The organism is Proteus sp. G2626, assembly GCF_009915985.1.
Taxonomy (GTDB): domain Bacteria; phylum Pseudomonadota; class Gammaproteobacteria; order Enterobacterales; family Enterobacteriaceae; genus Proteus; species Proteus vulgaris.
Genome location: NZ_JAABNH010000026.1, coordinates 57672 through 115342, shown reverse-complemented (window position 1 = coordinate 115342; position 57671 = coordinate 57672). Strand labels below are relative to the sequence as shown.

Below are 57671 nucleotides of genomic sequence, written 5' to 3'. Positions count from 1 at the left end.
CGTTCTATTACATGTAGAATACGTTCAACAGCGGGGTAATGTCCTTTTGTCTTAGCTAATGCGCGCTTTTTAGCTTGCCCAAACAGTATATTTCTTCCTAATGTCGTATTTGCCCAGAAACGATCCATTATTGAATGTTTTTTCTGTTCTTTTTTACCCGACAAAATCCATTTAGCAGCAACATCTAATAAAATATCTTGTGAAACAACATCATTAACCAGACCTAATTTCAACGCACGTTTAGCATTGATTTGCCTTCCTGTTAATATTAAATCTAACGCCGATGTTACCCCAATAAGGCGAGGTAAACGCTGAGTACCACCAGAACCGGGCAATAATCCAAGTTGTACTTCAGGAAGCCCTAAACGTGTTTTGTTATTATCAGAACAAATTCGTCCATGGCAGGCCAATGCTAATTCAAGTCCCCCACCAAGACAGGCGCCATTGATAGCAGCAACAACAGGTAACGGATAATTTTCGAGTTGGGTAAAAAGATCTTGCCCTGCTTTTGCGAGTGCACTTGCTTCTTCTTTCGTTTTGCAATCCGCAATCATCGAGATATCAGCACCCGCAATAAAACTATCTGCTTTACCTGATGTGATAATTAACCCTTTTACACCCGAATGTTGTTGCGCTTGTTTCAAAACATCTTGGAATTGCTGCACAAATTCAGCTTTTAAGGTATTTACTTTTTCACCGATAACATCAATGGTTATCACGCCGACTTTATCGTTACGAACTGAAAATTGGAAAACGGAAGTGTTTTCTAGTGTTGTTTGTTGTTCCATTATTCCACCTCCAAAATCATTGCCACACCTAATCCACCCGCTGCACACGCAGTCGTTAACCCAAACCCACCACCTCGGCGTTTAAGCTCATGTAACGTCTGTGTCACCATTCTTGCACCTGTCGCGGCAAATGGATGTCCATAAGCAATAGAGCCACCTAGCACATTAAATTTATCCATATCCACTTCTCCAATTGCTTTGGATAATCCTAATTGCTCTTTAGCAAACTGCTCGCTAGCAAACAGTGTCAAATTACTTAATGTTTGTGCGGCGAAAGCTTCATGCATATCAATTAACGTAAGATCACTCAAAGAAAGTCCTGCGCGAGAAAGCGCAAGTGGCGTGGCATATGAAGGTCCTAATAACATATCTTTCCAAACATCTGTTGCTGTAAACGCATAACTACGTAGATAACCAAGAGGCTGATAACCTAAGCTTTTTGCAATGGACTCTTTCATCATTAATACTGCAGCTGCACCATCTGTTAATGGTGTACTGTTTGCGGCAGTAACGCTACCATGGCGACGATCAAAAGCAGGTTTTAACTTAGCGTAAGAATCAAGAACTGAATTTTTACGAATATTGTTATCTTGATGGAAACCTTCTTTGTAAGGTGGGAAAAAAGCGGTCATCACTTCATCATCTAATTTTCCCATTTCCCATGCTTTAGTTGCTAATTGATGAGAACGATGTGCTAACTCATCTTGAGCGACTCTGGAAATATGATAAGTTTTTGCCATTTGCTCAGCGGTATCTCCCATACGTAAGCCTGTTGAATATTCAGCAACGGCAGGGGCGACAGGGAGAAGATCTCGAAACCGCAATTGGCTTAAATAACTTAAGCGCTGACCCAATGATTTTGCTTTATTAAGACTTAACAATACATCCGCTAATTTTTTACTAACACCAATAGGCAAAACAGATGATGAATCTGCGCCACCCGCAATACCGACAGAGACATGCCCTGCCATCATGCTCTCAGCGACATTGGCAATCGCTTGAAAGCTCGTTGCGCACGCTCTTGTAACACTGTAAGCATCTGTTTTTACACTTAAGCCAGCACCAAGTACAATTTCTCTAGCTATATTCGGTGCTTCTGGCATTTGTACCACTTGCCCAAAAACAAGTTGATCAATAATTTCAGGAGGAATTTCATTGCGAGTCACTAATTCTTGAACCACTGAACGCCCTAATTCAACCGCAGGTATTCCTCGATACGCAGTCGCTTGTTTAGCAAAAGGTAAACGTAGCCCGCTGACAATGGCGATGCGATCTTTCATAGCACTGTTCGTTGATGACTTCATAACGGCTCCTGACAAAATGAGTTCCTAACACCAAAGAGGTCTGACCTGACAATAGTGTTAACAAAAATTTCACCTATCAGAAACATCATTTTATGAGAAGTGGGAGTTAGCGCGCATTATTTCGATAGAATGTCTGAACCCAACAATAAAGATAGAAAGGATAAAAAATACAATGGCGAGTCATAAAAAAGGCTGTTGACATTCAACAGCCTTAAATCTATTTGTTTTCAGCAGATTAACGTAATCCTAACTGGAAGATCAGATTTTCTGCTTCACACGAAAATGTAAAATCAACGGTAAGTTGAACACCACCATCAACATCAGCAAATTGTTGATTGATTTTACAAGGCTCTGAAGCGATAGATTGTGCTTTTGCACTGAGTTGATCCAACATTGCTTGCGCTTGTACTTTATCAGCGAAGACATGCTGATATGACGCAGTGCAATTTTTATTGTCAATAATAGTACCCACATCTACACAACAGCAAGCAGCGGTTTCTTCTGCACTACAGCGATTAATTGCGTCTGCCATTTTAGTCTCCCAACGAAAGAAATGTTAATTATCTATCATAATCGCAAAAAAATAAAATAAACTGCTTTAGCTCAAATTATCCTACAAATTTACAAAAATAATTGATTATTCTGTTTATTTAACAATCAAAATTATCTTTATTGGGATATTTTGTAAAAATAATGTTAACTAAATCCCATTTATTAAATCAATTTGGCAATATTTGCAAAACACACTTGCAACATTTGGGGTAATCAACTTTATACTTAGACAACTGGTCTGATTTGTCATAACGACAACCGCACCTAAAATCCAGCGCTTCTAATCAGAAGTTACTAACTTAAAAAAATTATGAGGGTTTAGGTCATGAACCGTAAAAACCTGTTTACTCGCACAGCACTAGCTGCCTTGGTAGGTGTTATCTCCTCTCAAGCAGGCGCTGCCGGTTTTCAGTTAAATGAATATTCTACTTCAGCACTAGGGCGTGCATTTTCAGGGGAAGGCGTTATCGCCGATGACGCAAGCGTAGGTAGCCGTAACCCAGCTGCACTCACGATGTTTGATCGCCCTGAATTCTCTGTTGGTGCTATCCATATTAACCCGAGCGTCGATATTAAAGGTAGATCACCTCTTACTGGTACTGACACTACTGCAAAAGATATCGCCCCAAGTGCATTAGTACCCAATATCCACTTTGTTGCTCCAATTAATGATAAGTGGGCCATTGGCGCATCAGGAACAACAAACTTCGGTTTAGCAACAGATTTTCCGAATGATTATCCTGCTGGTCTTATCGGTGGCAAAACCGATCTGAAAACCATGAACTTAAATCTAAGTGCAGGTTACCGTGTTAATAATCAATTCAGTGTTGGTTTAGGCTTAAATGCCCTTTATGCTGATGCAGAAATTACACGCCATGTTGGTGAAGCGGGTAAAGTTTTAGGAAATAAATTACCACCTCCATTAGGTGGTTATATATCAAGCTTATCGCCAAGTGATCGCTTTGCTCAATTGAAAGGTGATGCATGGGGCTTTGGCTGGAACGCGGGTTTATTATATGAATTTGACGAAGGTAATCGCGTAAGCTTTACTTACCGTTCAAAAGTTAAAGTTAAATTTAAAGACGGTGAATACCAAAGTGACTTACGTTCAATTCCACAACTCGAAGGAATGGGAATTGTAGGTACTAACGGCGAAACCATTAAAGGTAAACTTGACCTTAACTTACCTGAAATTTGGGAATTTGCCGCTTATCACCGCGTTGCACCAAAATGGGCGGTTCACTATAACTTCGCTTATACAAGCTGGAGCGCATTTGAAGAGTTAAGAGCCACACGTAAGAGTGATGGTCAGCAACTATTCAAGAAAGAAGAAGGCTTCCGTGACGCATGGCGTGTTGCGTTAGGTACAACCTATTATCACGATGATAACTGGACATTCCGTACAGGTATTGCCTTTGATGATAGCCCAGTTCCTGCTGATAAACGTTCTATCTCCATTCCTGACCAAGACCGTTTCTGGTTAAGTGCAGGTGCAACCTACGCATTTAACAAAGATATGTCTGTGGATGTTGGCTTAGCGTATATGCATGGTAAAAAAGTCACAATCAAAGAGAAATTATCTGAAGATTTACCATTACCGGCTTATGAATTCGAGTCATCTGGTAAAGCATGGTTATACGGTATGAACTTTAACTACCGTTTCTAACTCTTGCTCTATATTGCTTTTTATACAAAAAATGGTCTTTTTCAAGACCATTTTTTTATTAATACCTAAAACTAACCACAAAGATTAGTCAATGGAATCTAAATCATCTTCAATCGCTTTCGCGTTAGGATTCTCTTTTACCGTACCCGCTTTGAAGTCATTACTTTGGAAATAAGCTTCACGCATCATTAAATAAGGATCAGAGGAGTTTTGCAAAATAGCATCGGAATCGAGCAACTGTGCACGTGTTTCAATGCCTTCTAATGCCCATTTACCCGCTGACATCCAAAACGTTAAATAACTCAACATGGGATATGTTAAGTCAGCCCAGTCACCACCCTCTTCACGGACAGTAAAGCTACCATAGCCAGGGACAACCACATAAGGACCATAACCCACACCATAATGCCCTAACGTACTACCAAATCGCATTGGCACTTCTTTTTCCATTGTTTCTTTGGACATACCAGCGACATCAATTAAGCCACCCATACCAAAGACTGTATTGATCCAAAAACGACCAAAATGTTTTGCTCCCTTTTCAAAATCACCACGCAATACACTATTTAGCATACTTGCAGGCTCTTCTAGATTACCAAGAAAATTAGATAAGCCATTTCTTGCTGGAGGGGGCACATAATCACGCCAAACAACCGCAACTGGACGTAAGATATATGGGTCTAAAACATAGTAGTTAAAATCAAACATCTGGCGGTTAAACCCTTCCAATGGGTCAGAGCGCGCCTCCCCATTATTAGGGGTACTTGCACATCCTGAAAGTAAGGCGACTGAAAGAGCAACACCGCACAGGCGATACTTCATAATGTTCTCCGCTAATTATCTTATGATGAGCAGCATCATAGTTCGCATATTCATAAACTCTACACATAATACTGTCAATACGTCACAAGTGGTACTTTTATTAGGCGTTGATCTTATAAGATAATTCAGTTTTTAGGATTATCCCATTGAGCTAATTTACAATATTAGCCCAATATTATAGGGCTAGTATTGAAATGCTTGATACTCGTTTACTGATATTCTTTTATCACTAATTGCTCTTAGCATTAGAGTACGAAAAAATTGTTATTAAACGAAGAAGCGAAACTATGGCGATAATAGAGTGAATACAAAACGGCTACTCTAGGAATATATTCGACATCTAAGGCTAAACAATAGATGGCGTTCCCTACAGGGATCGAACCTGTAACTAGCCCTTAGGAGGGGCTTGTTATATCCATTTAACTAAGGGAACATACGTAATGAAGTGATGTATGACTTATGGATGAACCTTATTTTACCTCCCTCACTCTCTATTAATCAAGTTTTAACGCACTGATATTGGAAGGAATTTTTTTGTTTCTTTTTTGAACAGTGAAATTTCCCTTAAAAAGGGAATAATAAATACCATCATCAATGATTGTGTTTATTCTTATATATAACTGTTTTACTAAAATGCTTTCAATTGCTTTAAAAATAATTTCGGTGAGTATCCCATCTCTTTATTAAACATTGCACTAAAGGCACTCGGATTCTCATACCCTAATTCTAAAGCAATTTCGGTGACTGAATGACCTTTCTTTAATGCTGTTAGTGCATACATTAAACACGCTTTTTGACGCCACTCGCGAAAAGAGAGACCCGTTTCTTTATGAAAGAGTCGCGTAAAAGTACGCAAGCTCTTATTTAATTTCTCAGCCCACATCTCTGGTGTGGTACGAATATTGGGCTGTGACATAAATTCAGTACATAGTAAATCCAATAAAGCATGTTGAGGTAAAGGTGTAAAATAAGGTAATGATTTGGCCTGAGTTAATTCATGACAAAGTAACGTTAATAAAGCGCTATCTCTCCCACCTAAATCATAAAGCAAAGGAAGTTGATTTGCTGAAAGTAATAGCTGATGAAACAAAGGAGAAACGTGTAAAACCTCACAATATTCCGAATAACGAGGTACTTTATTCGGCTCAATATAGAGACTATAAGTACTGCTACCCAACATTAGCACTTGATGTACTTTTTTAGCAGGGATCCACACACCGCTGTAAGGTAATACAATCCATTGGCCATCTTCAGTTTTAACTTTCATAACACCATTTGGGGCATATAAAAATTGGGCTCGTCGATGATGATGTGCTTCGAGTAATGTGTCATAAGGATAATCAGATCCTAATGCCAAAATATCACGGGGAAGATGATCCACATTGTTAATATCGATATTACGCATAATATTAAAATTGTCCTAAATTCATATAAACTTGTCATTATCTCGTGGGCAAGCCATTATTTTATTCTATATTGTTGATCTCCTGACTCAACAGGAGATTTGAAATGACATTCTGGCTGATTTCGTTTGGTTTAATTTCAGGCATTACAACATGGTTATTTGGCTTTGGCGGTGGCTTTGTCACGGTTCCTTTACTCTACACGCTTATTCTAACACTCTGGGGAATAGACAGCTTACCTGCTGAGCATGCAATGAAAATAGCTGTTGCCACCTCGACATTAATTATGTTGTTTTCTGCAACAATAACAACCATTAAACACCATAAGGCAAGAAGGCTTAATTGGCATAGCATGTTCATCCTTTTTATTGGGATTGCTTGTGGGGGGATCTTAGGTGCCCTTCTCGCATTAACGATTGAAGGCTCTTGGATCAAATGGATCTTTATTGGCTATCTCTTTGTCACTATTTTAGATTGCTATTTTCGTCCTGGTTTTATGGCTCCAACTCACCACACAAAAAAGGTGACTAAAGCAAGAGAAACGATTAATGGTGTTGTCATTGGTATTATTGCCGCTTTTTTAGGCGTTGGCGGAAGTGTAATGACTGTTCCTCTGTTACGTCGTAGAGGGACACCAATGGCACAATCTGCAGCCATGGCAAATACATTAACCTTACCTTTAGCACTCACTGCAACCTTCACTTATGTCGCACTTTCCTTTACTTCCCCTTTAAATAGTGAATCTGGTTTTATTGGTTATATTTGGCTAAAAGCAGTCTTTATTCTGATTTGTAGTACATGGATAGGCTTGAAGATCTCTGAGCGCTTTTTATCTCATTTTCCCGATAAATGGCATGCGAGAGTTTATCCCCTGTTACTGAGTCTTGTCTTAATCATTATGTTGCTTTAAATCCTTTCTTTTATATAAGAAAGATAGAAAAATATTTTGACAACATGCAAACACAATGACTCTCAGTATTCAATAAGCCATTTTGTTTTTAACATTCCTTTTAAACTTTTTCCTACGCACATTTACTTGGCATTAATATTATTGAGATGTATAAAACAAAAAATAGCTCCTTTTGACAATCCACACACAACCCCATAACTATTAGCTTTATTAATTAATATTTAAACATAATGAATAATAATTTATAGATTGTCTCATTTTTCGTATCAGTTTGATTACGTTTCAATGATGATGTTTCGTATAAAACATCATCTGTTTATTTTTCTCTTTTACTCGTATTTATCATCAAAATAATAAGTTAGCTATTTTTTACAAATTATATTTTAAGAAAAAACTGGATTTAAATATCGCTAAAAAATATTATTTAATTTTATTTTTAAATAACAAATTAATTACAATAACACCCACCATCGATATATAGATAATTATATATCGATGGTTTTTTTTGTCAATTATTTGTTGTCATAAATCATATATTTTAAATACACTTTAACAAAACAGATTAATGACGTAAGTGAGTGAATTTAAAAGAAGTAAATATAACTATGGCATTCATTAAAATCTGCTCTTTAACCTCATAACCTTTATAACATAAGTTAATAGAAGAAAATAATTATCATTTAATTTTGTCTATTTTAGTTAATTTATTTTGTGACATTTATTAACGTCTTATTCTCTATTATTTATTATTTACAACTAACTTATCACTTATGAATTAATAAACTGGAGGCACCTTCAAATATTTATTTAATCGTCCATATATAATATTTAGCTATAAGAAGAAACTGGAGGTTATATGAGTATTAGTCGTCGTTCTTTCATTAAGGGGATGGGGGTAGGATGTGTAGGTTGTACCGTCAGTAGTTTACCACCTGGTGCACTTGCATTTAATCCTGTAGATTCTCTTAAGGGTCAGTCAACATTAACACCGAGTCTATGTGAGATGTGTTCCTATCGTTGCCCGATAGAGGCTCAAGTTGTTAACAATAAAACTGTATTTATCCAAGGAAACCGAAACGCAGAACATCAAAGTAGCCGAGTTTGCGCCAGAGGTGGAAGTGGCGTTAGCCTTGTTAATGATCCAAACCGTATTGTCAAGCCCATGAAACATAAAGGCCCAAGAGGTGCAGGTGAATGGGAGGTCATAAGCTGGGAACAAGCTTATAAAGAAATAGCAGAAAAAATGAATGCCATAAAACAAAACTATGGCGCAGAGAGCATCTCCTTTTCATCTAAATCAGGTTCACTCTCCTCTCACCTATTCCATTTAGCGGCTGCATTTGGTTCACCAAACACCTTTACACATGCCTCTACTTGCCCTGCCGGTAAAGCGATTGCTGCATCTGTTATGATGGGTGGCGATCTTAAGATGGATCTCGCAAATTCAAAATATATTCTCTCTTTCGGTCACAACCTTTATGAAGGCATCGAAGTTGCTGAAACACATGAACTCATGACAGCACAAGAGCGTGGTGCAAAATTAGTCAGTTTTGATCCGCGCTTATCGGTTGTTTCAAGTAAAGCGGATGAGTGGTTTGCTATTCGTCCAGGAGGAGATTTGCCTGTTCTTATGGCCATGTGCCATATCCTCATCAAAGAAGATCTCTACGATAAAGAGTTTGTTGAGAAATTTACGGTAGGTTTCCCACAATTAAAAGACGTTCTACAAGAAACAACGCCGGAATGGGCTCAAGCACACTCTGATGTTCCAGCTAAAGATATTGTTCGTATTGCTCGTGAGATTGCAGCAAAAGCACCTCACGCACTGATTATGCCTGGTCACCGCGCTACCTTTAATAAAGAAGAAATTAATATGCGCAGGATGATCTTCACCTTCAATGCGTTACTCGGCAACATTGAACGTGAAGGGGGGCTGTATCAGAAAAAAGCAGCGACAAAATACAATAAATTAGCAGGCATTGCGGTTGCTCCTGAATTAGCAAAACCAAGTGTTAAAGGTATGCCTGAAATTACCGCAAAACGCATTGATGCAACAGCACCTCAATTTAAATACATCAATAAAGGTGGCGGTATTGTTCAATCGATTATCGACTCAACATTAGAAGGCGTGCCGTATCAGACAAAAGCATGGATTATGTCTCGTCATAATCCATTCCAAACAGTCAGTTGCCGTCCTGATCTAGAAAAAGCAGCACAAAAGTTAGACTTAATTGTCAGTTGTGATGTGTATTTAAGCGAAAGTGCCGCTTATGCCGATTATTTATTACCTGAGTGTACCTATTTAGAACGTGATGAAGAAGTTGCTGATGTTTCAGGTTTAAATCCCGCTTATGCATTGCGCCAGCAAGTTGTCGAACCTATTGGTGATACTAAACCGAGTTGGTTAATTTGGATGGAATTAGGTAAAGCATTAGGATTAGAAGCCTGTTTCCCTTGGGAAAACATGGGTGTAAGACAGCTTTATCAAGTTAATGGTAGCGAAGAACTTTATAAAGAGATGCATAAAAAAGGCTATATCTCTTATGGCGTTCCACTATTATTACGCGAACCGTCTTATGTAAAAGCCTTTGTTGATCAATATCCTGATGCCATCAAACAGGTTGATAGCAACAATACCATGGAAAAAGCCCTCTCATTTAAATCACCAAGCGGCTTAATTGAAATCTACTCTGAAGAATTAGAAAGCCGTTTAGAAAACTACGGTATCCCACGCTTCCACAACTTCCCATTAAAAGAAAAAGATGAACTTTATTTTATCCAAGGTAAAGTCGCCGTCCACACTAATGGTGCAACACAATATGTGCCGTTATTAGCTGAATTAATGTGGGAAAACCCTGTTTGGCTTCATCCTGAAACAGCAAAAAATCACGGTATTAAACATGGCGATGAAATCATTCTAGAAAACAGTGTAGGTAAAGAAAAAGCACGCGCTTTAATCACTGAAGGTATTCGCCCAGACACTGTATTTGTCTATATGGGGTCGGGTGCAAAAGCAGGCGCAAAAACAGCAGCGACTACAACAGGTGTTCACTGTGGCAACTTATTACCTCATGAAATTAGTCCTGTATCGGGTACTGATGTACATACATCAGGTGTCAGAATTAGTCGGGCTTAAGGAAAAAAATAACGATGAACAATAATAAACAATTTGTCATGCTACACGATGAAAAACGTTGCATTGGGTGTCAAGCCTGTACTGTTGCATGTAAAGTCATCAATGATATTCCTGAAGGATTCAGCCGACTTCAAGTTCAAATTCAAGGCCCACATAATGATGAGGCGGGAAATCCACATTATCAATTTTTCCGTGTTTCATGTCAGCACTGTGAAGATGCACCTTGTGTTTCTGTTTGTCCTACTGGCGCCTCTTTTATCGATGAGAATGGCATCGTACAGGTGAAAAAAGAGCTGTGTATTGGCTGTGATTACTGTGTAGGTGCTTGTCCTTATCATGTCCGTTATATCAACCCAATGACGCATATCGCCGATAAATGTAACTTCTGCTCTGATACCCGATTAACTGAGGGCGAATTACCTGCGTGTGTATCAGTCTGCCCAACGGATGCGCTTGCTTTTGGTCGCATTGACTCACCTGAAATTCAGGCATGGATCAAACAAAAATCCGTTTATCAATACCAATTAGATAATGTCGGAAAACCAAGTTTATTCCGTCGTAAAGAAATCCATCAGGGAGATAAAGCATGACTAGTATCTGGGGAGCAGAACTCCATTATACGCCAGATTATTGGCCTGTATGGTTAATGGCCGCCGGGTTATTAATCGTTGCCATGATAGCCGTTTTGGTTATTCATGGCTTGTTGCGCTATGCCCTTGCACCAAAACACACTGGCCATTATGAAGAAGAGCGGGTTTATTTATATTCTAAAGCAATCCGTTTTTGGCACTGGGGTAATGCCTTGCTGTTTATCTTATTACTACTAAGTGGTTTTTTAGGGCATTTCTCTATTGGAAATGTCACTTCAATGGTGCTATTACATAAAATTTGTGGCTTTGTACTTATTGCATTCTGGATTGGTTTTATTCTTATCAATTTAACAACCAGTAACGGTGTACATTACAAAGTAAGGTTTAGTGGATTAATTGGTCGTTGTATTAAACAAGCTCGCTTTTACCTCTATGGCATAATGAAAGGCGAACCCCATCCTTTTGCAGCAACAGAAACTGATAAATTTAATCCACTTCAGCAACTTGCTTATTTAGGCGTAATGTTTGGGCTAGTACCACTGTTATTAGTAACAGGATTACTCTGTTTATATCCAGAAGTGCTTGGTTATGGCTACTGGATGTTAAAAGCACACTTAGTATTAGGTATTGTGGCATTAATGTTTATTTGTGCACACTTCTATTTATGTACATTGGGTGACACCTTTACACAAACATTCCGTAGTATGGTTGATGGTCATCATCGTCACCAAAAACATGATAATCATCGTTCAGCAAACGAAAAAGTAGAACATTAAATTTTCTTAGCACTCAATACAGAATGTATCTCTATCTAAAATGCCCGCCCAAACGGGCATTTTTTAATGTTAGTATAGAAATATTTTTATAATCTAATTATTAGCAAACAAATATATCATTTTATTTGTATGTTATTCGGTGTATAGTCAGCTCTATATCGTTATGTGAATTTTTCATACCGATGGATTTAAATAATTAAAAAATACATTTTTGGAGTCTATCGTGAAGATAGTTATTATTTCGACAATAGCTCGTATCATGGCACAAATATTAGCAATATCTACAAGCAGAGCCACTGTCAAAACGCTAAAAAAATTGCCGTGACCGTAGAATGCTAGGTAATGTTGTTAACTCTCACTTGGATGGCATGAATACTGTTTCTATCACCGCTTTTCTTATCAAAATATATGAGCGTATCGTTATTATAAATATTTAATAGATTCGCTTTATAGGCCAGCAAGTCTTAGTAGGTAGCTTCGTTTCACACAACAACGCCCAACTTTAAAAACTTAACCTCACTGAATACAACTTATGTTAATGATAACCAATTTAAAGGACATCTTGGTTTAGGTAGTGTTATTGGTGATAACAACACGTTCGGCTATCGCATTAATCTAATGCATAATTAAGGCTAAGGTTATGTGGTAGATAGCACCCCCGTCAGCGCATGAGCACTGCTTTTAATTGGAATATCTCTTCTGATACCGTGCTAGGTGTGAGTTTTACCAACTATTCTTCAATATCCCTCAGACAGATCAACAACTCGAATATAATTTGATACACCACCGTTTTTTCATCATGAAGGTGAAGAGGTAGTGAATTCCTTCATCATGAATAGTGTTTGTGACTATCCCTACATTGCCACTTTATGCTCAATACTTATAATTTGATCTAGCTCTTATTTTTGACTAAATTCTCTTTTTCAATTTTTATCGTTTTAAAATTTATTCTTTTTAATCTCATTGATATAAAATACATAATTTACAACCCTAATTGCTTCATAAATGTTATTAAAAAGTAAAATTATAGCAAGTAATATAAGAACTGATTTCTGAGAGATTTATTTTAATAAGTATCTATCGCCTGTTGTTTTACACATCACAATAGATATGAAAATATATTTCTCTTTTTATATAAACCTTAGTTATTTTTCAAAATGATTTTTCTTTTTCTTTCGCCAATTAAAATTTTCATTCTTCAAAAATGAAAAATGCCCTAATAAGGGCATTAGTTTAATTATAGTGGTTCCATCTTAATTATTAAGAAAATTCTTATTATTCGCTAATCAAAAAGATACATTTATATAAGAATTATCCTACTCTATTTAATTATTCTAAAATGGACGATCTTTTAATTTAAAGATATTTTTAGAAAATAGAGAGAGCCTTACTATCGAAATGAGATGGAATATGTTGTTCATTACGTTCAATTTCTTGAGCCATTCCACCGGTTACTTCTTCAAAGAAACTACCAATATTAACACCTAGTACTTCAAGCACTCTAACTAAGCAATCAATATCAATACGGTTTACACCACGCTCATAACGAAATAATTGTTGTTCACTAATATCAATCTCTTTTGCTAACTGAAATACAGTGTAACCTTGAGATTTTCTTAATGACTTAATTTTTTGTCCAACAGCATAAGCGACTGGATACTTGCTACTCATAATATGTTCTCGCTTTTCACTTTGATTGATATCTAATTTTATAATGGTGTATTATCTCGTTATAATATATAAAACCATATATTATTGAGAACACCTTTTTGTTTTAATAAAATATTATTTTAGTAGATAAGAAATATCACAATTCATAATATGACTTATCATATGTAAATAATATACTACGCATTTAAACACTTTCAACTAGTCGAAAAACGACAATACAAACTCAGCATTTTACTCATGCTAGTTAATAATACCTAGGATACTGAGATATACTCTTTATTTTCATATAGTTAAAATATTTTATTTATAAAATGGCACTTTTTTTTTCTTAAACTTTACTCACTAATTAGAATAAACATCTACATTATCTTTGATTTAAAGTACTATAATCTATTTTGTGTAAAAATAAATCAAGTTATGTCAGTCTAATTTATTTAAATTAATAAATTAACCTTATAAAGAAGATGACTTTCATATTATTATGAAATAGCTTAAGCAATATCAATGAAATCTGATGAATTTATAAATGCATAAAAATTATAATTTAAAATCAATAAATTACAAAATTTACAATAAAATATAGATAAAGATCACCTTTTAAACATTTGTTAATTAGTTTATATAAGCATAAACCCTTAGATCTTCGACTAAATATATTTAAAACATAATAATTACGTATTATTTTGGAATAAACAGGTAATATATTTAATTATCCATTTTCTTTGAATTTTTATTAATGAATAACTCATTTTTATTTTCATTTAAACTAAAAAAACCATTCATGCAATAAAAAAAATGGATAACTGTAAAAAATTTTTTATTTATCAAAAAGTTATAATTATATTGTATTTATTATAATAAATTAGGGTTACTTTATCGCCATATCGTATTATTCTTTCTTTTTCACTCAAATACATTCATTTTTTTAGCACCTAATCGAAATTATTATTGCAACTTAAACTAAATTTAAAAAGGAATGGTCTGTTAAATATCAATTTTAGTATGATCTAATTTTGTTAAAAAATACAAAAAATTCTTTTTTCACATCCTAAGTAGTTATACTTATCTAGTATAAGAGTTATTCTTAGGGCTAAATAAACATTAATATTTTTATATGATTTATATTCCTGCCAAATGCACAATTTTCTCCATTTTCAGTAAAAAATGAAATTAACCACTTAAGGTTAAATCAATTCCTGATTAAATAAGTACTTTTTGCTTCATATCATTTACTCCATAGTTCATTATGGTGAAAATTTTGACAAACATCAAACTTTAACTATAAATGCATTAAAATCATCAAGTTAGATTAGGCTCTTTATCTTCTCATTACTTAAAAGAAGAATAAAAATATATAAAATATTATTATATTTAATCATTTAATTTCATTGTGTTAGTAAAAAACAAATAATGATTAAGAAAGATTAACTATAAAATGCATTTTTTATCTTTAATTCTTCATTTTTTCATCAAAAATAAATAATGATCTTTTTATGATGATCATAAAAAATGTTTTAACATACTAATTTTATGAGGGTTTTATCTTATTAAGTGCCCCATGCTATTCAACATACTGTTTTAACGTTATTTAATTTTGTAAATAAACTGAAAAAAACCACAAAAACGCCTAAAAGGAGTAAATCTTTCTTTTGATATTTATATCGTTTTTCGCATGTTATTAGGTCAATACGTAAATCATATCCAGAGATTTAAGCCTCCTTTTTTAAAGTAGAATGACCAATAAGACATAAAAGTGACTGTTTTTTTAGGGGGAGAATCCGCTATTTTCCTGATAAAGCATAACAAAATGTAAAAAGTTGTAATAAAGAATCACGTGTTAGCCTTCTTTAAGATAGACAGTTTAATGCTTTAATAGACTAAATTAGTTTTATAAGGGGAGAAGCCAAGGGGGAAATAAGATTATTGGCTAGAAGCTACATAAAAAGAAATGAAGCCAGTACGATGATTTAGAAAGCACATATACCAGTAATTATTGTAATAAATACAACGCAATAAACTGAAAAATGAATTCAGAACAATCATATACTTATATTGTGGTTATTCATAAATAAAAAAGCAAAACAACTACTATGAATTATTTAAAGAATAAGACGAAAGATAAATAAGAAAGCATAATGGAGGAAAAGAGAAAAGTGGTGGGCGGTATTGGGCTCGAACCAACGACCTCCTCCTTGTAAGGGAGATGCTCTACCAACTGAGCTAACCGCCCGCTTGATTATTAAATGGTGGGTCGTGGGCGATTCGAACGCCCGACCAATTGATTAAAAGTCAACTGCTCTACCGACTGAGCTAACGACCCCTTTAATAATTTTGCGTCAATCTGTAAGTAGCTTTGTGAATGGTGGGTCGTGGGCGATTCGAACGCCCGACCAATTGATTAAAAGTCAACTGCTCTACCGACTGAGCTAACGACCCGTCACAATATTCACTACTTTATGTTGTATTCTTAGGCATGGTGGGTCGTGGGCGATTCGAACGCCCGACCAATTGATTAAAAGTCAACTGCTCTACCGACTGAGCTAACGACCCATACCTAATTATGTGATATTGCGCGAAATAACCGAATGAAGTGGTGGGCGGTATTGGGCTCGAACCAACGACCTCCTCCTTGTAAGGGAGATGCTCTACCAACTGAGCTAACCGCCCACTTCATGATGACTAAATTCTCACTACCACGCTTTAATGTAATTGGTGGGCGGTATTGGGCTCGAACCAACGACCTCCTCCTTGTAAGGGAGATGCTCTACCAACTGAGCTAACCGCCCAATTACATTAAATCATACAACGTACCACAACGATAATAATGGTGGGCGGTATTGGGCTCGAACCAACGACCTCCTCCTTGTAAGGGAGATGCTCTACCAACTGAGCTAACCGCCCGTCGTGATGGGGTGCATTATAGGGATACTGCGCTATGAGTCAACGATTTTTATCAGATTTTTATCGTGAAAATGACTGTTCGTTTTATTTTTAGTCAAGATGCTTTTTTTAGCACCATAAGTAACACAGCAATTAATCAATTTAATCTTCTGTGTGTTCTTCGTCAAACAAAAAATCATCAATTTGAAATTTTTATCTCTGTTAAAAGCTTAATGCCATTGAGGAATTAGCATCCAGTGATAAAATAAGGCAACCATTTTGTTTTTTTGATAATCACGATTACTTATTTATATAAGTAAGACGTACTAAGGCAATCCCAATGAGTAAAATAAAAACCCGTTTTGCACCAAGTCCTACTGGCTATCTACATGTTGGTGGTGCGCGTACCGCACTTTATTCCTGGTTATATAGCCGTCATAATAAGGGCGAGTTTGTACTGCGTATTGAAGACACCGACTTAGAACGTTCTACTCAGCCAGCCATTGATGCAATCATGGATGGTATGAATTGGTTAAATCTGAATTGGGATGAAGGTCCTTATTATCAGACTAAACGCTTCGATCGCTATAACCAAGTTATCGATCAAATGTTATCTGCGGGTACCGCGTACCGTTGTTATTGCTCTAAAGAACGCTTAGAACAATTACGCGAAGATCAAATGGCAAAAGGTGAAAAACCTCGTTACGATGGCTGTTGCCGTGGTGGTAATCATAATCACAGTGCTGATGAACCTCATGTTGTACGTTTCTTAAATCCACAAGAAGGCTCTGTAATTTTTGATGATAAAATCCGTGGCCCAATTGAATTTAGCAACCTAGAACTGGATGACCTTATTATTCGTCGTACTGATGGGTCTCCAACTTATAACTTTTGTGTTGTTATCGATGACTGGGATATGGAAATCACTCACGTTATTCGTGGTGAAGATCACATCAACAATACACCTCGCCAAATCAATATTCTCAAAGCATTAGGTGCACCTGTCCCTGAATATGCCCACGTCTCAATGATTTTAGGTGATGACGGTAAAAAACTATCCAAGCGCTATAATGCCGTAAGTGTGATGCAATATCGTGATGACGGCTATTTACCAGAGGCTCTGCTAAACTACTTAGTACGTTTAGGTTGGTCTCATGGTGACCAAGAGATCTTTTCTATTGATGAAATGATTGAGCATTTTACTTTAGAAGCTATCAGTAAATCAGCCAGTGCATTTAACACTGATAAATTACTTTGGTTAAACCATCATTATATTAATACACTACCAGCAGAAAAAGTTGCCGTTCACTTAGATTGGCATATCAAACAACAAAATATTGATACCAGCAATGGTCCATCATTAGTTGAACTGATCAAATTATTAGGTGAACGCTGTAAAACGTTAAAAGAAATGGCTGAAAGTTGCCATTACTTCTATGTTGATTTCGAGACCTTTGAAGAAACAGCAGCAAAAAAACATTTACGCCCAGTCGCTCGCCAACCATTAGAAGTGGTTCGTGATAAATTATCAGCAATTACAGATTGGACTGCTGAAAATGTTCACCAAGCCATTCAAGATACCGCTGATGAATTAGAAATCGGTATGGGTAAAGTCGGTATGCCATTACGTGTTGCTGTAACGGGTGCAGGCCAATCTCCTGGTTTAGACGTTACTGTTCACGCTATTGGTAAAACTCGTAGTATTGCACGTATTAATAAAGCATTAGACTTTATTACTGAAAGAGAAAACCAAGCCTAATTTGCTTGCTAATTTGGCTTCCTAAAAAAGATACATTCCTAAAATAGGACGTGTATCTTTTTTTTGTACTCTTTTTCAGCAATCAACAAATAATATGAAATTAACTGATTGACAGTATTGTGCTTGTTGCCTATTATCAAGCCCGTTCCAGTATGTTGGGGCTATAGCTCAGTTGGGAGAGCGCTTGCATGGCATGCAAGAGGTCAGCGGTTCGATCCCGCTTAGCTCCACCAATATACGTTTAGAACACTACAATATCTGGGGTTATAGCTCAGTTGGGAGAGCGCTTGCATGGCATGCAAGAGGTCAACGGTTCGATCCCGTTTAGCTCCACCAGAATTTCAAGATCCTGAAGCGAAATCTTCGGGATTTTTTTTGTTTTCTATTCTTCCTGATTTATTTTATTTCTATTGTGCAGTGTAACCACCATCAATGGCATAGAATGCTCCTGTTGTGAAACTACTCTCATCTGAAAGTAAAAAAGCAACGGTTTTAGCGACTTCATCTCTCGTTGCCATCCGTTTCATTGGGTGTGTATTTGCCATCCACTCACGCACTTCATTTGGCAGTACTTGCATTCTTGGCGTATCAACATAACCAGGGCCTATTGCATTAATCCTCACGCCTTTATCTGCAAATTCAAGAGCTACTGAACGTGTAATACCCAACACAGCATGTTTTGCTGCGGTATACGCTGAAATCCCCGCTATCCCAACAATACCATTAGAAGACGAAAGATTCACAATACTCCCTCCCCCACTTTTTAATATTGCAGGTATGCCATATTTCAAACCATAAAATACGCCATTAATATCGGTATCAATTACTGTTTTCCAATCCTCAATATCATAATCCACGATTGGCGTATTATGAGGCCCCGTGACCCCTGCATTATTAACCAAGCCATGTAATGCCCCAGCTTGCGACATAACAGCCTCAATCATTTTTTCAACTTGAGAAGGTGAGGTCATATCAGCCTGTAAAGCAATGACTTTTTTACCTGTTGCATCAATAGAATGCGCTGTTTTTATGACTTTTTCTAAATGCCGACCTGTAATAAAAACCATTGCTCCACGCTGAAAAAGTAGTTGTGCAATGCCTTCACCAACACCAGTACTCGCTCCCGTTACTAAAATTACTTTATCTTCAAAATAGCTCATCTCACTAGCCTCTTTCATAATTAAATAGTTATTATAACACCCACAATATAATTAACTAAAGTTAACTATATTTTATCTTATTTGATTAAATTTAGTTAATCAATATAAAATTTATTCAATGCCAGCGACCTGTTATTATTAACTTTAGTTAACAGTAATATGAGAGTAATTATTTGTGGATAAAAATAAATTAGAAAATGCCTTGTCATTATTACAATGCACTCTTGTTGCACAACGAACTCGTTATACACCTGAACCTGTCACTTGGGGTCAATATGATATTTTAGAATTATTACGCCTACGAGGCGACTTAACACCTTCCCAATTAAGTAATTCGTTAGCAATTTCAAGACAAAATTTATCGAAGTTTATGCGAGGATTAAAAGCCTTAGGCTTTATTACACAATATCGTTCTGAGAAAGATAAACGCGAATTTATTACTCAACTAACCGATGAAGGGCATGCATTTTTAGAAAGGGCTGCATTAGGCCGAAAGCAGAATGCAAAAAAAATTCAGGAAAGATTAACAATTGAAGAGCAAACATTATTTATTGAATTAAGTCAAAAAATTATTAATGCATTAACATCTGAAAAATTAGGTATAAATAATGATTAAGATCACCGCTTTAATGGCTTCAATAGTCCCTCTAACCCTTCAATTTTAATTGCAAGGGTCATCTCCATGAGTTGCCCTAATTTTCCTTCTGGGAACGCCCCTTTCTTAGCAAACCATAATAAATACTCTTCAGGCAAATCGACCAACATTCGTCCTTTATACTTTCCAAATGGCATTTGTGTATTTGCTATATCAATAAGGTGTTGTTTCTCGAGCATGTTATATACCACTTTGTCATCGAAGGAATAGAGTCGATTATAAGGTAATTGAAAGATAAAAAAAGCAGTACCCGAAGGCACTGCTTGATTTTCTGTTACCTAATTAACAAATAACTCGGTTTACATTGTTATTTTATTCACATGCTATCTGTTTTATCTTGAGTGATTAAACAAACAGACCCGCGATAGCCGCAGATAAGAAGCTCACTAATGTAGAGCCGAACAGTAATTTCAGACCAAAACGAGAAACAACGTTACCTTGCATTTCGTTTAAACCTTTAATCGCACCTGCAACAATTCCGATTGAAGAGAAGTTAGCAAATGAAACTAAGAATACCGATAAAATACCCACTGAACGGGGTGAAATATCAGCTGCAATATCTTGTAAGCTACCCATGGCAACAAATTCGTTAGAGACTAATTTTGTTGCCATCACACTACCAACACGTAATGCGTCTTGTTCTGGTACACCAATCACCCATGCTAATGGATAGAAAACGTAACCTAAGCAATCTTGGAAACTGATACCAAAAATCATACTGAAAATTGCATTCACTGCAGCAATTAAGGCAATGAAACCAATCAGCATTGCAGCCACGATTAACGCAACCTTGAAGCCTGCTAAGATATATTCACCTAACATTTCAAAGAAGCTTTGGCCTTCATGCAGATTCCCCATTTGAATGTCTTCTTCATTCTCAACAGAATATGGGTTTATTACAGAAAGGACGATAAAAGTACTGAACATATTCAGTACTAAAGCAGCAACAACATATTTTGGATCTAGCATTGTCATGTATGCACCAACAATTGACATTGATACTGTCGACATAGCTGTTGCAGCCATCGTGTACATACGACGCTGGGACATTTTTCCTAATACATCTTTATAGGCAATAAAGTTCTCTGATTGCCCAAGAACTAATGAGCTCACTGCGTTGAATGATTCTAATTTCCCCATACCGTTCACTTTGGAAAGCACAGTACCGATAATGCGGATCACGAAAGGTAATACTTTGATATGTTGAAGAATACCAATTAATGCAGAAATAAAGATAATTGGACAAAGTACATTCAGGAAGAAGAATGCTAAACCACCTTTCATCATGCCACCAAATACAAATTCAGTCCCTTGAGCGGCATAACCTAATAAGTGATCAAATAATCCAGCGAAGCCACGAACAAAGCCTTCACCAACATCAGAGTTGAGGAAGAACCATGCCAATGCGATTTCAATAACTAATAACTGCACGATATAACGCAGACGGATCCCTTTGCGGTTATTACTCGCAATGAATGCTAATGCGCCAATAACGGCGAGTGCCAAAACGAAGTGAATGATAGAAGACATGCATGCTCCAAAAATAAAAATAAATCTTGAGGAGCATTTTATGTAACGCGTAACATTACGATGTGACTATTGTCACAATATCATGAAACTGCATACACACTAATTATTAAATAAGATAGGTTGATCACACTTTATGAGTTACTAAAGAAACATTAAATGTAAATTTCGCTTAAGTAAAAAAATGCTACTGAGAGCATTTCTCAGTAGCATTTATCAAATAATAGAGTGATTATTTAGATTGATCAAGTAATCTTATCATTTCATCTTCATCAATAACGGTTATCTCTAACTCGTTAGCTTTCACTAACTTAGAGCCCGCGGCTTCGCCCGCTATCACCATATCTGTCTTCTTAGAAACACTTCCACTCACTTTTGCTCCTAAAGCAATTAATCTGTCTTTTGCTTCATCACGTGTTAATTGTGATAATGAACCCGTTAACACCACCGTTTTACCTGCAAAAGGATTATCGCCCGCTTCATGAGTCACAATCACGGGTGCTTGCCATGTAATACCTGCATCATTAATTAGCTGGTCAATAACTGTTTTATTGTGTTCTTCTTGGAAAAAATTCACAACATGCTTAGCCACAATATCACCCACATCAGGGACTGATTTTAGCGCTTCAACATCTGCATTTCGTAATGCATCAAGCGTAGGAAAATGGGCTGTTAATCCACTTGCCGTAGCTTCACCTACTTCTCTAATTCCAAGTGCATAAATAAAACGCGCAAAAGTCGTTGATTTGGCTTTATCTAATGCTGTAATTAATTTTTTGGCTGATTTCTCACCCATTCGCTCTAAACCAGACAGGATTTTTTCATCTAAACGAAAAAGATCAGCAGGTGTTTTGACATACTCTTTTTCAACCAATTGGTCGATAATTTTATCGCCCATACCATCAACGTCCATCGCGCGACGAGAAACAAAATGCTTAAGAGCTTCTTTACGCTGTGCACCGCAAATCAACCCCCCAGTACAACGTGCAACGGCTTCGCCTTCAATACGCTCTATATCAGATTGGCAAATTGGGCATTGCGTTGGAAAAACAATCTTTTGTGCATCGGTAGGACGTTTCTCTTCAATCACACTAACAACCTGAGGAATAACGTCACCTGCACGACGAATAATCACAGTATCGCCAATGCGTATTCCTAAACGTTCAATTTCATCGGCATTGTGTAATGTGGCATTACTCACAACAACACCAGCAACTTGTACCGGCTCTAAACGCGCAACGGGAGTAATTGCGCCAGTACGACCAACCTGGAATTCAACATCTTTAATGATAGTCATTTGCTCTTGTGCTTGAAATTTATAAGCAATTGCCCAACGTGGTGCTCTTGAAACAAAACCCAACTCTTCTTGCAGAGCAATATCATCCACTTTAATCACAACGCCATCGATATCAAAACCTAAATTAGGGCGGATCTCTTCTATATGATGATAAAACTCAAGAACAGCTTTACTACCAGTACACAGCTTTACCACATCACTAACAGGTAATCCCCACTCTTTAAATCGTTGTAAACGCGCATAATGGCTTGTCGGTAATTCGCCACCTTCAAGCACACCTACGCCATAGCAGAAAAAGGTTAATGGCCGTTTCGCTGTGATACGCGGATCAAGTTGTCGTAAAGATCCCGCGGCCGCATTACGAGGGTTAGCAAATACTTTCCCTCCTGTACGACGTGCTTCTTCGTTTAAATATTCGAAGCCTTTTTCGTTCATAAAGACTTCACCTCGGATCTCAATACGAGCAGGGATATTTTCGCCATATAAACGCAGTGGAATAGCTTTAATCGTTCTTACATTTTCAGTGATATTTTCCCCTGTTGTACCATCCCCACGCGTTGCCGCTTGTACTAACACACCATTTTCATAAAGTAAGCTAACAGCAAGACCATCAAGTTTTAATTCACAGCAAAAAGTTATTTCTTCGCTATTTTTTAATCGATCACGCAAGCGTTTATCAAATGCTTGATAGCTTGTTTCATCAAAAGCGTTATCCAAAGATAGCATCGGAATTTCATGTCTCACTTGCTCAAAGGCAGTGAGTGGTAATGCCCCAACACGTTGTGTAGGGGAATCAGAGGTAATTAATTCAGGGTATTCAGTTTCTAATGCCTTTAGCTCATTCATTAAGCGATCGTATTCAGCATCAGGTATTTCAGGTGCATCCATGACATGATAAAGATATTCATGGTGACGTAAAGTAACGCGAAGTTTATCAATTTTTTGTTGAATGTTTTTATTCATGATTTATCACCAAAGAAGAAAAACCCCCGCAAGCGGGGGCTTTTTTACAGATAGAAACTATTGATTTAAATCTAGTGTCCTGCGAATTTTAGATTTATAAAGCTCGATTTTTTGTGGCGTTAAGAGTTTGCGTTCATCATCAAGCACAACCCCTCCCACATCAGATGCTATACGTTGAGCCGTCAGTAACATCAATTTAAAGTTTTGATTAGCATCACCATAAGACGGCACCATCATAAACATAGAGACACCTGGCGTGGTTAATTCAGCCATCGTATCAATGTCAAAGGTTCCCGGCTTCACCATATTCGCTAAGCTAAACAAAACAGGGCCATTAGCTGTTGGATTAAGGTGACGATGGAAAATATTCATTTCTCCAAACTGGAATCCAGCTTGCATAATACTTTGCATCAATACTTCGCCATCCAACATTTGACCATGGTGTGCACTCACGTTTAAGACAATAACCAGCTCTTTCTCTGCGATTTCTGCCGATGGCTCAGATCCCGCTTTTGGCTCTTCAGCCGGAGCATAATCCGAAGCCTCAGTCTCAACAGGAGTTACATGGGCCGTTGTCTCTGAAATCGAAGGCTCTGAACTCACCGATGGACTTACTGTATTACCGGGTGATTTTATCTCACTCGCAACATTAGCCACAGATGCTTGTATTGGCTCATCCCTGACAACAGGTGCAGACTCTTTTTCAATAACATCAAATACACCAAGACTTGGCTCTTGTTGTAATGATGTCTCGTTAGAATGCCCTTTTGCTTGGTTTTCAGACATTAATGGATCTCTATCAGCCACCGAAAATTCAGGTTCATGTAGAGACTCCGATTTTATCGGTGGCTCACTCTCCCGTTTTTCAGTAGAGGACAAAGTTGATGTCTGATGACTAACCTCAGCATATTGTGGTTCGTCATCGTTCTCATCTGACTGATAATTCTGTTTCTGACGTTTTACTGGGCGATTACGGAAAAGCTTAGAACGCTCTTTTCGACCAATCCATAAGCCGTGTAATAACAAAGCTATGATTAAAATCGCACCAACAACGATTAATATCAGACGCAAATTTTGCTGCATCATTTCTATCTCTGTTGTCTTGAGGTTTAATAGCCACGTTGGCAAATATTACTTTTTACTAAGAGTATTTGCCAACGCTCATAAGTGCAAGCCAATACTTAATTTTCTTGTCACAAAGATACACACTTCAATCTCTTATGCACATTTTTTAGACAATTCATGACTAGTAAGGCTGATTATCTCCCTATATGATACTAGCTTGCCCTCATTGGAGAGAATAGGAAGTATGACAAATTTGACAGAAACGAATAAAAATTTAAATGGATTTCATTATTTTGCTCTTGGTTGGCGTTTAATTACACGCAAAGGGCTAAAACGTTTTGTTATCTTACCCCTACTTGCCAATATTATTATTCTCGGAAGTGCCTTTTGGTGGTTATATGGTCAAATAGGTGGCATGGTCAATTGGATGATGGAAAAAGTCCCTGATTGGTTACAATGGCTAAGTTATTTAATTTGGCCATTATCCGTTATTTTTATTTTATTGGTGTTCACTTATTTCTTTAGCACCTTAGCCAATATTATTGCCTCCCCTTTTAATGGCTTATTGGCTGAAAAACTGGAAGGTCAAATAACCGGTATTACACCGCCAGACACTGGTATTACAGGTATTTTGAAAGATGTTCCACGTATTTTAAAACGTGAGTTAATTAAAATAGCTTATTATTTACCTCGCGCTATTGTCTTGTTATTACTCTATTTTATCCCAGTTGTCGGACAAACCGTTGCCCCTATTTTATGGTTTGCTTTTGGTGCCTGGATGATGGCAATTCAATATAATGACTTCCCGTTTGATAACCATAAAATTTCATTCGCAACGATGAAATCTTCACTCAAACAGGACAAATGGAATAATCTTCAATTTGGTATGATTATTAATATTTTCACCATGATCCCTATTCTAAATTTAGTTATCATGCCTGTCGCTATTTGTGGTGCAACAGCAATGTGGTGCGACCGTTATCGCAAACAACATACACAAGAAGGACAGTGGTAAGCTTTATTTAGCTACTTATCGATAATGTTGAAAAACCCCGTTTATTTAAAGCGGGGTTTTATTTTATAGATTATGTTTAAAAACACTCATTGGCATATTTAACCATTGTGCATATTACTCAATGAGTGAGCGGATATAATCTTTTGTTTCTTCCCTATCCATAGGCTCGCGCTCATTAATGCCCATTTCAAAAATATTTAAAGCGCTATCTAATTTTTCAATGAGCTCGTCGTCATTTCGAATACAGAAAATATACGCATTTTCAAATGGAGTAAGATCCACTAGCCGTAATTCTTGTTCTACTAAAAAGTGATTAATATATTCCAGATAAGGTAATTCATAAGGTAGCATATAAGGATCAGCACTCGCCTCATCCCAATTGATTTTTTCAACTTCAGATAAAATCAGTGCGCCGGGGGATTCAGAAAAAGAGATTTGTTCTAACGACTTCAAATCAGGGATATCACCAAAATATTCTGTCCATTCAATATAATCCATTAACCCTTGTGCAGAGAGTGACTCGTATAACCAATTGAGTACATCTTCTTGAGCATCAGACTCTGGTAAACTTTCACGCAATGCTTGTGTGTCTAATTCAGGTACAGCGAGTTCAAGTGCAGTAATCAACTCTTCTATCGTTTCCATTATGACCCCTGTATTTACAATGAACTTAGTTAAAAATAGATTATCAACCATTAATATACTGTACATCTCTTGATTTATTAATTTGTGAATCTACTCACTCGCCCTTGATTAGAACCATTTGGAATAAAAAGAAGAAAAAGTTATAAGGATATTCATAAAGCTTATTTCCATCTTTGTCTTGATGGCGTATGGTAATTTCATCTGACCTTATAAAAAATCATGTACCGAGGATAAAAATGAGCAAGATTTTCGAAGACAACTCGCAAACTATTGGACACACTCCCTTAATTCGCTTAAAGCATTTCGGAAATGGTAACATTCTAGCTAAAGTGGAATCTCGTAACCCAAGCTTTAGTGTGAAATGCCGCATCGGTGCCAACATGATTTGGGATGCAGAAAAAAAAGGCATCCTAACAGAAGGTGTTGAGCTTGTAGAGCCAACAAGTGGCAATACAGGGATTGCACTTGCTTATGTTGCAGCTGCACGCGGATACAAATTAACCTTAACCATGCCTGACACCATGAGTGTTGAACGTCGAAAACTACTCAAAGCACTAGGTGCCAACTTAGTACTCACTGATGGCGCAAAAGGCATGAAAGGAGCTATCGATAAAGCCAATGAAATTCGTGATAGCGATCCTAGTCGTTATCTTTTGCTACAGCAATTTAGTAATCCAGCTAACCCTGAAATTCATGAGAAAACCACAGGCCCTGAAATTTGGAGCGACACTGATGGTGAAGTCGGTGCGGTGATTGCAGGTGTCGGTACTGGTGGTACGATTACGGGAATTGGCCGTTACTTGAAAAAAACTAAAGGCAAAGCGGTGACAATGGTTGCTGTTGAACCAACTGGTTCTCCTGTTATTACACAAGCCTTAGCGGGTGAAGAAATTAAACCAGGCCCTCATAAAATCCAAGGTATTGGTGCCGGTTTTATCCCTGAAAACCTAGATTTATCGTTACTGGATCGCGTGATTCAGATCACAAACGAAGAAGCTTTTGACACTGCGCGAGAATTAATGACCAAAGAAGGTATTTTAGCGGGTATTTCTTCTGGAGCAGCAATTGCGGCAGCCGTAAAATTGTCAAAAGAACCCGAATTTGCCAACAAAGAAATCGTGGTAATTTTGCCTTCTTCAGGTGAGCGATATTTAAGTACCCCACTTTTTGCTGATATTTCTGATAGCTAAATCGCATCATCTCAATTGTAAAATATTTATTAAAAAAGCACCTTAAAGGTGCTTTTTTTGTGGTAGAGATCAAACTTTGTCATCCAGATAGGTGATTTATTCCTTCGAGTTTAGTATTTAATCAATTAATTATTTCGAAGGTCGAAATTAATCAGAAAATAATCGAGATGATAAAATTACACTCTTTTATTTTCCTGAACACTATTTTTATCAGATGACACATCATGACTTAATATTATCTGATATTGCTACGCAAAGCAGGACAAATTCATCTACACTTACTAAGTCCTGACTTAATGTGAACAATTGAGTTATAAAAGGAAAAAAATCCTATGTACCAGCAAGAAGTTACTATTACAGCACCAAACGGCTTACATACTCGTCCTGCGGCACAATTTGTAAAAGAAGCCAAAACGTTCTCTTCTGATATCACTCTTATCTCTAGTGGTAAATCTGCTAGTGCTAAGAGTCTTTTTAAATTACAAACTTTAGGTTTGACCCAAGGTACTGTAGTGACTATCTCTGCTGAAGGCGAAGATGAAAAGCAAGCCGTTGAAGCACTGGTAAAATTAATGGCGGAATTAGAATAATTCGCAATTAAGTATTAGCACAGTATTTATTCCCCTGAAACCATTCAGGGGAGTTAACTTCCAATGATGATTTTAAAACAACAGTATTTTGCAATCCTATTCTTTTAAGATTATCACCAGCAAGTCGTAGGATAAATTATGATTTCAGGAATTTTAGCATCACCCGGTATCGCATTTGGTCAAACCCTTCTCCTAAAAGAAGAACCCATCATCATTAGCCAACGTAAGATCCAAAGTGATGAAATTGAGAATCAAATCGAACGCTTTAAAGATGGTCGCAACAAATCTGCACAACAACTAGAAATCATTAAAGAGCGTGCTGAAAAAAATCTTGGTGCGGATAAAGCCGAGATTTTTGAAGGCCATATCATGTTGCTAGAAGATGAAGAGTTAGAGCAAGAAATTATCACTCTCATCAAGAGTGACAAAAAAACGGCTGAAGCCGCAGTTCAATCTGTTATTGAAGATCAAGCAACTGCCTTAGAAGCTTTAGACGATGAATACTTAAAAGAACGTGCTGCCGACGTTCGTGATATTGGTAAACGCTTAATGCGTAATATTTTAGAAATGCCAATTATCGATTTGAGTGCTATCTCAGAAAAAGTGATTTTAGTGGCGACAGACCTAACCCCTTCAGAAACCGCACAACTCAGCTTAGACAATGTATTAGGTTTTATCACTGACTTAGGGGGTAGAACATCACACACCTCTATCATGGCGCGTTCATTAGAAATCCCTGCCATCGTGGGCACATCTAATGCTACACAAACCATTAAAAAAGACGATTATCTTGTTCTTGATGCAATTAATAACAAAATCATCATTAATCCATCCGACGAAGAACTCGAAGCATTAAAAATTATCAAAGAAGAGTATCTACACGAAAAAGAAGAATTAGCCAAACTCAAAGATTTACCCGCCATTACACTTGATGGGCACCAAGTCGAAGTTTGCGCTAATATTGGTACAGTCCGTGATGTTGCCGGTGCCGAGCGTAACGGTGCTGAAGGCGTTGGTCTGTATCGTACTGAGTTTTTATTTATGGATAGAGACTCTTTACCAACAGAAGATGAGCAATTCCAAGCCTATAAAGCGGTAGCAGAAGCAGTAGGTAGCCCAGCGGTTATTATTCGTACTATGGATATTGGTGGCGATAAAGACTTACCTTACATGAACCTACCCAAAGAAGAGAACCCATTCTTAGGTTGGCGTGCAATTCGTATTTGTCTTGACCGTAAAGAGATCCTTCATTCGCAATTACGTGCTATCTTAAGAGCATCTGCTTTTGGTAAACTACGCATTATGTTTCCAATGATTATCTCTGTTGAAGAGATCCGAGCATTGAAAGCAGAACTTGAAATATTGAAAAGCCAACTTCGTGAAGAAAACAAAGCTTTTGATGAGTCCATCGAAGTCGGTGTCATGGTAGAAACACCCGCGGCTGCCGTTATGGCTCGCCATATGGCAAAAGAAGTTGACTTTTTCAGTATTGGGACTAACGATCTAACACAATATACTCTGGCTGTAGACCGTGGAAATGAGCTGATATCTCATCTATATAATCCGATGTCACCTGCCGTACTTAACCTGATAAAACAGGTGATTGATGCATCACATGCTGAAGGTAAATGGACTGGAATGTGTGGTGAACTTGCTGGGGATGAGCGAGCAACGTTGCTACTTCTAGGCATGGGATTAGATGAGTTTAGTATGAGTGCTATATCAATTCCTCGCATCAAAAAAGTGATCCGCAATGCGAATTACGATGATGCAAGAGCACTAGCAGAGCAAGCACTTGCTCAGCCTACTGCAAAGGAATTAATGGACTTAGTAGAAACTTTTACTAAAGAAAAAACACTGTGCTAATCACATTAGCCAGAGCCCGGTCCCAACTAAAATAATTAGGAGAAGATTCATGGGTCTGTTTGATAAATTAAAATCACTGGTTTCAGAGGAAAAGAAAGGCAGTGGCACGATTGATATTGTTGCACCACTTTCAGGTGAAATTGTCAATATCGAAGATGTTCCTGATGTTGTTTTCGCTGAAAAAATCGTAGGTGACGGTATTGCTATCAAACCTGCTGGTAATAAAATTGTTGCACCAGTCGATGGTACTATCGGTAAAATTTTCGAGACTAACCATGCTTTCTCTATTGAGTCTGACAACGGTATCGAGTTATTTGTCCACTTCGGTATTGACACTGTTGAACTGAAAGGCGAAGGATTTAAACGTATCGCTGAAGAAGGGCAGCAAGTAAAAGTAGGTGATACTATTTTAGAATTTGACCTGGCTGTATTAGAAGAAAAAGCAAAATCAGTTCTAACGCCTGTTGTTATTTCTAATATGGATGAAATTCAAGGTTTAACCAAAATGACAGGCCCAGTTACTGTTGGTGAAACCGTTATTATTCAGATTAAAAAATAATCTTCTGTTATGTTCTCTATTAAAACCGCCACCCTATGTGGCGGTTTTTTTATTTATTCAAAAACCTAAAAACAAAAAATACTCTAACGCATTCGACGATGTTATTACTCTAAATAATTCAAGGTATAGCTAAGCAACAAGTAAATGAGTCGCTAGGAGCATACATCAGTATGTGACTAGTGCGAATGAAAGCAGTCAACAACGCTACAACTTGAATTATGACGAGTAAACACCCGTCGACAAATAACGATCTCCCCTATCACACACAATCGCTACAATCACGGCGCCTGGATTTTCTTTTGCAACGCGCAGAGCGCCAGCAACAGCGCCTCCAGAACTTACACCACAGAAGATACCCTCTTGACTTGCTAAAAGGCGCATCGTTGATTCTGCTTCGATTTGTGACATATCTATCACCCTATCCACCAGCTCTTTTTTAAAAATTCCCGGCAAATAAGCAGGTGACCAACGACGAATACCTGGAATTTGACTTTTCTCTTCAGGCTGAAGGCCAATAACTTGCACGCTATCAGATTGTGTTTTTAAGTAACTTCCCACACCCGTGATCGTACCTGTTGTTCCCATACTCGAAACAAAATGCGTAATACGACCCTGTGTTTGTTGCCAAATCTCAGGACCAGTAGAAATAAAATGAGCTCTTGGATTATCTGGGTTATTAAATTGGTCTAATACCTTCCCTTCACCCTGTTGTTCCATCTGTTGTGCGAGATCTCGCGCACCTTCCATACCGATTTCACGGCTCACTAAAATAAGCTCTGCACCATAAGCTTGCATAGAAGCTTGACGCTCTTTACTCATATTCTCCGGCATTAACAGTTTTAAACGGTAGCCTTTTACCGCCGCAATCATCGCTAAAGCAATACCTGTATTACCACTGGTTGCTTCAATCAGCGTATCACCCGGTTTTATTTCACCACGTAATTCCGCTTGTTCAATCATCGATAATGCTGCTCTGTCTTTTACTGAACCTGCAGGGTTATTACCTTCAAGCTTAACCCATATTTCAGCGTCTACCTCTTGTGTAAGTCGTTGTAATTTGACTAATGGTGTATTACCAATAAATTGTTCTAACCCTGCCACAATAAGTCCCTGCTCATTTGTTTGTCTGTATTAATGAAGAAATCACATTTAACTTATTAACGCAATAATATTAATGTAATTCGATAAGTCTTTTCACGTTCATAGAAACCAAAACACCCATGCCAGAAATAAGCATGGGTGAAAAAGAGTGAGATAAAGCGATCTCTTAATAGTAGAACTAGGCGGTATAGGCTAACGATACCGTATTTAAGGGAGTATCCCCCTTATATAAACGAGCTTGGGCACCTCCCATATAATAGGTATTTCCTTTTGTTGGCACCGAAGAAATTTCATTCCAGACCGCGGTAATAGGTGTTTCGCTCCATCCTAATGGCTGTAAAATTAACTGCCAATAATGCCCTTTTGGTGATACCTCAATAACCTTAACCGGCAATCGACAAACACTATTAGCATGTACACTTAATGCAATTTCCCAAGGACGTAAAAATACATCAACAGAACCTTGATAAAGCGGTGTCACAGATAATGGCAGGTGATATCCCCCAATCTGTAATTGAGCACCATTAATTTCACCTTTTAGATGATTCACATCACCTAAAAATTCTAAAACAAAGCGACTTTTAGGTGATTGCCATACTTCTTGTGGTGTCCCTACTTGCTCTATTTTACCATTTCCCATAATCACGATACGATCAGCGACTTCCATTGCTTCTTGTTGATCATGAGTGACAAAGACACTGGTAAATTTAAGCTCTTCATGAAGCTCCCGTAACCAACGACGTAATTCAGTTCTTACTTTGGCATCTAAAGCACCAAAAGGCTCATCTAGTAGTAAGATTTGAGGTTCAACAGCTAAAGCTCTTGCTAAAGCAACACGCTGTTTTTGCCCGCCTGATAATTGTGCTGGATAACGTTGTGCTAAATGAGGCAACTGGATCATCTCTAGCAACTGTTGCACTTTTTTATGGATAACTTCTTTATTAGGTCGCTCTCGTCGAGGTAATACAGTTAAACCAAAGGCGATATTCTCAAATACCGTCATATGACGAAACAGTGCATAGTGCTGAAAAACAAAACCAACTTTACGATCTCGCGCATGTAATCGGCTAACATCTTCCTCTTCGAAACGAATACTTCCTTGGGTTTGATGTTCAAGCCCTGCAATAATGCGTAATAGTGTTGTTTTACCTGATCCTGAAGGTCCTAACAGTGCTACCATTTCACCTGAGGCTACATCAAGGTTGACATCATGCAACACTTCAGTGCGATCAAAATATTTTGTGACACTATTAATTTCAATACTCATATTTTGCCTCTACTTTGTGAAAATATGATGTCATTGCTGACGAGCTAAATGCCATTGCAATGCACTTTTAAACATTAAGGTGAATATCGCCATCATGGCGAGTAATGCAGCCGCAGTAAATGCCCCAACGGTATTGTAATCTTGATGCAGTAATTCAACTTGTAACGGTAATGAATAGGTTTCGCCACGAATAGCACCAGAAACCACAGAAACTGCACCAAATTCACCGATGGCCCTAGCGTTGGTTAATACCACGCCATATAACAATGCCCAGCGAATATTTGGTAACGTCACTCGCCAAAACATTTTCCAACCGCTCGCTCCCAATAACACGGCGGCTTCATCTTCTTGACTGCCTTGGCTCATCATCACTGGTACCAGTTCTCTCACCACAAAAGGACAAGTGACAAATACCGTAACTAATACCATTCCTGGCCATGAGAACATAAGTTGGATATCAAACTGAGATAACCATTGTCCTGCCCATCCATTGCTACCGTAAAAAAGCAGATAAAGTAATCCAGCAACCACTGGAGACACTGCAAATGGAATATCAATCAATGTCATTAATAGCTGGCGCCCCGGGAAACGAAAACGCGTGACGAGCCATGCCATGCTGACACCAAATAACATATTGACAGGTACGGTAATTAACGCGATGAGTACGGTTAACCAGACAGCGTGTAACATATCGCTGTCCAATAAGTTCTCCGTAAATATTTCAATACCTTTTGAAAACGCGGTCATAAAGATCCACGCAATAGGCACAACTAAAAATAAAATGGATAACACACCGCCTGTAAGGATTAGTCCCCACTTCACCCAATCAATTTTACGACGATCAACAGAGCGTTGTTGCATAATATCTGACATCAATGCCCCCTCAACCGTTGGCCAAATCGGCTTTGCAATCCATTAATTGAAAACAGTAAGACTAATGAAACAAGTAAAATCACAGAAGCAACGGCACTTGCCGCAGGATAATCAAATTCTTGTAATCGAATAAAAATCATCAAGGAGACGACTTCTGTTTGCCATGCAATATTGCCAGCAATAAAAATCACAGCACCAAACTCTCCCAAACTGCGCGTAAAAGAGAGTGCAGTTCCTGCGATTAGTGCTGGTGATAACTCGGGTAATACAACCTTACGAAAAGTTTGCCAACGACTTGCCCCTAGCGTTTCAGCAGCTTCTTCATACTCAGGGCCTAATTCTTCAAGCACTGGCTGAACGGTTCTTACAACAAAAGGTAAACTGGTAAAAGCCATCGCAACAGCTATCCCAATCCATGTATTAATAACTTTGATATCAAATTTATCCAATACAAAACCGTACCAGCCTTGTGTTGAAAAAAGCGTCGCAAGCGTGAGGCCAGCAACAGCCGTAGGCAAAGCAAAAGGTAAATCCATTAAACCATCAAGCAGTTGTCTACCTGGAAAACGGTAACGAGTAATGATCCACGCAAGCAACATACCGAATACTGCATTAAAAATACTGGCAACGCCTGCTGCGAGTAATGTGACTTTATAGGCAGCCACAATTTGGGGATGCGTTATTACCGCCCAATACTGAGACCAACTCATATCAGAAAGTTGTACAACCAGCGCACTCATTGGTAACAGTAAGATCAAGCAGGTGTAAAACAGTGTTCCACCTAAACTTAATCCAAATCCTGGTAATACCCGTTTGCTGGCTGTAATAAACATTATTGACGTCCTTGCGCTAACAACTTATCAAGCATGCCATCTGTCGTGAAATGTGTTTTCATCACGTTATTCCAGTCACCAAATACCTCTTCAATCGTAAATAATGATGTTGCTGGGAACTGTGCGGATTTTTGCGCCATGACCGCTTTATCATTTACGCGATAATTAAATTGCGTGATGATCTCTTGTGCTTTAGGACTGTATAAATAATTGAGGTAAGTTTTTGCCAATGTTTCTGTGTCATTACGTTGCACATTTTTATCAATCCAAGCGACTGGAAACTCAGCTAGAATATCTACGGGTGGCACAATAACTTGATATTCATCTTCACCATATTGCTGGCGAATATTATTCACTTCAGATTCAAAACTGATCAGAACATCCCCCAGTCCGCGTTCGATAAAAGAAGTTGTTGCACCACGTCCTCCAGTATCAAATACCTCAACATTTTTGAGGAATTTCTTCATCGCTTCTTGTGTCTTCTCATCATTGCCATAAGCTTTTTCAAAAGCTCCCCATGCAGCTAAATAGGTATATCGACCATTACCTGATGTTTTAGGATTAGGGAAAACCACTTTGACATCTTCACGCGTTAAATCTTCCCATGAAGTAATGTTCTTTGGATTTCCTTTGCGTACTAAATACGCCATAGTGGAATAATAAGGCGAGCTATTATTAGGAAGGCGTTGTTGCCAATCAGCAGGAATTAATTTGCCTTTATCATGCAGAATTTGCACATCTGTAACTTGGTTATAGGTCACTACATCTGCGGGTAAACCTTGTAATATCGCAAGTGCCTGCTTAGATGAGCCTGCATGTGATTGTTTGATGGTGACTTTATCATCAGGATGTTGAGCATCCCATTGCGTTTTAAAATCGCTATTTAGCTGTGTGAATAACTCTCTTGCGATATCGTAAGAGCTATTAAGTAATTGAGCAGCCCCAGCATAACTACTAACAACCAAAGACAATGCTGCGGTTGCTTGTAATGCAAAGGTTCTAATTGTGTTTTTCTTCATCAAAAGTACCCATCATTGTAAGTTTTATTCTAATGGTTACTCTATCGACTTTATTTATAACAGTGTAGTTAGCTTTTGTTATTTGATATAACTATAAGCTATTAAAAATGAATAGAACTCAAGCTAATTAATTAAATTTGCATCAATTGCCATTAACGTGAAAAAAATTCAGACAAAAATGCCTGCTTTAAAAGCAGGCATTTTATCCATAAAAACTTATTGAGCACTAAATAATGATTACAGTGCTTTTAATACTTCATAAGAAGGTGCGAAATAATAACTTCCTGTTACAGGTTTACTCATGCGCAATAGATCGTCATGTTTGCCATCTAATTCCCCAAACATACTCAATAGTTGCTGCTCGATGTTATATAAACGACCACAGTAAGCTAGGAAATATAAACCATGTTTACCGCTTGCTGTACCATAAGGTAGGCTGTGACGTAAAATGGCTAATTCTTCACCATCTTCTTCAATCACAACACGAGAAACATGAGATGTTACATTACGCTCAGATTCTTCAAGCTCAACGCTGTCTTTTTTAGTACGACCGATCATTTTTTCTTGATCTGATTCACTAAAACGAGCCCATTTTTTCAGGTTATGCTCATAACGCTGAACTAAAACATAACTACCACCAGCATCAACACCGTCATTGATTAGTGCAACCCCATAACGTTCATCATCTTGTGGATTTTCTGTTCCATCAATAAATCCACTTAAATCACGTTCTTCTATCCAGCGGAAACCATGAATTTCTTCTTCAACTTTAATCGCATCACCAAAAGCGGCGATTGCAGCTTGTGCTAATGAGAAATTCACATCATGACGCATTGATTGAATATGAATAAGAAGATCACGTTGTGTTGCAGGTGCTAAACCTTTACCTAAAGGGCGAAAAGGTTTTAGTTCTGGTGCACTATTTTCATCTGACAGTCTTTTCCAAAGATCTGAGCCAAATGCGATAACTGCACCTAGTGATGCATCAGGAAATTGCTTTTGTAAATCAGATAATGATTGCATGAATTTTTGACATCCTTCACGCAGAGCGTCTAATTCACCCACGACCATTGCTTCAATAAAAAGACCAAATTTACTATGTGCGACTAAAATGCCACTTTGTGCATGAGACATATTGCTTCCCTAATCAATAATCAAAACGCTCGGAATAAAGCTAATTATATCGAATGTTTTTTCCCGAAGATTTGCCTTTTAACAAATATCAGACAGTCTGATTATAAAATCTTCCTTATATTATAGGGAATAGCGTGAAGGTGATTTGTTTTGCCAAATAATTTGCGTCAATGTCCAATTAGATAAAACTTCATCAGGTGGCATTAACCCATCTGGACCATCCCACTGTCCGCTAAAAACATAACTCACTGATTTAGCTTGTTCTGATTGGCATAAAATGGTTCTTTGTTTTTCATCTTTAGGGCCTTTGCTACATACACCAAACGCTTTTTTATAGATATCTTTAAAGGGTGTCCCCATTGTAGTACCCCAATCTGTTGTGGCTTTTGCATCAAAAACGTCTATTTTTTCAACAGTCCCTTTTTCTTTACCGTAGAAAGCTACTTGGATTTTATTATCTTCTAGACCTTGAACAACAACGATAATATCACTACCTTGCATTTCCATTCCTTCACGATAATGAAAACGGCTCCCTAGCTCATTCTTAATATCATTTTCAGTTATTTTTGTTGAACTTGTAATATGACCCAATCCATTAGCAGAAACGGTTAGCGTATCATTTGAAAACCAGTTCATCGGATTTAGCGCTGAAAAAGACATTCCTCCCATGGATGAACAGCCACTTAATAGCAGAACGCTTGTGCTTAAACACAAGGGCAACCAAAACTTAGGCATCATTTGTTTCTCCGTTAAACTTTTTCATCACTTATTAAACAGATAATAATGTTATTAGACACACCTTATCTTACTCTTTACTTCACCTCAATCATCAGGCAAAACCACCCACAATAAATTGGCATAACAAAGCATTACTTAATTTAACGCCAAATACCCCATGAAAAAGAAAGCCTAGTTACGACCCTCTATATCTTCATTTGTTCCACAGTAAAAGTAATATCAGATTTTATGGATAAAATAAGAGAATGACGTGCATGAATAGGAATAGAGAAAAAAAAACACAAAAATAAGAATAACCCTCAAACATCGAGGGCTTATTACAGAGTTAGAGATCGAAATCCTGATCGACAATTAACCGTTTAGTATAAGTTGTGCTTTCTTGGTTTTGATCTTCATACAACAATTTTTCGAACATACAAATCGTTGCATCATTTTCTTCAGGTACAACTAATGTAATTTGTGGGCATCCTTTCGCGATCAGTTTTTTCTCTAATCGAGAGATCAATGCATTCGCAATGCCCCTGCCACGAAAGTCTGGATGAACGCCTAAATAGTATAAAGATCCACGATGACCATCGTAGCCCCCCATCACACTGCCCACAAGTTCACCGGCCACTTCTGCAATCAGAAATAAGTCAGGTGAATGGTTTATTTTTCTTTCAATATCAATTTCGGGATCATTCTCTGGCGAGATTAAGTCGCAACGCTCCCAAAGTGTAATGATTGCCTCAAAATCATCTTGGCGAAATACACGTATTTCCATGGTTTTGCCTATTATTGTTCACATAAATCTGAATTTATTATCGCTTGTTTGGTTTATGAATCAACTTGAAAATGAGAACATAGATAATACGGAACTTTATTTCTAATAAATATGATAAAAATTATAGGTTATTATGAATTTACCTGATATTCATCACGTTAAGAAATTTTTCTTATCGCTACAAGATTCGATTTGTCGCGCTATTGAAAACATAGACCAAAAAGCGACCTTTCAGCAAGATAATTGGGAAAGAAAAGAAGGAGGCGGAGGCCGTACTCGCGTGTTAACCCATGGCGCACTTTTTGAACAAGCGGGTGTTAATTTTTCACATGTTTATGGTGAATCACTCCCTAAATCTGCGACAGCACATCGCCCCGAATTAGCAGGACGTCGTTTTCAAGCCATGGGTGTTTCATTAGTTATTCATCCACTTAATCCTTATATTCCAACCTCTCATGCTAATGTACGCTTTTTTATTGCTGAAAAAGAAGGCGAAGAGCCCATTTGGTGGTTTGGCGGAGGCTTTGATTTAACACCTTATTATGGATTTGAAGAAGACGTCATTCATTGGCATAAAGTTGCTAAATCCGTTTGTACCCCTTTTAGTAAAGATTATTACCCACGTTATAAAAAATGGTGTGATGATTACTTTTATATTAAACACCGCAACGAACCCCGTGGTGTGGGCGGACTTTTCTTTGATGATTTAAATACGCCAGATTTTGACCATTGTTTCGAGTTTGTCCAACGTGTCGGCCTTGGTTATCTTGATGCTTATTTACCGATAGTTGAAAAACGCAAATCTATGCCTTGGGGAGAGCGTGAGCGCCAATTCCAACTCTATCGCCGTGGTCGCTATGTTGAGTTTAATTTGGTGTGGGATAGAGGGACATTATTTGGGCTACAAAGTGGAGGAAGAACAGAGTCAATCTTAATGTCTATGCCACCTTTAGTCCGTTTTGAATATGATTATTCGCCCGAGCCAGATACTCCAGAAGCAAAACTATACAGTAACTTTTTGATCCAAAAAGAGTGGGTATAAAGGCAATAAATCATTAAATATAGAGCCACTTTAGCAAGTGGCTTTACTGAAATAAAACGAGAAATGTAAAATTATTTTCTAAAATTAATTAAACAAAAAAGCCAGTAATCCTGTGACTTTGTTTTTATTTTCCCAGCCTTCCCCTCTCATACAGGTATTAAAATAATCCCTACGTTGCCATTGATTAGCATCAGAAGGAAAAGAAGTTCCTGCTCCTGAACTTGGAATATCTTTACCATTTATTCTCATTGGAGCAAAAGAAGGATGACGTGAAGCCACATATCTAGCGGGAAATCGCACTTTAGCTTCTTGCATACACATATTTTTAGCAATCTCGAAAGGAGAGGGGGTGATGGTGTTTGCTTCCCACTTTTCTGGGGTAGCACAAGATGAAAGAACAAAAACAGACACAGTAATAATATATTTTTTCAAGATAGCGGGCTCATTAAAACAAATAAGAATCACTCTTATTTTAAGCATTTATTGAAATCGTAAAATTAATTATTTATGAAATACGAGACGCCATAACCCTTAGTCACTTTAAAATTTATCACTCCATGAACCATGGTTAGTTTTATCATAAATAAGAATTTATGACGCAGGAAAAATAGCAATTCAATAACTAAAACTCCTTGAAAACTAGCTACTAATTCTATTAAAGAGAAGTTTTATTGGTGTAATTGAGGATTTTATTCAATATGTAATAAATAATATAGCGACAATGACGAGTGATGAACAAACCCATCATGGATCAACTCATCATAGAAAAGATGTTAGTTAATTAATAATCTTTAGATATAAAAAAACTGAGCTCATTATAAATTGAACTCAGTTCTTATTTTGATGCTAAATTAACTTACTTTGATTTCTTCAAATGTGACATTAAGCGCTTACGTTTACGCATTTGAGAAACAGTTAATTTATTTTTCTTATCCGCATAAGGGTTTTCACCCTCTTTAAATTGAATACGAATTGGCGTACCCATGACTTGTAAAGTACGGCGGAAATAGTTCATCAAATAACGCTTATAGCTATCAGGTAAATCAGTTACCTGATTACCATGAATAACCACAACAGGTGGATTATAACCACCGGCGTGTGCGTATTTCATTTTTACACGACGTCCACGAACAATTGGTGGCTGGTGATCATCTTCTGCCATTTTCATGATACGAGTAAGCATTGATGTGCCTACGCGACGCGTCGCACAAACGTAAGCTTCTTGAATAGATTCAAAAAGATTACCTACACCACTGCCATGTAGTGCAGAAATAAAGTGAACTCGCGCAAAATCAACAAAGCCCAGCTTAAGATCAAGCATGGCTTTTACTTGTTCACGATCGTCTTGTGTCATGCCATCCCATTTATTAACAGCAATCACTAATGAACGACCTGCATTCAAGATATAACCTAATAATGAGAGATCCTGATCTGAAATACCTTCACGCGCATCAATAACCAACAATGCAACGTTAGAATCTTCAATGGCTTGCAATGTTTTAATAACAGAGAATTTTTCTACTGTTTCTTTCACTTTACCGCGCTTACGAACACCTGCTGTATCGATGATGATATATTCTTTATCATCACGCTCCATAGGAATGTAGATACTGTCACGTGTTGTACCTGGCATATCGTAAACGACAACACGATCTTCACCAAGCATACGGTTTGTCAGTGTTGATTTACCCACATTAGGACGACCAACAATCGCTAATTTTACTGGTAATGTAGAGGGATCGAAGTCATCTTCTTCCTCTTCTAACGCTTGCGCTTCTTGTTCTGCTTCTAATGCAGCCCAATAAGCGGCATTTTCTTCTTCTTCCGTCAGCTCTTTTTCTTCTTCAACCACTTTCCCTGTAATAGGTAATAATGCTTGTTCAATTAATTGAGCAACACCACGACCATGAGAGGCCGCAATTGGGAAAATTTCACCCAAACCTAAGGAATAAAAATCTGCTAACGCAGTATCAATATCAATACCATCAGTTTTATTCGCGACTAAATATGTTTTTTTCTCAACACCTCGCAGGTGTTTAGCGATACCTTGGTCCGCAGGCATTAAACCGGCACGCGCATCAACTAAAAATAATACAATGTCAGCTTCTTGAATTGCTTGTAATGATTGTGATGCCATATGGGTTTCAACACCCTCTTCAGCACCATCAATACCACCAGTATCAATAATAATAAATTCTTCACCTTCTAACTCTGCACGGCCATATTTACGGTCACGAGTCAGGCCTGGAAAATCAGCAACTAATGCGTCTCTGGTGCGTGTTAGTCGATTAAATAACGTGGATTTACCCACGTTAGGGCGCCCTACTAAGGCAATAACGGGTATCATTTTTTGATGCCTCATAAAAATACAATCATAATTCTGATTGCATTTTACATGTAATTACTAAAAAGACGAAACGGCTCCTTTAAAGGAGCCGTAAAATAAATAGATTTGTCAGTAATGAATTACCGACTATAAAGGTAAAGCTTACCGTCACGAGCTTGGATCATCAGCTTATCTTGAACCGCTTGAGGGCGACTTAATAAACCGGAGCTATTTACCTCGTTTTGTGCAATGAATTTACCTGTCGTGGTATCAATCCAATGGAGATAACCTTCTGCATCACCAACCACTAAATAGCCATCAAAAATAGCCGGTGCGGTTAAATTACGATGTAGCAAATCTTCTTGTGTCCATAATGTCACACCATCTGATTTACGAACAGATAAAACACGGTCATTTTGGTCAACAAGGTAAAGGGTATCACCTAGTAGCACCATATCATTGACTGAACCTAAATCGCGTTTCCAAAGAATTTGCCCAGAACGCATATCAAGGCTAACTAAGTTACCGTTATACGCCATTGCATATACGGTATTTTCATCAATAATCGGTGTAATATCCACGTCACTTAATCGGCTAATTTCAGTAGAGCCTTTTATTTGTGAAATATTTTGTTGCCAAATCAACTGTCCTTGAGAAAGAACAACGGCACTAACACGTCCATTATCTGCACCAATAATTGCAGCACCATAAGCGACAGCTGGCGCAGATTCACCACGAAGAGATAATGATGGTGTATCTAAGTTAACCGTCCATGATATTTCGCCAGTTAATAAATCCAATCCTTGCAATAAGCCATTACTCGTATGGATAAGCACTAACCCATCGCTAACAACAGGTTTTGAAATGGCTTCGCCTGCAACATCGGTTTCCCAATCAATAGAACCATCATCAGTATTCAACGCATAGACTTTTGCTTTTTCAGTTCCCACAAAAACACGAGTACCTGAAACAGTCAATCCACCAGAAAGTAATGCGGATTCATTGGATGAAAGAAAACCAGTTTTGATAGAGAGATCTTGTGACCAGAGCTCTTTCCCTGTGTCCAAATCTAACGCTTTAACTAAGCCATGGCGATCAGCGACATAGACAACTGAGCCATCCCATGTTGGTGACAAATGAGAATAGTATTTACCAATACCATTTCCAACTGATTTGTCCCAAACAGCTCTAGGTGTAAATTGGCTCTGCACCTCAGGTAATGGAGACATTGTCACATTATCCTGTTCACTAGAACACCCTGCCAATAAAGCAGATGCTAGTAGACCAACCAGGAGAGTTTTACGCAGTTGCATGTCTGAAGATCCCTTTAATTGGATAAATTATTGAGTTTAAGTTCAACCAGTGAGCGAATAGCACCCGTATTTTCATCGGTTAATGCGCTACGGTAGGCTGCTGCAGCACCTGCGTTATCGCCTTTTTTCGCTAATACATCACCACGGATATAATTTTTCATTCCATTCCATGCTTTGCCTTTCACTTGCTCTAACGAAATCAAAGCTGCATCAGTTTTATCCAATGCTAATTGTACGCGAGCTAAACGAAGATGAAGCATATCTGCAAATGCATCATTTTTTACTTTTGCAACAGCCGTTGTCAGATGACGTTCACCATTAACTAAGTCATTAGCATCAATAGCAATTTGTGCAAGTTCTAACGACGCTAACGCGCCATAAACATCATTCGTGTCAGTAACAAATTTTTCAGCTAATGCAATATTTTCTGGTGTCGGTTTTGCTAGTGCTTCACTCACTGTTGCAAAAGCACTTGCACTTTCTTGTAAACGATTTGTTTGATGTGATTGCCAATATTTCCAACCAAATACACCACCAAACCCAATAACTGCGGCTAAAACAATGGTTAAACCGTAATTTTTTACAAACTGTTTAATTGCATCAACTTGTTCGTTTTCGGTGCTATACACTTCCACAAGTCTCTCCTTAACCTAATAACAGAGTCAATTGCTGAGCTAGCTCATGACGAGCAACGATTGTTTGTTCTCCTGAACGCAAATCTTTCACTGCAACGGTGCCGGCATTAATTTCATCTTCGCCTAAAATCAGCGCAATTTTAGCGCCTTGTTTATCTGCACGCCCTAACTGCTTTTTAAAGTTACCATTACCATGATTCGTCATTAAACGTAATGTGGGTAATTGGTCACGAATTTCTTCAGCAAGTATTAATGCTGCGCTTTGGCTCTTCTCACCAAAAGAAGCAAGATAAACATCAGCCACATTGGTATCTGCAACAAATTCAGGGTTAACCGCTTGAACTAATAAAATCATGCGCTCCATACCCATTGCAAAACCAACTGCTGGTGTTGGATGCCCGCCAAGTTGCTTTACAAGTCCATCATAACGTCCACCGGCACAAACGGTACCTTGTGAACCTAATGCGCTGGTAACCCACTCGAAAACAGTACGGTTATAATAATCTAAACCGCGCACTAAGCGCTGGTTAACACGATATGTAATACCTACAGCATCTAATAATGCACAAAGACCATCAAAGTGCGCTCTTGATTCGTCATCAAGATAATCAAAAAGTTCAGGCGCATCATTCAATAAAGTCTGAATTTCTGGATTTTTTGAGTCTAAAACGCGCAATGGATTAGAATACATACGACGTTTGCAGTCTTCATCTAACTGGTCAACATGCTGTTCTAAAAAGGCAACTAACGCTTCACGGTATTTAGCACGTGCTTCTAACGAACCAATAGAGTTAAGTTCTAATGTTACGTGTTCTGAAATACCTAATGCTTTCCACCAGCGCGCCGTTAACATAATTAACTCAGCATCAATGTCTGGACCTTGTAGACCAAAGACTTCTGCACCTAACTGATGGAATTGACGATAACGACCTTTTTGAGGACGCTCGTAACGGAACATAGGCCCTAAATACCATAAACGCTGTTCTTGATTGTAAAGCAAACCATGTTCGATACCTGCACGTACACAGCCCGCAGTATTTTCTGGACGTAATGTCAGGCTTTGTGCATCTTCACCACGATCGGTAAAAGTATACATTTCTTTTTCAACAACATCGGTAACTTCACCAATTGCTCGCTGAAATAGAGGGGTATGCTCTACGATAGGTGTTCTGATTTCACTAAAGCCGTAACCAGCCAAAATTTGTTTTAGCGTATTTTCAATTTTCTGCCATACACGAGTGTCAGCAGGTAGATAGTCGTTCATACCACGAATGGCTTGGATTTTTTGTGCCACTTTTCTTCTCTAATAGTTATTAGTTGATTGTTAGGCTGATTATAGAAGCGAAATCAATCAGTATTCAATGTGAAATCAAGAGTAAAACAGGCTCATTGATTAATGAGCCTGTTTTTTGAGTATTATTTATCCAACTGATTTATATTTATACGCATACTATCATCAAGCATTGACGCTTTAGCACGGATTTTCGCTTCTAATAAATCAATCATATTACCATTATCAAGACGTTCTTTTTGTCTTACGCCATCTTCATAAAAACCACTGCGGGTTTTAGCACCTGTTACACCTAACGTTGAAACTTCAGCTTCACCCGGCCCATTAACCACGCAACCAATAATAGAAACATCCATAGGTGTGATGATATCTTCCAAACGCTGTTCTAATTCATTAACTGTTCCAATCACATCAAATTCTTGGCGTGAACATGTTGGACAAGCAATAAAGTTAATACCGCGAGAGCGAATACGTAAAGATTTAAGAATATCAAAGCCGACTTTAACTTCTTCAACCGGATCGGCCGCTAATGAGATCCTTAGTGTATCGCCGATACCTTCTGATAATAAGATCCCAAGGCCGATTGCAGATTTAACTGATCCCGCTCTTGCGCCTCCGGCTTCTGTGATCCCAAGATGCAAAGGTTGATCTATTTTCTTTGCTAATAAGCGATAAGAGTCAACCGCAAGGAAAACATCAGAGGCTTTTACACTGACCTTGAATTGTTCAAAATTCAATCTATCAAGAATATCCACATGGCGCATTGCTGATTCAACTAACGCTTCAGGTGTAGGTTCACCATATTTTTCTTGAATATCTTTTTCAAGTGAACCACCATTTACGCCAATACGAATAGGAATATTGTTGTGACGAGCACAATCAACAACTTGGCGGATACGATCTTCACTACCAATATTACCTGGGTTGATACGCAAACAATCAACACCATATTCAGCCACTTTTAATGCAATACGATAGTCAAAATGGATATCAGCCACTAAAGGCACATTGACTTGTTGCTTGATTAATTTGAATGCTTCCGCAGCATCCATTGTGGGTACAGAAACACGAACAATATCCACCCCAACACGTTCCAGAGATTTTATCTGGCGAACAGTCGCTTCTACGTCTGTTGTTCGTGTATTCGTCATCGACTGTACGGCGATAGGTGCGCCATCGCCAACAGGAACATTACCAACATAAATTCGAGTCGATTTGCGACGAATAATAGGTGATTCTTTATGCATTGATTAATTCTCCCATGCTTCCATGCTTGCTCAAATGTGTAGTCAGATTAAGCGCTCGGTACTGTTATTTTTGCTATTTTTCCAGTAAAACGACTTAAATCAATTGATTCACCATTAAACTGTAAACGAGTAACAGAAGGTGCGCCTATTTTTAGTTTATAAGGTTGCTCACCATCAAATTCCAAACGATCACCCGCTTTCTTAATACCATTAAATAAGACTTTATTTTGGGCATTACGAATTTCTAACCAACATTCTCCATCAAACATTAACACGAGTTGATTCGCTATTGCAGGTACTTCTGATGACGCTGATTCTTGTGTTAAATTTGCACGAGAAGTCGTCGATGTAGTTAGCGGTGATACAGGTAATGGAACTGTTTTGACTTCTGTTGGTGCAGGTGTCGTCGTTTCAGTTGTTGGTGATGTAGCAACATTACTTTCCTGATTATCGACTAATGGCGATGCAGGTACTTGTAAATTATCACCTTCAGATGTTGACGTATTATCTAAGGTTGCTAATGGGGAATCTACCGTGTTGGTGTTTTCTTGTGTACTATTTTGCCCTATGTCTTGTGATGCCATAGAGACTAATTCTTGTTGATCTGCCTGATGACCTTGCCACCACCAAACGCCCACGAGCGCCACCATTACAATAACAATCACCCACGTAATTTTCATTAGCCAACCTTCACGTTTTTTGTGACGTTTACCTAATGAGTAATTTTGCGTGGTTGTCATTCTAATTTGTTTAACTGGGGCTTGTTGGTCGATAAAACCAAGGATCTCTTTTTCAGGAACGCCGACTAACTTAGCATAAGAGCGCATATAACCGCGTAAGAAGGTTGGTGCAATATCAGAAGAAACAGAGTCTGTTTCAATTTCGCGAACTGTTGATAACTTCAAACAAAGTCGATCAGCAACAGTTTGTTGTGTTAGCCCTACTTTTTCTCGTGCCTGACGTAAAAGTTGACCCGCTGTTAATTTCACTTCTTCGGTTTTGTTTTCAGTATTCATTAGCAATCTAGGCACTGTGGCTATTGGATGTTTAACATTGATGAACTCGCAAAAGCACAAAGTACCTTAACGTATCACCGCGAATTTTTTGATATTTTATGAAAATTTTGCTGACAGACCAAATAATCTGGCGGTATATCCTCAATTGACACACTATTATCGTTTAATAGTTTTTGTTCACAAAGGAAATTACCGTAACGCCTTAATACATTAACATTTACTGGCTTCGACTTCATCGCTAATTTGTAATAATCTAACGCTTGAATAGAATTTCCCAATAACTGCGATATTAACGCCATTCCTAAATTAGCATCGGGGTGATTTGGCATCACCGATAACACTTTTTGAAAATGATATTGCGCTATTTGGTATTGTCTTTCAGCTAAATAAGCATCACCTAATTGTAAACGTATCGACACAGCAACACGTTCTTGATTGGCTGACGATTGACAACCTAATGTCAATAACATCAAGCCAATAATTATAATTACTGATGATATCCTTATCATCGTTATATTCCTTAAATATATTCATCCTTGTTCTCTCTACATTGCAGTTATGTAATACACTTCACAAAGAAAGAGATCTCCAACTGTATCAGACTGCTTTTACTGAAATTAGTTCACCTTGCTGGCGTTTTTTCAGCGTGCGTTTTGTGCGATCAATAACATCACCCGCTAATTGCCCACACGCAGCATCAATATCATCACCACGTGTTTTACGCACAATCGTTGTAAAGCCATATTCCATTAATACTTTAGAAAAACGGTCAATGCGACTATTAGAACTACGCCCATATGGCGCTCCTGGGAACGGGTTCCAAGGAATTAAGTTAATTTTGCACGGCGTGTCTTTTAAAAGATCGGCTAATTGATGAGCTTGTTCTGTACTGTCATTAATATGATCAAGCATGACATACTCAATAGTAACACGCCCTTGGTTCGCATTTGATTTGGCAATATAGCGACGAACACCTTCAAGAAACATTTCAATATTATATTTCTTATTAATTGGAACGATTTCATCACGAATGTCATCCGTTGGCGCATGTAATGAAATAGCTAAAGCAACATCAACGGCATCACCTAATTTATCTAATGCAGGTACAACGCCAGATGTAGATACGGTGACTCGGCGTTTAGATAAACCAAAACCAAAATCATCCATCATGATTTCAAGCGCTGGAATAACATTATTTAAATTTAGTAATGGCTCTCCCATTCCCATCATAACAACGTTAGTAATAGGACGACGCCCTGTCTCTTTTAATGAGCCAATAATTTTAGCTGCACGCCAAACTTGCCCTATAATTTCAGACACTTTTAGATTACGGTTAAAGCCTTGCTGTGCAGTTGAACAGAATTTACACTCTAAAGCGCACCCTACTTGTGAGGAAACACATAACGTTGCACGATCATCTTCTGGGATATACACCGTTTCTACTTGTTGATCGCCAACCTTAATTGCCCATTTAATCGTGCCATCTGTTGAACGTTGTTCTTCAGACACTTCAGGTGCTTTAATTTCAGCAATTTCTTTTAATTTATTGCGTAACACCTTGTTGATGTCTGTCATTTGATCAAAATCGTCATAACAGTAGTGGTACATCCACTTCATAATTTGGTCAGCACGGAAAGGTTTTTCGCCCATAGAGACAAAAAGCTCACGCATCTGTTTACGATTTAAATCTAACAGATTAATTTTAGTTTTTTGATTCACAATATTTTCTTTAGAAACAGCGACCGAAGCGCTTGGCGCTGGAGTGATAGATTGGGTCATGACATTGCCTCGTTGTTACACTATGCGGCCTGCATTAGCATTGATGCTAATGGGATACTTATATATTTGTATAATTAAACAATAATAAAAAACGCCCTATTAATAATCAAACAGGGCGTCGCATTGTACTGTTTTTCGCGTAGAGATGCTAATAAATTAGCGCGCGCAAATTTCGTTTTCAGTGAAGAAGTAGGCAATTTCGCGAGCCGCAGACGCTTCCGAATCAGAACCGTGTACCGCGTTTTCAGTAAAGCTATCAGCGTAGTCAGCACGTAATGTGCCTGCTAATGCGTTATCTGGGTTAGTTGCGCCCATCAGATCACGATGACGTTGGATCGCGTTTTCGCCTTCTAATACTTGAACCATAATTGGACCAGAAGTCATAAATTCAACTAAACCATCAAAGAAAGGACGGCCTTTGTGCTCTTCATAAAAGCCTTCAGCTTGTTCACGTGTTAAATGCAACATTTTAGCTGCAATGATGCGAAAACCAGCACTTTCAAAGCGATGATAGATAGCGCCAATAACATTTTTTTTCACTGCATTTGGTTTAATAATAGAAAAAGTGCGCTGAATAGCCATGTCTTACCTCTAAATTATTTTATTAATGATAACTTTTGTTATCTCTTTTATCGCAGATCATGGAAAAACGAATCAAAAACCGCATTCCCTGCAAAAAATAAGGGCTCGATTATAGGAGGATCAAAATGAATTGCACAGATTGAATCACCTTTTTTTTTAAGAAACTGTGGCAAAAAAGTTATAAATTATCGATCTAATCACATTTTTAATGTTTTCCATGTTCAAACTAAAAAGTAAGAATAAAAAAGAACCATAATGAAACACTATTAATCATCCTTTTATCTTTATTAACAAAGCGTATTTTAATTAAAAATCACTCTGTTCTCGTTTATCTCATCCTTTCAGTTTAACGGAATATAAAATTAACCATATTCGTTTGACCACTTAGATCAAGCACCGATAATTGATATTTACCGCGTTTCTCTAATAAATAAGAGAACGTTTCACCGTTTTCCGTCTTCCCTACTTGTTCTCCATTCAAAAACCACCATTGCATACCTCTTCCTCCTTGGGTTGAAACTGTTATCTCTAGATTAGTTTCACCAGGTAATGGCTTTAGTAAATCACCGGCACGAATACCTGAAATAAACAGAGGAATGATGTCTTCTTTAATAGGCGGACAAGTTTGAGAAATCGGAGGTAACCGTTTTGCTCTACGCTCTTTTTCAGGTAACCATGCTTCTAATGCTATCGGCCATAATGCAATATCTTTTAGCTCTGCATTAGGGCAATTAGGCCCTGTTCGTTTTCCTTCATTATCTAACCAAATTTTTTCGTTGATCCCCAAAAGGCCTTCTTGATTGTCATTTAATAAAGTAGGCGGAATTGTGTTATCTAAGATCCAACTTCGACGGCTGACTCTACAGTTACTATCTTCTTTAGGTAATGCCTTACCCGTTGGCCAACAGATCGTCGCTGCTGTCACACTATTAGGTCGTAAATCTATTGGTGGTCTCTGTTTATTTTGATAAAAATAGCCTGTGAGTAAGTTATTGATCTGATTCATAATAGGTACCGCTGTCGCAAAACCAAATTGTCCAGCAACAGGTGTTCCATCGGGTCTACCTACCCAAACTCCAATGGTGTAACGCGCATTCACACCAATAGACCATGCATCACGATAGCCATAACTGGTACCTGTTTTCCAAGCCAAAGGCACAACAGGCGAAATTGCACTATCTGGACGAGGTCTGGCTTCTCCCGCTAAGATACGCCTTGTGATCCACGCAGAGCCCGGCGACATTAACACCCTATTTTCAATTATCTGTTCTGGCTTAAACCGCAAAGGTGCTGTTTTTCCTTGCCTTGCGAGCGCACTAAAGGCGGAGACAAGTTCATCCATTCGTGTTGCTGTTCCACCTAAAATTAGAGCTAAATTTGGCTCTGAACCATAAGGGAAACGCATTTCAAGATGGTTATGACGCAGTTTTGCTGCAAACTTCTTTGCACCATATACTTCTATTAGTTGTACCGCAGGTAGATTCAAAGAGCGACTTAATGCTTCACTGGCACTAACAGCTCCATTAAACCCGGAGTCAAAATTACCAGGACGATAATTCTCAAACTGGCGAGGAACATCTTGTAAGAGTGACTCTGCATGAATAAGCCCCTCATCTAATGCCAATGCATAAATAAATGGCTTTAATGTTGAACCCGGTGAACGCCATGCGCTGATCATATCAACATGGCCAAAACGCGAATTATCATTGAAATCCGCAGAACCAACATATCCTTTAACGCTCATATCAGTATGATCAACAACTAAAATAGCTAAAGATGTTTTATCTGCTAGCTGATATTTCCATTGATTGGCAATATCTTCGAGTTGTCGTTGAATATTAATATCAATCGTTGTTGTAATAACGGGATCTCGCTTTTCGTTATACATACGACGAGCAAGCAATGGTGCCAATTGTGGCGTTTGTCTTGGTGCTAATAAGACTTGTTCTTCCTTAATTTCATCCACTTTTTCTTGTGGCCATATCTGATATTCTGCCAACCTATCTAGCACTTTATCACGAGCAGCTTGAGCCCGTTCAGGATATCTATCAGGTCGCAAGCGACTTGGTGCTTGCGGTAATACAGCCATTAATGTTGCTTCACCCGCGGACAAATCAGCGGGCGATTTACCTAAATAAGCCCAACTTGCCGCACCAATACCTTCTAACGTACCGCCAAAAGGTGCTTTATTAAGATAAATCTCCAGAATTTCATCTTTTGAGTAATACCATTCTAATTGCAAGGTACGCCAAAGCTGTTTAATTTTCCCCCCTAAAGTTCGAGAATGAGGATCAATAAGGCGTGCTACTTGCATTGATAATGTACTTCCCCCTGACACAATTCTTCCTGAACTTAAGTCTTGCCATGCTGCGCGTAATATAGCCATTGGATTAACGCCAGGATGTTGATAAAACCAGCGATCTTCATAGGTAATGAGGGCTTCTAAATATTCAGGAGAAACATCTGCAAGTTTGACGCGATAACGCCACACGCCCTCTTTGTCAGCAAAGCGCCAAAGAGGGGTGCCATCTTGCGCCGTGACAATCGTTGCGATTTGAGGTTCAGGATCAGGGAGAGGCCAAATTTTGTCTGCGATCCAGGCCAAAATAGGCGTTACAAACAGAAAAATAATGATAACAGCAATGAGCCGTTTATATCCTAGTTTCATTCAATCACTCAAAGGGAAAAGCCCCTTCCGAAGAAAGGGCTACAAGATTTAAGGAACAATATCAATCTTGGCTTCTGTTGAACCTATTGCTCGCCAGTAAGGCACATACATTGATTCAACTTGTGGAGGTGGTACTTGATAGCTCCCTGGTGTAACTGCTCTTGCTAAATAAAGTAAGGTTGTCGGGCGATATCTATCTACAGAAACCGCAGCAACAAACCGATCATCACGATACTCAAGGTGCTTAATATTTGCTTGCCCCATATCGTCGATAAACTCCTGCAAGTCAGCCGCACTATCACTTAAACTTGCACTGCTTGATGCTAAATTTTGGTTTTCAATTTCCAGACCAGCTGGTAATAAATCAACAACTAAAGCATCAGGCACATCTCTATTTGCTGAAACTTCCAGTTTCACTACCAGCATTTCACCACTTTGTAAGCGATTTGGATGAACACGATTTCCTTTCAAGTCGTAATAACTACGATGAACATTTAACACGTTACTATAAGGTGCAGGAGCCACTTTCGGATAGCCTACGATATTCATACGAGAATAAATCGCAGCACCACCACGGTTGTTTAGCTCCAACCCTTCTTGTAATTGCGTTGATGTTAATGTTTCATTCACCGCACGATCGCTACTGATTGCAGGGACTTGGCGATTTACAGCGACTTCCCAAGGTTGCTCAGACATATTAATAAAGAAGCGACCCGCAAGATATAAAGAGTTGCTTTCTTGTGTTGAGAACCATTCACGACTCGTTAAGTTATCTGATAACGTAATCACACTTGCATCACGAGATTGTGTTTCAAGATTATTTTCACTTAATAAAGCAATAATTAACGCTTGGTCACGAATAACACTACCGTAATCACCTAACCCATAATTATATTTACGAGTAGTCGTAACACCTTCTGCAATTAAACCTTCTGCACGACTGTTATCACCCATCAGTTTTAATGCAATGCCTAATTGAACTAACGCCAGGCCACTACCAGCATCATTTCGCTCAAGGTAAAGGCGACGTAATTCACCTAAAGGTACTTTTTGCTGATTCGCTAATACCAGTGCTGCGTATGCTCTAGCAGAGAAACGGGCAGCATCTTGGTTAACCGCATATTCATAGTTAACTAAGCTTTTATCTTGTAAATAACGTAATAAGCGATCATTGGCACGTTTTAATGGATCCGCTGGAACAGCATAACCTTGTTGTGAAGCGCGGAATAAAAAGTCAGTGGCATAGGCGGTTAACCAATACTCTTCACGTCCATCTTGGCTCCATAAAGAGAATCCTCCCTCTGCTTTTTGCATTGTCAGCAGGTGGGCAATACCTTTTTCAATCGCTACTTTTCTATCTGCATCTGTTTGCGTTTTAATTCCTAATTGCTTTAACTCTTTTTCTGTTGAATATAAAGAAGGATAAAGCCCACTGACGGTTTGTTCTAAGCAACCATAAGGGTAAGCAAACAACTCTCTTACATAACGTGCAATCTGTAATGGAGGACGGCTTGTCAGTAATAATTCACCTTCAAGCGTTGAGTGATTAAAACGATTTAAAACGTCTGTTGGCAAACGCCACGTCTCACCATCTTGTAACGTACTTGCATAATGGAGTGTTTCTGCCGGATAAGCAGGACGAACACCTATATTCCATGTGTTGTGATAAGGCTTAATTTGTTCACCTGGTACTTTAATACCATAAATAGACAGTGAGAATTCACCTTGACCAAAGCCATGTTTGGCTTTTACTGGAATTTGAATTTGAGTACGTTCACCTTTTGTCAGCGATACCGTTTTACTTTCTGCACCTCCTAATCCCACCAGACCAGACGCGGTGTAATTTAACGTAATAGATTGTGCATCATCGGTAAGATTGGTTAGATCTAAAGACAACAGTGCATTATCACCACCCGCCATAAATCGAGGCAATGAAAGTTGGGTCACTAAAGGAGCCGCTATAACCACTTTGCCTTCTTGGCTACCAAATTTATCAGCTGTCCAAGCTTGGGCCATTAAACGCACTTCGCCATTAAATTCAGGAATAGGTAAGGAAACTTCCCCCTCACCTTGGGCATTTAATTTTATAGGTGCTGTTTGTTGGGCAATGATTTGCACATCTGTTAACGGTTTTTTACCACCACGAGATAACGCAGCTGCTTCACCACCATCACCACCAAAACGTAGATTTGCTAAACGACCTTGCCCTTCAATTAATTGCCCATAAACATCATATTGATCGATGCTGTAACGTTTACGACCAAAGAAGGCATCGTAAGGATCAGGCGTTTTATATTCTGTGATATTTAATACACCCGTATCCACTGCAGAAACTAACACATTAATATTTTCAGGTAATGGCTGACCTGCAACAGGATCCGCTTTAATGCGGATTTTTAAATCTTGGTTAGGGCGAATTTTTTCAGGTACATCAAGTGAAATATCAATACGACGGTTTTTATCCTGTAATGGTAAATGCAAAATACCAACAGCACGTTTTACAGTCGCTTGTTTTGACGTATCACCTGGCCTTACGACCACAGATGTTAGATAGAGATCGTGTCTTGCCCATTCTTTGTTAATAGGCACTTCAACATCAAGCCCTTTTTCTGGTACATCAATTTCTTGCCACCATAAAGGCCCATTACTCGACTCTAGTAAGACATAACCTTTACCTGGATGAGGCGCTACAATGTTTAACTTCACTTTCTCGCCCGGTAAATAACCTTCTTTATCCAGTTTAAGTTTAACTTGGTCAGGTCTTACCGCACCTGTTCCACCGGTGTTATCCATCCAAGAATAACCCGCCCAGAACCGTAAACTACTGACTAATTCTGTTTTAGGATCGACCACTTCAATACGGTAAGAACCCCATTCAACAGGAAAGGCCACTTTTGCTGTGCCGTCTTTCGCTATTTTGATGGTTTGTTCATCCATTTGCAGATCTTTTTCGTTATAACCAGATTCCCAGCCATTCGAACTAGACCAACGCCAATAATAATCATGGCGCTCATAGATAAACTTCACTTTAAGATCGTTAGCGGGTAGCTTTTTACCATCTTGATCTGTATAGACAATTTCAAATTCAGCCATTGAGTTTTCATCAACACTGTAACCTGATTTATATTTGTCCGTACGATAGTCATAAACTTCTTTTTTAGGGAAGACTGGACGAATACCCGCAAGATGAGTAGCAGGCCAAACAGCTTGCTGATAACGGCGAGTCACAGGGCGCCCACCCGCTTCAAGCAAGCTTGCTTGTAGAATAATATTGATTGGTGATTTCAACTCAGCATAGCGTTCACTATCAACGCTTAACTCACCTTCACCATCAGAGTCTAAATTAAGTTCAAACTCATCCAGTAAACGGCTAAAGTTTTCATCTTTTACAGAACCAAATTCATAGCCAGGCAATTGACTCACGGCTTCACGAGTGCTTTTTAAGAAAACTTGCCCTTGTAAGCGATTATCCGCGGCCGGTGCGCCATAAAGATAGCGACCTTTGATATCAAAATAAGCGTCATTACCGCTTAATAAAATGCCTTTTTTACCGGTGATTTCTAATGCCATTCGCTCTGGCATAAAGTCTTCTACCTGAAACTCATAGAAACGAGGTGTACCATCACCAATATCAAAACGTAAAGTACGCGTACCCGTATTTTCATCAGTAGGAATAGTTAACTTTAATTGGTAAAGCCCATTTTCAGGTTGCCATACAAAACTACGTGAAACTTGGCCATCCGTTTTGAGTAAGTCAACTTTAACAGGCTGTTCTTTAATTGGATTACCATCGCCATCACGCAGTAATGCATTAACAATTAAGGTTTCACCGGGACGATAGAGATCACGAGGGCCAAAGGCAAAAAATTGTTTGCTATAACCTTGAGGACCACCTATATCAAACTCAGAAAGATCAAGTGCAGGTTTACGCAAATCAATCATACTCGTTTGACCATCACGAATAGCCATTAATAAACGAGCTTTATCACTTTTATCAAGTGTCGCATGTCCTTGACTATCGGTTTGAGCTTTAGAAATAAGCCCACCTTTTTCATCCAACAGCCGAATTTCTACTTTATCTAATGCAACACCATTTTTAAGTGATTGGGTAAAAATATCTATTGTATCAAGATAGCTGTGCATCGACAGTCCGATATCACTAAAAGTGAATACCGTAGCAGGAACCGTATAAGAGTATTTACCCGCTTGTTGCATTACAGCAATATAGGCACCTTCTTTTTTCAGAGCATCTATTGATTTTAGTGGTAATAATACATTTTCACGGGTGTTTCTTTCTGTATTTAGCTCGAAACGGCCGGTATAAACCAAATCAGCTTGAGATAAAAATTCATCTGATTCCCAATAGTTAATATTGGAACGGCTTTCCCATTGCGTTAAGAATTGAGCCAATTGCTCGTCTTTTACACGGAAAAAGTTAACATCCACTTGATCTACATTTAAGGCAATAATAGGTAAGCCTTCAGCCGCATCAAACGGTAATAACGATCCTTTACTGGTAAATCCAACCGAAGGAAAAATTTCTTCTGTGGTCAACTTCTGACTAAAAGGCGTCGTTAATGTACGCTCATTAATACCTTTGATTTTTTCATCAATGGTTAAATTTAATTCTGTAGACGGTGGTAAATGACGGAAACGCAATTCCATCAGGTTATCCGATAACTCCCACGCACCTTCTAATTTTCCTTTTTTGGTATCAACAAGATGAATGACGTTATCAAACTTTTGGTCTGGATCAAGTGGTACAGAGAAAGTCACCACCATGGTACTCGCGCCATCACGTTGCAATTCTGATGCATCTAATACAGTGACATCTTTTCCTGCAAAACGCATAGCCAACTCATCACGAACTTCTTTGCTTTTTAATGCAGTTTCATTATTCGTTTTTGTTGTAACTGCTGATTTTTCGCTAGTTTGAGTGGCGGTGTCGGGTGTTTTTTGAGCTGAATTTTGTTGCTCAGTTGTTTGTGTGTTTTGCGCTTTGTCTGTTGATGATGCGCTTTCATCAGCTTTGTCATCACAACCAGTCAGTGCCAACACAGACGCCAATACAACAGCAAGCGAGCACCAACGATAGCCCCTCTTTTCTGTATATTGTCTAAATTGGTTTTGATTCATATCCATTTCCTTTAAATTCAACCCCTGAATAATCCGATGTTTATACAGGCTGGGCAGAGATAATATAGATTTTTCTTTGTTCTAATAAGATAAAAAATAACAATATTGGCTATATTTTA

Annotated in this window: 45 protein-coding genes and 10 tRNA genes (1 of these 55 only partly in view); 15 read left to right on the top strand and 40 right to left on the bottom strand. The window is 38.2% G+C overall.

The features are described 5' to 3' along the window. From fadJ to GWJ05_RS11590, 3 genes are all read right to left on the bottom strand, one after another. Positions 1 to 788, bottom strand: the 5' portion of a protein-coding gene (fadJ, locus tag GWJ05_RS11600; RefSeq protein WP_161681417.1) for a fatty acid oxidation complex subunit alpha FadJ. 1369 nt of this gene lie to the left of the window's left edge; 788 of the gene's 2157 nt are visible here — the first part of the coding sequence; it begins with the start codon at positions 786 to 788; the stop codon falls past the left edge of the window. Beyond that, on the bottom strand, positions 788 to 2092 hold the full coding sequence (gene fadI / locus GWJ05_RS11595) for an acetyl-CoA C-acyltransferase FadI (RefSeq protein WP_036935491.1): 1305 nt from the start codon (positions 2090 to 2092) through the stop codon (positions 788 to 790). Before fadI ends, fadJ begins: the two co-directional genes overlap by 1 nt. Positions 2093 to 2327: 235 nt before the next feature. Further along, positions 2328 to 2624 (bottom strand): YfcZ/YiiS family protein, encoded by a 297-nt coding sequence (locus tag GWJ05_RS11590; RefSeq protein WP_082239452.1) that lies wholly within the window; start codon positions 2622 to 2624, stop codon positions 2328 to 2330. A 345-nt stretch (positions 2625 to 2969) separates the two neighbouring features. On the opposite strand from GWJ05_RS11590, the gene fadL reads away from it, so the two are divergent. Next, on the top strand, positions 2970 to 4310 hold the full coding sequence (fadL, locus tag GWJ05_RS11585) for a long-chain fatty acid transporter FadL (RefSeq protein WP_036935489.1): 1341 nt from the start codon (positions 2970 to 2972) through the stop codon (positions 4308 to 4310). Positions 4311 to 4394: 84 nt separating this feature from the next. Here fadL and mlaA read toward each other — a convergent pair whose 3' ends face one another. The 3 genes from mlaA to GWJ05_RS11570 form a co-directional block, all read right to left on the bottom strand. Next, entirely contained in the window at positions 4395 to 5132 is a 738-nt protein-coding gene (gene mlaA / locus GWJ05_RS11580; protein ID WP_036935487.1) for a phospholipid-binding lipoprotein MlaA, read from the bottom strand. 358 nt (positions 5133 to 5490) lie between these two features. After that, a tRNA-Arg gene (locus GWJ05_RS11575) sits at positions 5491 to 5565 on the bottom strand. Between the two features lie 195 nt (positions 5566 to 5760). Next, positions 5761 to 6537 carry an AraC family transcriptional regulator gene (locus tag GWJ05_RS11570; protein WP_036935485.1) on the bottom strand — a complete coding sequence of 259 codons (777 nt, stop codon included), beginning with the start codon at positions 6535 to 6537 and terminating at the stop codon, positions 5761 to 5763. Between the two features lie 104 nt (positions 6538 to 6641). On the opposite strand from GWJ05_RS11570, the gene GWJ05_RS11565 reads away from it, so the two are divergent. From GWJ05_RS11565 to phsC, 4 genes are all read left to right on the top strand, one after another. Beyond that, entirely contained in the window at positions 6642 to 7445 is an 804-nt protein-coding gene (locus GWJ05_RS11565; protein ID WP_087802107.1) for a sulfite exporter TauE/SafE family protein, read from the top strand. A gap of 856 nt (positions 7446 to 8301) precedes the next feature. Further along, complete coding sequence (phsA, locus tag GWJ05_RS11560) at positions 8302 to 10581, top strand: thiosulfate reductase PhsA (RefSeq protein ID WP_036935481.1); 2280 nt, start codon at positions 8302 to 8304, stop codon at positions 10579 to 10581. Between the two features lie 14 nt (positions 10582 to 10595). Next, positions 10596 to 11171, top strand: coding sequence for a 4Fe-4S dicluster domain-containing protein (locus GWJ05_RS11555; RefSeq protein WP_036935479.1), 576 nt, complete (start codon positions 10596 to 10598; stop codon positions 11169 to 11171). Then, positions 11168 to 11947 (top strand): thiosulfate reductase cytochrome B subunit, encoded by a 780-nt coding sequence (gene phsC, locus GWJ05_RS11550; RefSeq protein ID WP_036935477.1) that lies wholly within the window; start codon positions 11168 to 11170, stop codon positions 11945 to 11947. The genes GWJ05_RS11555 and phsC overlap by 4 nt, the downstream gene beginning before the upstream one ends. 1368 nt (positions 11948 to 13315) lie before the next feature. Here the strand turns inward: phsC and GWJ05_RS11545 are convergent. From GWJ05_RS11545 to GWJ05_RS11510, 8 genes are all read right to left on the bottom strand, one after another. Next, positions 13316 to 13618 carry a helix-turn-helix domain-containing protein gene (locus tag GWJ05_RS11545; protein WP_036935475.1) on the bottom strand — a complete coding sequence of 101 codons (303 nt, stop codon included), beginning with the start codon at positions 13616 to 13618 and terminating at the stop codon, positions 13316 to 13318. 2154 nt (positions 13619 to 15772) lie between these two features. Then, positions 15773 to 15848, bottom strand: a tRNA-Val gene (locus GWJ05_RS11540). A gap of 14 nt (positions 15849 to 15862) precedes the next feature. Further along, positions 15863 to 15938 (bottom strand) — tRNA-Lys (locus GWJ05_RS11535). Between the two features lie 40 nt (positions 15939 to 15978). Then, a tRNA-Lys gene (locus GWJ05_RS11530) sits at positions 15979 to 16054 on the bottom strand. A gap of 38 nt (positions 16055 to 16092) precedes the next feature. After that, positions 16093 to 16168 (bottom strand) — tRNA-Lys (locus tag GWJ05_RS11525). 41 nt (positions 16169 to 16209) lie between these two features. Beyond that, positions 16210 to 16285, bottom strand: a tRNA-Val gene (locus GWJ05_RS11520). A 43-nt stretch (positions 16286 to 16328) separates the two neighbouring features. Next, positions 16329 to 16404: transfer RNA gene (locus GWJ05_RS11515), tRNA-Val, on the bottom strand. A gap of 39 nt (positions 16405 to 16443) precedes the next feature. After that, a tRNA-Val gene (locus GWJ05_RS11510) sits at positions 16444 to 16519 on the bottom strand. A gap of 319 nt (positions 16520 to 16838) precedes the next feature. On the opposite strand from GWJ05_RS11510, the gene gltX reads away from it, so the two are divergent. The 3 genes from gltX (at position 16839) to GWJ05_RS11495 (ending at position 18593) form a co-directional block, all read left to right on the top strand. Further along, on the top strand, positions 16839 to 18257 hold the full coding sequence (gene gltX, locus GWJ05_RS11505) for a glutamate--tRNA ligase (RefSeq protein ID WP_087803300.1): 1419 nt from the start codon (positions 16839 to 16841) through the stop codon (positions 18255 to 18257). 157 nt (positions 18258 to 18414) lie between these two features. After that, positions 18415 to 18490, top strand: a tRNA-Ala gene (locus tag GWJ05_RS11500). Between the two features lie 27 nt (positions 18491 to 18517). Beyond that, positions 18518 to 18593 (top strand) — tRNA-Ala (locus GWJ05_RS11495). A 71-nt stretch (positions 18594 to 18664) separates the two neighbouring features. On the opposite strand, the gene GWJ05_RS11490 is transcribed toward GWJ05_RS11495, so the two are convergent. Next, on the bottom strand, positions 18665 to 19417 hold the full coding sequence (locus GWJ05_RS11490) for an SDR family NAD(P)-dependent oxidoreductase (RefSeq protein ID WP_036935471.1): 753 nt from the start codon (positions 19415 to 19417) through the stop codon (positions 18665 to 18667). A gap of 175 nt (positions 19418 to 19592) precedes the next feature. On the opposite strand from GWJ05_RS11490, the gene GWJ05_RS11485 reads away from it, so the two are divergent. Continuing rightward, positions 19593 to 20033 carry a MarR family winged helix-turn-helix transcriptional regulator gene (locus tag GWJ05_RS11485; RefSeq protein WP_087803298.1) on the top strand — a complete coding sequence of 147 codons (441 nt, stop codon included), beginning with the start codon at positions 19593 to 19595 and terminating at the stop codon, positions 20031 to 20033. Between the two features lie 2 nt (positions 20034 to 20035). Here the strand turns inward: GWJ05_RS11485 and GWJ05_RS11480 are convergent, their stop codons facing one another. From GWJ05_RS11480 to zipA, 4 genes are all read right to left on the bottom strand, one after another. Continuing rightward, positions 20036 to 20251 carry a DUF3820 family protein gene (locus tag GWJ05_RS11480; RefSeq protein WP_036935467.1) on the bottom strand — a complete coding sequence of 72 codons (216 nt, stop codon included), beginning with the start codon at positions 20249 to 20251 and terminating at the stop codon, positions 20036 to 20038. A 166-nt stretch (positions 20252 to 20417) separates the two neighbouring features. Further along, positions 20418 to 21602, bottom strand: a complete 1185-nt coding sequence (locus GWJ05_RS11475) for a NupC/NupG family nucleoside CNT transporter (RefSeq protein ID WP_036935465.1) — start codon at positions 21600 to 21602, stop codon at positions 20418 to 20420. Between the two features lie 229 nt (positions 21603 to 21831). Then, positions 21832 to 23859 carry an NAD-dependent DNA ligase LigA gene (ligA, locus tag GWJ05_RS11470; RefSeq protein ID WP_036935463.1) on the bottom strand — a complete coding sequence of 676 codons (2028 nt, stop codon included), beginning with the start codon at positions 23857 to 23859 and terminating at the stop codon, positions 21832 to 21834. Positions 23860 to 23916: 57 nt separating this feature from the next. After that, positions 23917 to 24945 (bottom strand): cell division protein ZipA, encoded by a 1029-nt coding sequence (gene zipA, locus GWJ05_RS11465; protein ID WP_103004891.1) that lies wholly within the window; start codon positions 24943 to 24945, stop codon positions 23917 to 23919. Between the two features lie 223 nt (positions 24946 to 25168). On the opposite strand from zipA, the gene cysZ reads away from it, so the two are divergent. Next, positions 25169 to 25939 carry a sulfate transporter CysZ gene (gene cysZ / locus GWJ05_RS11460; protein ID WP_036935459.1) on the top strand — a complete coding sequence of 257 codons (771 nt, stop codon included), beginning with the start codon at positions 25169 to 25171 and terminating at the stop codon, positions 25937 to 25939. A 114-nt stretch (positions 25940 to 26053) separates the two neighbouring features. On the opposite strand, the gene GWJ05_RS11455 is transcribed toward cysZ, so the two are convergent. Then, positions 26054 to 26584, bottom strand: coding sequence for a hypothetical protein (locus GWJ05_RS11455; RefSeq protein WP_161681416.1), 531 nt, complete (start codon positions 26582 to 26584; stop codon positions 26054 to 26056). 236 nt (positions 26585 to 26820) lie between these two features. Here GWJ05_RS11455 and cysK point away from each other — a divergent pair, with 236 nt between their 5' ends. From cysK to crr, 4 genes are all read left to right on the top strand, one after another. After that, positions 26821 to 27774, top strand: a complete 954-nt coding sequence (gene cysK / locus GWJ05_RS11450; RefSeq protein ID WP_036935455.1) for a cysteine synthase A — start codon at positions 26821 to 26823, stop codon at positions 27772 to 27774. Positions 27775 to 28106: 332 nt separating this feature from the next. Continuing rightward, a complete protein-coding gene (ptsH, locus tag GWJ05_RS11445; RefSeq protein ID WP_006533407.1) occupies positions 28107 to 28364 on the top strand; it encodes a phosphocarrier protein Hpr in 258 nt (85 codons plus the stop codon). Between the two features lie 138 nt (positions 28365 to 28502). Further along, complete coding sequence (gene ptsI, locus GWJ05_RS11440) at positions 28503 to 30230, top strand: phosphoenolpyruvate-protein phosphotransferase PtsI (RefSeq protein ID WP_036935453.1); 1728 nt, start codon at positions 28503 to 28505, stop codon at positions 30228 to 30230. Between the two features lie 49 nt (positions 30231 to 30279). After that, positions 30280 to 30789 (top strand): PTS glucose transporter subunit IIA, encoded by a 510-nt coding sequence (gene crr, locus GWJ05_RS11435; RefSeq protein WP_036935451.1) that lies wholly within the window; start codon positions 30280 to 30282, stop codon positions 30787 to 30789. 216 nt (positions 30790 to 31005) lie between these two features. Here crr and cysM read toward each other — a convergent pair whose 3' ends face one another. From cysM to GWJ05_RS11395, 8 genes are all read right to left on the bottom strand, one after another. Continuing rightward, entirely contained in the window at positions 31006 to 31890 is an 885-nt protein-coding gene (gene cysM, locus GWJ05_RS11430; protein ID WP_036935449.1) for a cysteine synthase CysM, read from the bottom strand. Between the two features lie 178 nt (positions 31891 to 32068). Then, the gene (cysA, locus tag GWJ05_RS11425; protein ID WP_036935447.1) at positions 32069 to 33157 is read right to left on the bottom strand and encodes a sulfate/thiosulfate ABC transporter ATP-binding protein CysA; all 1089 of its coding nucleotides are present in this window, start codon (positions 33155 to 33157) and stop codon (positions 32069 to 32071) included. A 30-nt stretch (positions 33158 to 33187) separates the two neighbouring features. Continuing rightward, positions 33188 to 34030, bottom strand: coding sequence for a sulfate/thiosulfate ABC transporter permease CysW (gene cysW / locus GWJ05_RS11420; protein WP_036935445.1), 843 nt, complete (start codon positions 34028 to 34030; stop codon positions 33188 to 33190). Beyond that, a complete protein-coding gene (gene cysT / locus GWJ05_RS11415; protein WP_036935443.1) occupies positions 34030 to 34863 on the bottom strand; it encodes a sulfate/thiosulfate ABC transporter permease CysT in 834 nt (277 codons plus the stop codon). Before cysT ends, cysW begins: the two co-directional genes overlap by 1 nt. Continuing rightward, a complete protein-coding gene (gene cysP, locus GWJ05_RS11410) occupies positions 34863 to 35882 on the bottom strand; it encodes a thiosulfate ABC transporter substrate-binding protein CysP (RefSeq protein WP_161681415.1) in 1020 nt (339 codons plus the stop codon). The genes cysT and cysP overlap by 1 nt, the downstream gene beginning before the upstream one ends. A gap of 237 nt (positions 35883 to 36119) precedes the next feature. Beyond that, a complete protein-coding gene (locus GWJ05_RS11405; RefSeq protein ID WP_036935439.1) occupies positions 36120 to 37016 on the bottom strand; it encodes a Dyp-type peroxidase in 897 nt (298 codons plus the stop codon). Positions 37017 to 37136: 120 nt separating this feature from the next. After that, positions 37137 to 37754, bottom strand: coding sequence for an RpoE-regulated lipoprotein (locus GWJ05_RS11400; RefSeq protein ID WP_224215363.1), 618 nt, complete (start codon positions 37752 to 37754; stop codon positions 37137 to 37139). A 325-nt stretch (positions 37755 to 38079) separates the two neighbouring features. Further along, on the bottom strand, positions 38080 to 38517 hold the full coding sequence (locus GWJ05_RS11395) for a GNAT family acetyltransferase (RefSeq protein WP_036935437.1): 438 nt from the start codon (positions 38515 to 38517) through the stop codon (positions 38080 to 38082). 133 nt (positions 38518 to 38650) lie between these two features. Here GWJ05_RS11395 and hemF point away from each other — a divergent pair, with 133 nt between their 5' ends. Next, positions 38651 to 39559, top strand: a complete 909-nt coding sequence (hemF, locus tag GWJ05_RS11390; RefSeq protein WP_036935435.1) for an oxygen-dependent coproporphyrinogen oxidase — start codon at positions 38651 to 38653, stop codon at positions 39557 to 39559. A gap of 84 nt (positions 39560 to 39643) precedes the next feature. On the opposite strand, the gene GWJ05_RS11385 is transcribed toward hemF, so the two are convergent. The 12 genes from GWJ05_RS11385 to GWJ05_RS11330 form a co-directional block, all read right to left on the bottom strand. Further along, entirely contained in the window at positions 39644 to 40039 is a 396-nt protein-coding gene (locus tag GWJ05_RS11385) for a hypothetical protein (RefSeq protein ID WP_224215364.1), read from the bottom strand. Positions 40040 to 40415: 376 nt separating this feature from the next. After that, positions 40416 to 41906, bottom strand: a complete 1491-nt coding sequence (der, locus tag GWJ05_RS11380) for a ribosome biogenesis GTPase Der (RefSeq protein WP_087803286.1) — start codon at positions 41904 to 41906, stop codon at positions 40416 to 40418. A gap of 119 nt (positions 41907 to 42025) precedes the next feature. Continuing rightward, the gene (gene bamB, locus GWJ05_RS11375) at positions 42026 to 43198 is read right to left on the bottom strand and encodes an outer membrane protein assembly factor BamB (RefSeq protein ID WP_036935431.1); all 1173 of its coding nucleotides are present in this window, start codon (positions 43196 to 43198) and stop codon (positions 42026 to 42028) included. Between the two features lie 14 nt (positions 43199 to 43212). Then, positions 43213 to 43833: a YfgM family protein gene (locus GWJ05_RS11370; protein WP_036935429.1), complete on the bottom strand. Its 621-nt coding sequence runs from the start codon at positions 43831 to 43833 to the stop codon at positions 43213 to 43215. A 10-nt stretch (positions 43834 to 43843) separates the two neighbouring features. Next, the gene (gene hisS / locus GWJ05_RS11365; RefSeq protein WP_036935427.1) at positions 43844 to 45127 is read right to left on the bottom strand and encodes a histidine--tRNA ligase; all 1284 of its coding nucleotides are present in this window, start codon (positions 45125 to 45127) and stop codon (positions 43844 to 43846) included. A gap of 122 nt (positions 45128 to 45249) precedes the next feature. After that, positions 45250 to 46371, bottom strand: a complete 1122-nt coding sequence (gene ispG, locus GWJ05_RS11360) for a flavodoxin-dependent (E)-4-hydroxy-3-methylbut-2-enyl-diphosphate synthase (RefSeq protein WP_036935425.1) — start codon at positions 46369 to 46371, stop codon at positions 45250 to 45252. A gap of 47 nt (positions 46372 to 46418) precedes the next feature. Then, positions 46419 to 47387 (bottom strand): cytoskeleton protein RodZ, encoded by a 969-nt coding sequence (gene rodZ, locus GWJ05_RS11355; RefSeq protein WP_036935423.1) that lies wholly within the window; start codon positions 47385 to 47387, stop codon positions 46419 to 46421. A 74-nt stretch (positions 47388 to 47461) separates the two neighbouring features. Continuing rightward, positions 47462 to 47896 (bottom strand): hypothetical protein, encoded by a 435-nt coding sequence (locus tag GWJ05_RS11350; protein WP_036935421.1) that lies wholly within the window; start codon positions 47894 to 47896, stop codon positions 47462 to 47464. A gap of 88 nt (positions 47897 to 47984) precedes the next feature. Continuing rightward, positions 47985 to 49166, bottom strand: coding sequence for a bifunctional tRNA (adenosine(37)-C2)-methyltransferase TrmG/ribosomal RNA large subunit methyltransferase RlmN (locus GWJ05_RS11345; protein WP_036935419.1), 1182 nt, complete (start codon positions 49164 to 49166; stop codon positions 47985 to 47987). Positions 49167 to 49322: 156 nt separating this feature from the next. Then, a complete protein-coding gene (ndk, locus tag GWJ05_RS11340; RefSeq protein ID WP_036935417.1) occupies positions 49323 to 49748 on the bottom strand; it encodes a nucleoside-diphosphate kinase in 426 nt (141 codons plus the stop codon). Positions 49749 to 50094: 346 nt separating this feature from the next. After that, complete coding sequence (gene pbpC, locus GWJ05_RS11335) at positions 50095 to 52416, bottom strand: peptidoglycan glycosyltransferase PbpC (RefSeq protein ID WP_161681414.1); 2322 nt, start codon at positions 52414 to 52416, stop codon at positions 50095 to 50097. A gap of 48 nt (positions 52417 to 52464) precedes the next feature. Next, a complete protein-coding gene (locus GWJ05_RS11330) occupies positions 52465 to 57558 on the bottom strand; it encodes an alpha-2-macroglobulin family protein (protein WP_161681413.1) in 5094 nt (1697 codons plus the stop codon). Positions 57559 to 57671 lie beyond the last annotated feature (113 nt).

Excerpts from the sequence above, each read along its gene's own strand:
- fadI (WP_036935491.1), bottom strand. The coding sequence starts at position 2,092 with ATGAAGTCATCAACGAACAGTGCTATGAAAGATCGCATCGCCATTGTC.
- GWJ05_RS11590 (WP_082239452.1), bottom strand. The coding sequence starts at position 2,624 with ATGGCAGACGCAATTAATCGCTGTAGTGCAGAAGAAACCGCTGCTTGC.
- fadL (WP_036935489.1), top strand. The coding sequence starts at position 2,970 with ATGAACCGTAAAAACCTGTTTACTCGCACAGCACTAGCTGCCTTGGTA.
- mlaA (WP_036935487.1), bottom strand. The coding sequence starts at position 5,132 with ATGAAGTATCGCCTGTGCGGTGTTGCTCTTTCAGTCGCCTTACTTTCA.
- GWJ05_RS11570 (WP_036935485.1), bottom strand. The coding sequence starts at position 6,537 with ATGCGTAATATCGATATTAACAATGTGGATCATCTTCCCCGTGATATT.
- GWJ05_RS11565 (WP_087802107.1), top strand. The coding sequence starts at position 6,642 with ATGACATTCTGGCTGATTTCGTTTGGTTTAATTTCAGGCATTACAACA.
- phsA (WP_036935481.1), top strand. The coding sequence starts at position 8,302 with ATGAGTATTAGTCGTCGTTCTTTCATTAAGGGGATGGGGGTAGGATGT.
- GWJ05_RS11555 (WP_036935479.1), top strand. The coding sequence starts at position 10,596 with ATGAACAATAATAAACAATTTGTCATGCTACACGATGAAAAACGTTGC.
- phsC (WP_036935477.1), top strand. The coding sequence starts at position 11,168 with ATGACTAGTATCTGGGGAGCAGAACTCCATTATACGCCAGATTATTGG.
- GWJ05_RS11545 (WP_036935475.1), bottom strand. The coding sequence starts at position 13,618 with ATGAGTAGCAAGTATCCAGTCGCTTATGCTGTTGGACAAAAAATTAAG.
- gltX (WP_087803300.1), top strand. The coding sequence starts at position 16,839 with ATGAGTAAAATAAAAACCCGTTTTGCACCAAGTCCTACTGGCTATCTA.
- GWJ05_RS11490 (WP_036935471.1), bottom strand. The coding sequence starts at position 19,417 with ATGAGCTATTTTGAAGATAAAGTAATTTTAGTAACGGGAGCGAGTACT.
- GWJ05_RS11480 (WP_036935467.1), bottom strand. The coding sequence starts at position 20,251 with ATGCTCGAGAAACAACACCTTATTGATATAGCAAATACACAAATGCCA.
- GWJ05_RS11475 (WP_036935465.1), bottom strand. The coding sequence starts at position 21,602 with ATGTCTTCTATCATTCACTTCGTTTTGGCACTCGCCGTTATTGGCGCA.
- ligA (WP_036935463.1), bottom strand. The coding sequence starts at position 23,859 with ATGAATAAAAACATTCAACAAAAAATTGATAAACTTCGCGTTACTTTA.
- zipA (WP_103004891.1), bottom strand. The coding sequence starts at position 24,945 with ATGATGCAGCAAAATTTGCGTCTGATATTAATCGTTGTTGGTGCGATT.
- cysZ (WP_036935459.1), top strand. The coding sequence starts at position 25,169 with ATGACAAATTTGACAGAAACGAATAAAAATTTAAATGGATTTCATTAT.
- GWJ05_RS11455 (WP_161681416.1), bottom strand. The coding sequence starts at position 26,584 with ATGGAAACGATAGAAGAGTTGATTACTGCACTTGAACTCGCTGTACCT.
- cysK (WP_036935455.1), top strand. The coding sequence starts at position 26,821 with ATGAGCAAGATTTTCGAAGACAACTCGCAAACTATTGGACACACTCCC.
- ptsH (WP_006533407.1), top strand. The coding sequence starts at position 28,107 with ATGTACCAGCAAGAAGTTACTATTACAGCACCAAACGGCTTACATACT.
- ptsI (WP_036935453.1), top strand. The coding sequence starts at position 28,503 with ATGATTTCAGGAATTTTAGCATCACCCGGTATCGCATTTGGTCAAACC.
- crr (WP_036935451.1), top strand. The coding sequence starts at position 30,280 with ATGGGTCTGTTTGATAAATTAAAATCACTGGTTTCAGAGGAAAAGAAA.
- cysA (WP_036935447.1), bottom strand. The coding sequence starts at position 33,157 with ATGAGTATTGAAATTAATAGTGTCACAAAATATTTTGATCGCACTGAA.
- cysW (WP_036935445.1), bottom strand. The coding sequence starts at position 34,030 with ATGTCAGATATTATGCAACAACGCTCTGTTGATCGTCGTAAAATTGAT.
- cysT (WP_036935443.1), bottom strand. The coding sequence starts at position 34,863 with ATGTTTATTACAGCCAGCAAACGGGTATTACCAGGATTTGGATTAAGT.
- cysP (WP_161681415.1), bottom strand. The coding sequence starts at position 35,882 with ATGAAGAAAAACACAATTAGAACCTTTGCATTACAAGCAACCGCAGCA.
- GWJ05_RS11405 (WP_036935439.1), bottom strand. The coding sequence starts at position 37,016 with ATGTCTCATGCACAAAGTGGCATTTTAGTCGCACATAGTAAATTTGGT.
- GWJ05_RS11400 (WP_224215363.1), bottom strand. The coding sequence starts at position 37,754 with ATGATGCCTAAGTTTTGGTTGCCCTTGTGTTTAAGCACAAGCGTTCTG.
- GWJ05_RS11395 (WP_036935437.1), bottom strand. The coding sequence starts at position 38,517 with ATGGAAATACGTGTATTTCGCCAAGATGATTTTGAGGCAATCATTACA.
- hemF (WP_036935435.1), top strand. The coding sequence starts at position 38,651 with ATGAATTTACCTGATATTCATCACGTTAAGAAATTTTTCTTATCGCTA.
- GWJ05_RS11385 (WP_224215364.1), bottom strand. The coding sequence starts at position 40,039 with ATGCTTAAAATAAGAGTGATTCTTATTTGTTTTAATGAGCCCGCTATC.
- der (WP_087803286.1), bottom strand. The coding sequence starts at position 41,906 with ATGATACCCGTTATTGCCTTAGTAGGGCGCCCTAACGTGGGTAAATCC.
- bamB (WP_036935431.1), bottom strand. The coding sequence starts at position 43,198 with ATGCAACTGCGTAAAACTCTCCTGGTTGGTCTACTAGCATCTGCTTTA.
- ispG (WP_036935425.1), bottom strand. The coding sequence starts at position 46,371 with ATGCATAAAGAATCACCTATTATTCGTCGCAAATCGACTCGAATTTAT.
- rodZ (WP_036935423.1), bottom strand. The coding sequence starts at position 47,387 with ATGAATACTGAAAACAAAACCGAAGAAGTGAAATTAACAGCGGGTCAA.
- GWJ05_RS11350 (WP_036935421.1), bottom strand. The coding sequence starts at position 47,896 with ATGATAAGGATATCATCAGTAATTATAATTATTGGCTTGATGTTATTG.
- GWJ05_RS11345 (WP_036935419.1), bottom strand. The coding sequence starts at position 49,166 with ATGACCCAATCTATCACTCCAGCGCCAAGCGCTTCGGTCGCTGTTTCT.
- ndk (WP_036935417.1), bottom strand. The coding sequence starts at position 49,748 with ATGGCTATTCAGCGCACTTTTTCTATTATTAAACCAAATGCAGTGAAA.
- pbpC (WP_161681414.1), bottom strand. The coding sequence starts at position 52,416 with ATGAAACTAGGATATAAACGGCTCATTGCTGTTATCATTATTTTTCTG.
- GWJ05_RS11330 (WP_161681413.1), bottom strand. The coding sequence starts at position 57,558 with ATGGATATGAATCAAAACCAATTTAGACAATATACAGAAAAGAGGGGC.